Here is a 57,671-nt window from a genome sequence, read left to right on the forward strand (position 1 = left end):
TATATTTCTGTGACCCACATTCACCATGGCAAAAAGGCACATGCGAAAATATGAATGGTTTAATTAGGCAATATTTACCTAAAGGGATTGATTTAAATCAGGCAGATCAGCATTATTTAAATCAAGTTGCCATGTCACTGAATACTCGTCCTAGAAAAGCGTTAGATTGGCTTACACCATTAGAGAAGTTTGCTCAGCTTGTTGATTATCATAAGGCTTTTGAAACTGTCGCACCTCATGTTTGAATTCGCCTATTTAAGAGACTGTAAATTAAATTGTGTAATTGCCTGAATTTGCTATGTTCATATTCACAACGGAGTCAGGCAATATGATGAACGAACAAAAACTAAAAGACCTTGCAGCAGAATTTGCTAAAGGAATCAAAACAGAAGACGATCTCAACCAATTCACCCGATTGTTGACTAAACTCACTGTTGAAACGGCTCTCAATGCCGAACTTACCGAACATCTCGGACATGAAAAAAATGCCCGTAAATCTGGCTCAAATTCACGCAATGGTTATTCTAGTAAGACTGTACTTAGCGATGATGGGGAGATTGAGATCACCACACCACGTGATCGTGATGGCACTTTCGAACCTCAGTTGATTAAGAAAAATCAGACCCGTATTACGCAAATGGATAGCCAGATTCTATCCCTTTATGCCAAAGGCATGACCACCCGTGAAATCGTTGCTACCTTCAAGGAAATGTACGATGCCGATGTATCTCCAACGCTGATTTCCAAGGTGACTGATGCCGTCAATGAGCAGGTTGCTGAATGGCAAAACCGTCCGCTGGATGCAGTCTATCCTATCGTTTATATGGACTGTATTGTGGTTAAAGTCCGTCATAATGGCAGTGTCATCAACAAGGCTGTATTCCTTGCCTTAGGCATTAATCTTGATGGACACAAAGAACTGCTCGGCATGTGGATGGCTGAGAATGAAGGTGCCAAGTTCTGGCTAAATGTTCTGACTGAGCTGAAAAACCGAGGGCTGCAGGATATTCTGATCGCCTGTGTAGATGGACTAAAAGGCTTTCCTGATGCCATTAACAGCGTATACCCGCAAACCCACATCCAGCTGTGCATTATCCACATGTTGCGCAACAGCTTGAAATATGTGTCATGGAAAGATTACAAGGCGGTCACTCAGGATTTAAAAGCCGTTTATCAATCACCCACTGAAGAGGCAGCCTTGATGGCTCTGGATCAATTTGCCCAAACATGGGATGACAAGTACCCACAGATCAGCAAAAGCTGGCGTACGCACTGGGAGAATCTGAATACCTTCTTTGCTTATCCAGCCGAGATACGCAAAGCCATCTACACTACCAACGCAATCGAGTCATTAAACAGCGTAATACGCCAAGCGATCAAAAAACGTAAAGTCTTTCCAACAGATGATTCTGTACGTAAAGTGATTTACCTGGCCATTGATGCAGCATCTAAAAAGTGGAATATGCCGATTCGCGACTGGCGTTTAGCCATGAGCCGCTTTATTATTGAATTCGGTGACCGCTTAAGCAATCACCTTTAAATTGATGAAAAGCAATTACACAAAATTATTTACAGGCTCTTTATGAAGGAAGTCTAATATTAAAAATTATACTTTTACGATATAAAACATATTTGTATACTTCTATAATAAAATCATCCATGCCTTTTAAAATAGATTCTTTATCGAATAATTCGTGGTTATCCTTTCCACTCGTAAAGCAATAAATTTTTAACTGATCTATGACTTTATCGAATTTTTCTTTTTTACTTATGAGCTCTCCATCTTGATTTTCAAATTTCATTAAATTGTAATACTCATCAATTCTATTTTTTAAACTGAATGTCTTTGCTAACATCCCTTGCATGGTTTGTTGGTCAAAAGAATTTGGTGAAGGATAATTTACGTTAATCTCGCCTATTTGATGTTTAATATTTATTTCAATTTGCTCAGTGATTAATTTAATCTGTTTATGATAATCATCTAGAATAATTGTTAAATTTTTTGCCATATCTGCAATAACCTCGGCCGCTTTTTGCTTTTGCCATTCTTTATATGTAAGTAAAATTACAATCGGAGCAAAGATCGTTGCAGACCAGATTAATAAGTTAGATGCTAGAGTTATATCCAACTCCATATACTTAAATATCCAATAAAGACCAATACATACTAATAAAATATACGCATAAACTGAAAATAAATTGGTAATTAAATTTTCTAATTTTTTCATGCATTGCTTCCCCAAAAGCAATTTAAACTTTATTTAGTAACACGCTCTTTATTTTCCAAAATTTCTGGCAAACTGCGCTCTACCCAGCTAATTAAATAACTTATTTTTTCCGCCGCCTGCGAACCGGTAATGGTCAATTGATATTCCACTTTGGGTGGCACAACCGGATACACCGTTCTTAAAATAAAACCGTCCTGCTCCAGCATTTTTAAGGTTTGTGCAAGCATCTTTTCACTGACCCCTTCAATTCGCTGCTTCAGCTCACTAAAGCGATGTACGCCCTCACTTAAACAGCGCAATACCAGCACTGACCATTTATTGGTGAGATGTTCCAGTATTTCACGGGATGGACATTCATTAGATAGCACTTGTCCCAATAATGGACTGATTGCATACTTGGTCATTGAAGAGTTCCTTTCTTGATCACAGTTTTTATTTATTACTTACTATTTTTAATGTACTTACCCTTTGTAAGCTAGCAGATTCATAGGGGCGTATCAAGGTGAATTTTCCATCAATTAATATATATGATTTTATAAAGCTGATTTGCCATCTTTGTCTTCTACAATAAAAAAGAGCCTCAAAAGAGACTCTTTTTTAGATCATTTCTACAAATTACGCATTTGTTTCAGCAGGAACTTTTGGATAGCTTACGCCGCCCATTTGTTCAGCAATGCGAAGTACCTGGCAGCTATAACCCACTTCATTATCATACCAAACGTAGCAAGTTAAACGGTTGCCTGAAGTGATGGTCGCTTGAGCGTCGAATACACCTGCAGTACGAGAACCGATAAAGTCAGAAGATACAACTTCAGTCGAGTTTGTATAACCGATTTGACCTTGAAGGTTAGAATTGATTGAGATTTGGCGAATGTATTCATTTACTTCATCACGATCAACTTCTTTGTCTAAAGTCAGGTTCAGAATTGCAAGAGATACGTTTGGCGTAGGAACACGTACAGAGTTACCAGTCAACTTGCCTTTCAGTGCAGGAAGTGCTTTTGCAACCGCTTTAGCAGCACCAGTCTCAGTGATAACCATGTTCAATGTTGCAGCACGGCCACGACGGTCAGCTTTGTGGTAGTTGTCGATCAGGTTCTGGTCGTTTGTGAACGAGTGAACTGTTTCAACGTGACCATTGATCACTGTGTATTTGTCGTTTAACACTTTCAGTGTTGGAGTAATCGCATTGGTAGTACAGCTTGCAGCAGAGATGATTTGATCTTCATCAAGGATGTCAGCCTGGTTCACACCAAATACAACGTTCTTCATGTCACCTTTACCAGGTGCAGTCAGAATTACACGAGCAGCGCCTGGACATTTCAGGTGTTGAGCAAGACCTTCAGCATCACGCCATTTACCAGTGTTATCGATCACTAATGCATTTTCGATACCGTATGCAGTGTAATCCACTTCAGATGGATTAGATGCATAGATCACTTTGATGAACTGACCATTTGCAATAATTGCTTCGTTTTCTTCATCTACAGAAATCGTACCCGCAAATGGACCATGGATTGAGTCACGACGTAATAAAGACGCACGTTTTTCAAGGTCACCGTCAGATGATTTACGAACTACGATTGCTTTTAGGTTCAAGCCACGGCCTAGACCTGACTGGCTGATCATCAAACGGGCAAGGATACGACCGATTCGACCGAAACCGTAAAGCACAACGTCTTTACCTTCTACAGAAGTTGCATTGCCTTCAAGTGATTTCACAGCGTCAGCAACGAATGCGTTAACATCACCACCTTTTGCTTTGAATTCAACAGCAAGTTTGCCTAGATCAATTTCAGCAGTACCGATGTTTTCCACTTTTGCCAATGCTTCAAGGATTGGGAAAGTGTCTACAACAGAAAGCTCAACGTCTAATACGCGAGTACGACGATGCGCTTTAAGAATCTGGATTACAGAACGGTTAATTAAAGAGCGACCGTAAACTGTAGCTACGATATTTTTTTCACGATATAACTGACCTACTAGGGCAATCATACGTTCCGCAAGTTCTTCACGGTTTTTCCAACGACCTTGGTGCTCTGCATGAAGGGCAACGATAGTGTCTTTGCTCACAGATACGTCCTCTAATTAATTGTAAATCTAAGCATAAATTTCAAAACCCGATAATTGTAATGGAATTGGCCGCAAGTTTGAATCAAAAGCTGATTAACTCTGGCCGAAAATCCGATATATTCACTATAAATTTTGAAAATAATTGTAATTAGTCAGATGATTTTGCATTTAAAATTTGAAAAATCATCTATTCCCTGTAAAAACCAGATTTTTGTTAAATGTTGTTTATTCAGCCAAATTTATCATTCAAGAATCTAAACGTTTCTGATAACGCTCTAAATTTTGTGCTAGTGTCAGGCGTCTTTTTCGTTGTTCAATAATGTGTAGTATACCTTCAATTACCAACAATACGACGGCCAGCCAGATCGGAAGATAGGTCAGCCATTCGCCGGCTTCAACCCGCTCCCCTAATGCCATAGACGCAAAAGCCAAAAGTACTGGCTCCAGATAGCTCAGCAGACCAAAAATTACGAAAGGCAGATAACGGCTTGCCAGAATATAACTACCTAAGCCTAAAGCACTTAAGAAGCCCAAACCCAACACTGCCAAGATGAGATGAGGGAAACTGACCATAAGCTTGAGAGAATCGCTATGTACAAAGCCCAGATAGAAAGCCACTGGCAGAATCAGACACAAGTCCCACCAGAATCCACCCAAGTGATCCGTACCAAAGCGACGGCGCAGGAAGAAATACAGTGGATAAGCCAAAGCCACATAGACCGTTTCCCAGGCGATCGAACCGATTCGCCAGATTTCATGTCCCACACCTAATATGGCCAGTGCGACTGCTGCCATCTGCCAGCGCGATAGTTTTTCCTTATAAAGCACACATCCGACCAGCACCATGACTAAGGGCAACAGGAAATATCCTAGGGATACCTGTAAACCGCGGCCATTAATTGGTCCCCATAAAAAGAGCCACAACTGTGTCGTACATAACAGGGAACTGATGATCAACCAGAGCAGAAAAGCAGGTTGTTTGAGAATGCGTTTTAAAATTTGAGTGATATGGCTGAGGTCACCTGACCACCACATGAACGCAGTCAAAAATGGAATGGTCGCCAACATCCGCCAGGCAAAGGTCTGTTCACTGTCTAAAGGCTGCAAAAATGGCGTGAATATATAAAGAACACCAAATACTACTGATGCCAATACCGATAATGCAATGCCTTTATACATGCTTCAAACCCAAGATCATTCCAGCGCATTATAACGATTAGTCTAAAATAAAGCTTGAAGATTCATCTGCCCAAAGGCCAAAGGTAATTACAAGGCAAAATACATAATTTAAAAAAGAGAAGGATTAAAAAAACCATGCCGAAGCATGGTTTTTATAAATAACCCGAGTGGCCTTTTATTTTCTTGCCTGTTGGGTCTGTTTAGTATGAATTACATCACTCAAATCATAACCCACAGATTGCGCATATTGCAGGTATTCATTCACCACATTCTGATCCAGTTGAGGATCACGTGACAATACCCACATATATTTACGTTTAGGCTCGCCGACCAGTACGGTTTGATAATTATCGTCCAGTTTTAATACCCAATAATCGCCACGGCCCACTGGTAACCAGCGAATAAACTCTGGCAAGAAACTTACCTTAAGCTTGGTGTTATAAGGTGCATTCTGAATGTATGCCTCACCTACGGATTGAGTCACCTGACCATTTTTCTGGATACAGCGGTTATCTACATTAACGTTACCATTTTCATTTAATGTATACGTCGCCGTAACGTCACGATCACACTTGTTCTGGAATGTAAGTGGCTTACGAGCCACTTCATACCAGGTGCCTAAATAACGGTCCAGTTCAACTTTTTCTACAGTGGGTAAAGAATCGTTCTTGGCATAAGCCATGGTTGCAGCCCCAAGTCCAAGTAGAACTGCACCACCCACTGCAATTTTTGCAAGTTTCAATCCCGCATGAGGGAGATTATTTTTAGTTGTCATACGATACCTATTTGATCAGGACAGAATTTTCAACATGAATATTTCGTACTTACAATAGCGGCATCCGCAGACATACTTTGTAGCATTATGTTAGGTTTGTGATTGATTTTACGTAATTTAAATCTGTAATTTACACACAGACCTAACTTAACATCTGCGCTTTTAAACGTAAAATTTCATCCCGTATACGTGCAGCCTGCTCAAACTGTAGCTCTTTTGAAGCCTTGAGCATTTCTTTTTCCAGCTTATTGATATGCTTCGCGAACATCTTCGGATCGGCCATGATATGGCGCTCATCTGCACTGATCGCACGGGCCTGATCGGAAGCTTTCAACTCAATAGTTTCATCATCCAGCACTTCACCCGTATCAATTTCCTTAATCACCTGACGTACTGCACTACGCGGTGTAATGCCATGCTCTTCATTGAACTGAATCTGTTTGGCACGACGGCGTTCAGTCTCATCAATGGCTTTTTGCATCGAATCGGTGATGCGATCTGCATACAAAATCGCTTTACCTTTCAAGTTACGTGCAGCACGACCAATGGTCTGGATCAATGAACGCTCTGAACGCAGGAAACCTTCTTTATCCGCATCCAAAATCGCAACCAGTGAAACTTCTGGCATATCCAGACCTTCACGCAGCAGGTTAATGCCGACCAGAACATCGTGCACACCGGTACGCAGCTCATGAATAATTTTCACACGCTCAACAGTATCAATATCGGAGTGCAAATAAGCAACCTTGATTCCATATTCTTTTAAATAGGACGTCAGGTCTTCTGCCATGCGCTTGGTCAAGGTCGTCACCAGCACACGTTCATTCATTTCCTTACGAATATTGATTTCAGACAATACATCATCGACCTGAGTCAGGACTGGACGGATTTCAATTTCCGGATCAATCAGACCGGTTGGACGAACCACCTGCTCGACCACCTGTTCAGATTTTTCCAGTTCATATCTTGCAGGTGTTGCACTGACGTACACAGTCGTCGGTACAATACGTTCCCATTCCTCAAATTTCATCGGACGGTTATCCAGCGCACTTGGCAAGCGGAAACCGTAATTCACCAGATTTTCTTTACGGGAACGGTCACCTTTGTACATGGCTCCAATTTGTGGAACAGTTACGTGCGATTCATCAATAATCAGCAAGGCATCATCAGGTACATAATCAAAAAGAGTCGGCGGTGCTTCGCCTGCCGGACGGCCAGATAAATGACGTGAATAGTTTTCGATCCCGTTGGTATAACCGAGCTGCTGCATCATTTCCAGATCATAACGGGTACGCTGCTCGATCCGCTGAGCTTCCAGCAACTTGTCATTTTCACGGAAAAAGACCAGACGTTCTTTTAATTCATCTCGAATGGTTTCAATCGCGCGAGCCAGATTGTCTTTCGGTGTTACATAGTGACTTTTAGGATAGATCGTGACACGCGGCACTTTACGGATCATTTTCCCGGTTAAAGGGTCAAACCAGCGAATGGAGTCGACTTCATCATCAAACAGCTCAATCCTGATGGCATCCTGATCCGATTCGGCTGGGAAAATATCAATAATCTCACCACGAATACGATAGGTACCACGCAGGAATTCCAGTTCATTACGGGAATACTGCATTTCAACCAGACGACGAATAATATCATCACGTCCAATACGGTCGCCTTCGACCACATGCAGCAACATGCTCATATAAGCATTCGGATCACCCAGACCGTAAATCGCAGAAACAGAAGCGACAATAATCGCATCGCGACGTTCTAATAAGGCACGCGTTGCCGAAAGACGCATCTGGTCAATATGATCATTAATTGCCGCATCTTTTTCAATAAAGGTATCTGAAGATGGCACATAGGCTTCTGGCTGATAGTAGTCATAATAACTGACGAAATATTCAACCGCATTATTCGGGAAAAATGCTTTAAATTCGCCATAGAGCTGTGCGGCCAGCGTTTTGTTATGGGCCATAACAATAGTCGGACGCTGGGTACGGGCGATGACATTGGCCATAGTATAGGTTTTACCTGAACCGGTAACCCCCAGCAAAAGCTGATCGTGATAGCCTTTTTCTATACCCTTGACCAGCTTTTCAATGGCCTGTGGCTGATCGCCAGCAGGTTGATAATTGGTCACCAGTTCAAAGGGTTGTTTATCACTCATAGCTTTAATCATTTCACTGCGGATATCGACTCAATTTATTATGGGGGTAAAACTGAATTACTCAATCCCTATCCAGGTTTCTGTTTAGTAAAATAAATCGAGTGAAATATTATGCTTTCGTAGCTTAAAGTCATTTTAGATCTAAACTTTTCTATCAAAATTGAATCAGCATAAATTTCGAGCCGGATCATTACTTCATTCTAGCTTATTCGCTATTCAGCTAAAATTTCTGGACAAAGTTCTGCCTTATCTGATGATGTAATAAAGATTAATTTCGTCTTGACCCTTATAGCGTTCAAAGGCAACATGAAGCTAATCAGGACATCGAATAAAAAAGCCATGACTTACCATTATCACGATGAAAGTATTGTTAAATCTCTGCCAGAAAATACGGTATTTGTTTTCGGAAGCAACTTGGCTGGACAACATGCCGGAGGAGCAGCCAGAACAGCTTATGAGCATTTTGGGGCGATCATGGGGGTTGGTCGTGGCTGGGCAGGTCAAAGTTATGCCATTCCGACTATGAATGAGCATTTGCAACAGATGCCTCTCTCACAGATCCAGCACTATATTGATGACTTCAAGATTTACACCAAGAACCATCCTAAAATTAAATATTTTATTACTTCCGTCGGTTGTGGCATTGCTGGTTATAAAGTTGAAGAAATTGCTCCGATGTTCAAAGGCATTTCTCACAATGTTATTTTCCCCCAGTCATTCCGGCCTTTTGTAGAAAAAGCGCTTCCGAAAATTACGTCGCAATTCCTGCATACCATCTTTCGGGATTCGGTGATTTTTACTCCGGCAACAGATGAGTTGATTGATGTTCTGGCACTGACCGACAATGAAAAGAGTCTGGCCAAGATTCTGCTTAACACTCAGATTTATCCGGTCGACAGCAATGGTCGTGATCGTGTATTCGAGATTGAAGATATTCTGCATAACCTGAATGGCAAGATTTTTGATTTCCAGAACAATTCCGAAGGTTCCATGCTGTTTGGTGCCGTAATTCTGGCGTTACTGGAACTTTATAATATCAATGAAAAAGACTTTATTGATGTCTGGAAAGGCGATCGTGAGATTGCCCCGCCAAAACCTGAAAATAAGGCGCGTAAAACAGTTCGCTAAGAAGATCTCAAATTTTACTCATAAAAAAGCCATGAACTTCATGGCTTTTTTATTTGTTAACGTTTGCCCATTGAACGGCGTGTACCACGAGGTGGCATCCAAGTCCGGTCGGCATAACGCTGCGGTTTAGGTCGTAGATCTTCCAGAACCTCATCTGAAGCAGATTGTTCTGCCTGTTTTAATGAAAACGGTAAATTAACCAATGGCTTTTTCTTGGGAGAATTTTGGGAGCTCATGCGCAATACTCAATAATTTATGCGGCTATTGTACAAAAAAACTCTATCTGCTGTGTACCATCGGTTAGCTAAATTTATTCAAGCTTTTCCTAGTAGGTTTTGAGCGGAAAATTTGCTGATTTCTTGTATAAATTACGTCCAGAGCAGAAAACTTAAATCATTATTTAAAACTTAGATTAATGAGAAAAATGTTACTCACTTATTATTCTATTACTTCGATAAAACTGAAAATTTTATAAAAATTAATATTCTATTTATCTTCACTATTCATAATAATTTTTACATAAATATATATTTTATTAATACAATTTATACAAATTTTGGCATTTTTTACTTTCTGTTAACTTTTAACTACTCGTTCTGTAACTGTGTAAATTAATGAGATTTAACTAAATTGTTCAATAGAAAAACAAATAACTAGCACGGACAAGGAGTCCTCTGAACAATGAAGACAATCATGGTATGCATGGCAGGTCTAGCCACATTACCCCTGCTTGCACATGCAGAATCCCCATATTTCAGCCTACAGGATGGCGATGGCTTTAAGCGATTTTCCGTTTCAGTCGGTGCACTGCATGTCATGCCACAAGGAAAAGCACAACCATTTGCAGTAAATACAGCAGTTCAAGATGGTGAAACGGCTAAAGTCGGTGACATCTCGATCGCTGCAGTCAAAGGCAATCTTGATCCTGCCATGGAGTCGAATCTTTCAACCGGCTTCATTAACCTCATCGATGGCTTAGGCGGAAAAACTTTATCTGGCAATTTAAGTGGCAGTGCAGAGATTTATGGTCTAGAAAGCTGGAATAATGCCGGAACGGGTTTAGAAGCCGATGATGTCACTACCCTCGGGATCATGACCAATTATTTCTTTACCGACAATGTCTCGCTGGAAATAAAAGCCGGCATTCCTCCCAAAGTCGACTTGCAAGGTAAAGGCAAGATTTATGCACCATTCTCTGCAATGGCAACGCCAAGTATTGATTTAATTCCTCAAATACCGGGTGGCATTGATTTACCAAGTATTGACTTAAAAAATGACATCCCGATTACGGATCTGGAAGCATATGGACCAGCAGCATCTGCACGTGCCTGGACCCCGGCTTTTGAATTTCAGTACCATTTTGGCAAAACAGGTGTCAATAAATTCCGTCCTTATGTCGGGCTTGGACTCATGTATGCCTATTTCAATGAACTAGAAATCAATTCAAGTACTGAACAAGACCTGATTAAAGCCGGTCATATGATTGCCAACATTAAGGAAGGCAAAGCTGGCGCTTCTCTAGATGGGATAGAAAGTAGTGCTAATCCAAAAGTTGATCTGGAAGCGTCTGATGCCTTTGCTCCTGTCGCGACTGTCGGCTTCACTTATGACTTTAATGATACCTGGTTCGCCGTAGGTTCAGTGTCTTATGCTCATCTGAAAAATGACACCACGATTACGGTAACAGATGCAAATCTAGGTGAATTGATTCGCTCTAAAGCCGATATTGAAGTCAATCCAATTCTCGCCTATGCCGGATTCGGGATGCGTTTCTAGTCAATTAATTCTTTCATTAAAAAACTGAATACCTCAGGACAACGGCTACGGCCGTTGTTCTGTTTTCTGACGTTCTATGCAGCTATAAAAAAAATTTATCGTTTGATTAATTTTTATTTTATCGCCTCTCTAGGTTGAATCGAATACTATACCTATCAACTTTATGTGCATGAATGACTTATGGCTGACAGTCAATTTTCCAGAACCCTGATTTTTATGCTGATTGGCACTGCCATTATTCTGGGTTTATCTTTGGGGATTCGTCATGCATTTGGCCTATATCTAGTGCCAATGAGTGAAGAATTTGGTTGGGGTCATAATGTCTTTAGTTTGGCCATTGCCATGCAGAACCTGATCTGGGGTGCTGTTCAGCCTATTACTGGTGCCTTCGCTGATAAATATGGCAGCAAGATTGTCGTTGCCGTTGGCGGTGCCTTATATGCGCTTGGCCTGTTATTGATGGCTGTCAGTTCAACCGGATTATTGTTGAATCTCAGCGTCGGACTGATTTTAGGTCTGGCCTTGTCTGCCACCTCTTTCCCGGTTTTATTATCTGCGGTTGGACGAGCTGCACCACCTGAAAAACGTAGTCTGGCGATGGGGATTGCCAGTGCAGCGGGTTCCTTTGGCCAGTTTATTATGCTGCCTTCAACGCTGTTACTTTTACAAAATGTCGGCTGGTCAGCAGCACTTGTCGTTAGCGCAATTTTAATCGCTTTGATTGTACCTTTGGCCTGGATGTTAAAAGCCCCGATGTATGTCGATCCGAATGCGACTCCTACACCGAATAAAGTTTCACTCAGCTTTAAAGAGATTTTAGTGGTAGTCAAAAACCATAAGCCATTCTGGTTTCTGGCGATGGGCTTTTTTGTCTGTGGCTTTCAGGTGGTCTTTATCGGGATTCATCTGCCGGGTTATCTGATTGATCATGGGTTCAATGCTACAACTGGCACCATTTTCCTGGCGCTGGTCGGCCTATTTAATGTTGTCGGTACCTATACGGCTGGCTGGCTCGGTGGAAAGTATTCCAAACCACGTCTGCTAATGGGTTTATACGGTCTGCGCGGGATTGCGATTATCGCCTTTCTGATGCTGCCTTTAAGCACCTGGACGGTCTATGCGTTTGGTGTCATCATGGGATTATTATGGCTTTCTACCGTACCGCTCACTAACGGTATTGTCGCCAACATGTTTGGCGTGAAATATCTGACCATGCTCAGCGGGATTGTATTCTTTACCCATCAGGTCGGTTCATTCTTTGGCGGCTGGCTCGGCGGTGTAAACCATGACATGAGTGGTAACTATAATGCGGTATGGATGTTGTCGATTGCCTTAAGTATTTTTGGCGTACTGGTGCACTTATGGGTAAATGAGGAGCAAATCGTACATGACTAATTCGACCTTTCTGCTCAAGCTTTCCATTGCGGTAGCGATGGTACTTCTCCTCTCTATTTCTTTATGGCTCTGGAGCCAGACTCCAGAACTGTTTGAGTACTTTAATCAGGCGTTTTGTGCACATTAATTTTCAAATATTTGACATTTTTCAGCAGCTTTAGGACTTTGTTTTGCCATATTAATTAAAAGATATTAAATCAATCATTTAGATATTTTTATTCGGTTTTTCATAAGTTTAGCACTTCTTATGATTTTATTTTTATTCTGGATTTTTTTAGATTTTCTGCAACAAGAAAATTCAGAGACTTTCCAATGACAAGCTTAACCCAACTTTCACAAGCCATTCACGATGCACCACGCTGGCATCAGCAAGATCAGTTCCAAAATACTGATGAAATCAAAATTGTCCCGCAGGCAGATCAAGCCCTAGGCGCAGTGGTTTATGGCCTCGATGCCCGTAAAGCTCAATCTGGTGAAACCATCCTGCGTCTAAAGCAGGCTCTGGCTGAACATTTGATCCTGATCTTTAAGAATCAAAGTCTGGATGATCTACAGTATCTTGCCTTTGCCACCTATTTCGGTTCAATCTTCCGTCCAGATGCTGACACGCCAGTGTTGGCGTCTAAAACAGATACCGGCACTCCACCTGATGTCGTACCCGTTTCCAATGCAGTCGGCCAAGGGGATTACACCGGCCATGGTGAACTTGCTCCGCATGCCGATCACCAGTGGACACCGCTACCTTCTTTTGGTTCTTTACTCTATGCCATTGAACTGCCAAAAGACGGTGGACAGACGTCCTGGATTAATACCATCAAGGCTTATGAAGCATTAGATGAAGAAACCAAAGCACAAATCGATCAGTTACAGCTCATTACCTATAATCCATTTGTGCGCTTCCAGAGCAATAAAGGTGGTAATACTTATGCAGGTAATATGCCAAAATATCGCTTTAAAGATCAGCCAGTTTTAGGTCATGCCTATCCGCACCCACTGGTACGCACCCATCCTGAATCTGGCCGTAAAGCACTTTGGTTAAATACCCATACTGAAGTTGAATTAGTGAATTATGACGATCAGGCAGGTAGTGAACTGATTGCAAAATTACGTGAGCATGTCTTAAAACCTGAATTCGCTTATGAGCACCATTGGGAAGCAGGCGATATCGTGTTCTGGGACAATCAGGTTACTCTACATTCACGCCGTCCTTTCCCTGCTGATCAGCGCCGTTTATTAAAACGTATCAGCCTGGCAGGTAGTCGTCCATTTTAATCACCATAAAAATATAATAAAGAGAAAGGTCATTTAAGCCTTCGACAATAACGACTCATCATGTAGATTTTCCGCCATTGAGGAATGACCGCCTCAATGGTTTTATTTTTAAATTTTTAGTCATCCTATTTTGGGAAAATCAGGATAGAGGTTTTAAATTAAATTTTTTAGAAATACAGCTTTTAACAAAATCGGTAATCGGATTACTTTTTCTCACTCAAACTGTCTAGTGTATTTTTCCTTTTCTGCTTAGCGTATTAAAAAATCAAGCGATTGCTATAGCCGCAAAAAGGAGAAAAAAATGAATGAGATTCAGTTTTCAGATTGTGTCCGCGCATGTATGACCTGCTCTCTGGCCTGTACTAACTGTGCCAGTGCCTGCTTGAAAGAAGAACATTTAGAAATGATGCGGGAATGTATCCAGCGCTGTCTGGACTGTGCTGATCTGTGTCAGCTCTGCGCCCGCATGCAACAAAAGCAATCTCCATTTATCAAAGAGATTTGCGAGCTATGCGCAAAAGCTTGCGATTATTGTGTAGAAGAATGTGGCCATCATGAGGATGATCATTGCCAGCAATGTGCCGAAGCTTGCCGTCGCTGTGCTGAAGAATGCCGCAAAATAGCAGCCTAATTTCCAGCATTACTGACTAGATTGAATTTTTTCAATCTGGAAAATAAAAAACCCGCAAGCCAAATCTGCGGGTTTTTTATCTAACCTGAATAAATCAAATTAGAATAAACGGTTCATACCATTCAAGGTTGCCACACGGTAAGCTTCTGCCATCGTTGGATAGTTGAATGTAGTTTCTACAAAATACTTGATCGTATTGTTAGGACTGTTCATCACAGCCTGACCAATATGGATAATCTCCGAAGCGTTATTACCGAAGCAATGCACACCTAGAACTTCCAGCGTATCGCGGTGGAACAGAATTTTTAATTCACCAACCGTATCACCAGTAATCTGTGCACGCGCCAGATGACGGAAAGAAGCCTGACCCACTTCATACGGAATTTTTTCTTCAGTCAACTGCTGCTCAGTTTTACCAATCGAAGAAATTTCCGGAATGGTATAAATACCAGTTGGAATATCTGTCACGGGTGCAACGTCTTGCTCACCACTCATGTTGGCACCTGCGCAACGACCTTGGTCATAGGCAGCAGAAGCCAGTGATGGCCAGCCAATCACGTCACCTGCAGCATAGATATTTTCGACTTCAGTCTGATACTGTTCATTCACGGTTAATTGACCGCGGCTGTTTGGTTTCAGGCCAATATTTTCAAGGCCTAAACCGTCAGTATTCCCTGAACGGCCGTTACACCACAGAATAGCGTCTGCCTTAATTTTCTTGCCGCTTTGTGTATGCAGAACGACATAATCATCAGAAGTTTCAAGGAAGTCGATCTGTTCATTATGACGGATCAATACACCCTGTTCACGTAAGTGATAAGATAGCGCATCGGAGATTTCATCATCCAGATAGCTCAGCAGTTTTGGTTGGGTGTTGATCAGGTCAACCTTATGTCCCAGACCAATAAAGATCGATGCATATTCACAGCCAATCACACCTGCGCCATAAATAATGATTTTTTGGATTGAGAAATCCAGATCCAGAATTTTGTCTGAATCAAATACACGTGGATGATTGAAATCAAGAATCTCTGGACGGTATGGACGCGAACCGGTCGCAATCACCAGTTGCTGGAACATAATGGTTTCTTTTATGCCATCTGGTGTAAATACAAAGATCGTATTTTCGTCTTGAATGTAAGCACGACCATGATAGATATCAATCTTGTTACGGTCATAAAAACGTGAGTGTGTATCCACCTGCTGTTGAATCACTTTATGTGCATTGCGCAGTACCTGTTTCATGGTGAATTGTTTCCATTCACCTACTTTTTGAAACATTGGATCACGTTGATAACGGATAATACTGGATACCGTCTGACGCAATGCCTTACTTGGAATCGTACCTACGTGAGTACAGTTACCACCCAGCTGTTCACGCATATCCACAATTGCAACACGCTTCCCAGATTTGGCAAGTTTCATTGCCGCGCCTTCGCCCGCAGGGCCTGAACCTAGAACTACCGCATCGTACTTAACGAAAGTCCCACTAACGACCTCTTTTTTACGTGGCATTCAACGCTCCTTAAAATTAAAAAATTTTGCTTTAATCTACGCTATATTATGACGTAATTGCTGCCAATTTGGTGTATTTAACTTACATATATTGTGTGATAAGAACATTTTTTAAATGAATAATCCTTTTTGCCCTATTTCACCCGAGTTTCGTTATAATTAAAAAAGTGTTAACTTTGATTTATCTCCCTCCTTCAAAACAGTGGAAAAGTTATATATGTCTGAAAACCGTAAACCTGAACAGGGTATCAAACTTCGCGGCGCAGAAAAGGTCGCCCGTATTCCTGTAAAAGTTGTTCCTACGGTTGAAACGCCACGTAAGCCGGACTGGATCCGCGTGAAAATGGCCGCTCCCGAGGAAGTTCAGCGTATTAAAACTACACTTCGTCAGCAAAAACTGCATACCGTATGTGAAGAAGCGGCCTGTCCGAACCTGCCTGAATGTTTTGGTGGGGGTACAGCAACCTTTATGATTATGGGTGATATTTGCACGCGTCGCTGTCCATTTTGCGATGTGGCACATGGTCGTCCAAATGCACTTGATCCAGACGAGCCGCGTCATATGGCAGAAACGATTGCCAACCTGGGTCTAAAATATGCAGTCATCACTTCAGTAGACCGTGATGACTTGCTAGATGGCGGTGCACAGCATTTTGTGGACTGTATTAAAGAAGCCCGTGCTTTGAGTCCAAAGACTTTGCTGGAAATTCTGGTACCGGATTTTCGTGGTCGTATGGACATTGCCCTGCGCATCATGACTGAATGTCCACCAGACGTGTTTAACCACAACATCGAAACTGTGCCACGTCTGTATAAAGCCATGCGTCCAGGTTCTGATTATCAGCACTCTTTAAATCTGTTGAAAATGTTTAAAGATTATTGCCCAGAAATTCCAACCAAATGTGGTTTGATGGTCGGTATCGGTGAAACTGAAGAAGAAGTTCTCGCTCTGTTAGATGACCTGAAAGCGCATGATGTGGATTATGTAACCATTGGCCAGTATCTACAGCCATCTAAACAGCATGCACCAATCGACCGTTTTGTAACGCCAGAAGAATTCGAACGTTATGCAGAACATGGCCGTAAGCTTGGCTTTAAGAATATCTGGTCAGCACCGATGGTACGTTCAAGTTACTTTGCGGATCGTCAATACTATGGCGAACCGGTTCCAGAAGTACGCCGTAAAGTTGATCCAGCGAAAAAAATCGCTGTACAGGCAATTGAAGCTTAAAATGAATTAGATCAAAGCCTTCTTAAGTAGAGGGCTTTTTTATGCCTAACTAATTTTATATTTGTTCACTTTTTAATTATTTTACCTACCCTCTCTTGGAGATTAAGTTATTACTTATCTTCACATTTCTTTGCGTGTTCTCACTTGAAGACTGCACATTTTTCAAACAATCTCAAAAGCAGATAAAACATTCAATATATCGTTGAAATATTTAATAACGATCGTTCTCACAACAACAATTGTGAATTTGCCAGTTGCTTAGGCGATGTAAAAAAATTGATCAAGTCTTAAGAAGACACCTTAGGGAGATCGGCAGCATCACAATTGTATGACCCTGGAGAAATATAACAATGCTATTTATTTTCGCCGTACTTCTTCTCATTGCCAGTTTATGGGCGATTTTCTTTTTTCAACTCTCCCGTACCACTGGTGCAATTACCCTGATTATCATGTCAGTAGTTTGTGCCTTTATCAGTCCTTGGTCACTGATTCTGGGTATTCCTCTGATCCTGATCAGTCTGGTCGTCATGATCGAACCTTTGCGTATGTCTTTCATTTCCAGGCCAGCCTATAAAGCTTTAGCGGATGCCATGCCGAGCATTAGCCCGACAGAACGTGAGGCTCTTGATTCCGGCACCAGCTGGTGGGAAAAAGAACTCTTTATGGGTGCGCCGAACTGGGAAACCTTTAATAGCTATCCCTATCCAAAACTTTCCGTTGAGGAACAGGCATTCTTGGATAACGAAGTCGAAACGCTGTGTGGCATGCTGGATGAATGGGAAATTCATGAGAAGAAAATGCTGCCTGAACATATCTGGCAATACATTAAAGATAATGGTTTCTTGGGGCTAATTATTCCCAAAGAATACGGCGGTCGTGCCTTTAGTTCATTTGCTCAAAGCCGAGTGATGAGCAAAATTTCTTCACGCTCTCTCACTGCTGCTGTAAGCTGTATGGTGCCTAACTCTCTCGGGCCAGGTGAGCTGTTGCTGCATTACGGTACTGATGAACAAAAAGATCGTTATTTACCTAGTCTGGCCAAAGGTGAAGAAATCCCATGTTTTGGTCTGACCAGTCCTGAAGCCGGTTCAGATGCCGGTGCAATTCCAGATACCGGCGTGGTCTGTTATGGGCAGTTTGAAGGTCAGGAAGTTCTCGGTTTGAGAATGAATTTTTCCAAACGCTGGATTACCTTAGCACCGATTTCCACTGTCGTCGGTCTGGCTTTTAAAATGTATGACCCTGATCATCTACTCGGTGATAAAACAGATTATGGGATTACTTGTGCCTTGCTACCAGCCAATCATGAAGGGGTAAAAGTCGGTCCACGACATAATCCTGGCTCCCCTTTTATGAATGGTACTGTTGAAGGTAAGGATGTATTTATTCCTTTAGACTGGATCATTGGTGGCGTGAAAAATGCCGGTAAAGGCTGGCGTATGCTGATGGAATGTCTGGCAGTTGGCCGTGGTATTTCCCTACCAGCTTTGTCTACCTCCAGTGCCGAAATGACTTACCTGAATGTCAGTGCATTCTCGCGAATCCGTCAGCAATTCAAGATTTCGGTGGGTAAATTTGAAGGCGTACAGGAAGCCAATAGCGAAATTGCCAGTGATGCTTATATGCTGGAAGCTTTCCGTTATTTAGTGACTTGTGGTCTGAACCAAGGTGGTAAACCAGCAGTCATGACGGCAATTGCCAAATACTACGCCACTGAGACCATGCGTAAAATTGTCAATCACGGTATGGATGTCGTGGGTGGCCGTGCTATTCAAATGGGGCCTCGTAACTTCCTGGCTCTCAACTATCAGGCTATTCCCGTATCGATTACAGTTGAAGGCGCCAATATTCTCAGCCGCTCATTAATGATCTTTGGTCAAGGTTCAATGCGTTGCCATCCTTATTTGTATAAAGAATTACAGCTCTTGCAAGCTGAAGACCCGAAAGCCGCACTGACCCCATTCGATACTATGTTGTTTAAACATCTGGGTTATACCTTTAACCGGACTGCCCGCTCTTTTGCCTATGCTTTTAGCGGGGGTTCAAGTGCTGCGTCACAAAGTGCAGTTGATTTTACCCGTCCCTATTACAAGATCATCAACCGACTCAGTGCCAACTTTGCCCTGACTGCAGATATGTGTTTAGGTCTATTGGCAGGTGATATTAAACGCAAGGAAATGCTTTCTGGCCGTCTGGCTGATATTCATGCCCATCTGTTCATTGCCACGGCAATCCTGAAATTCTTTGAACATAGCAAAAAAACTGAAGCTGAACGTCTACATGCACAATTGGCAATTGAGAAATCTTTATATACCGCTCAGGAAGCCTTTTATGACCTGTTTGCAAATTTCCCAGTGGGTATTGCTGCTGGCATGGTTAAGCTCATCTGTTTCCCATTTGGCCGACCTGTCGCGAAGCCATCTGACCGACTTAAACAGGAAGTCGCAAATGTCATGATGGAAGATAATGCTTTCCGGAAAGTACTGAAAAAGCATGTTTTCTATAGCACAGTAGAAGATGATGTGAATGGCCGCATGGAATCAACCTTCACCATGTTATTGGAGATTGAGCAGCTTTGGGATCGCTTTAAGAAAGCCGAAAACAAAGGTCAATTTAAAGGACTCAGTTTTGCTGATCATGTGGCTGATGCTCATGAACAAGGCTTTATTAATGAAGAAGAAGCCAATAAGTTACTGCACTATAATGCGCGTCGCTATGACAGCATGTTGACTGATGTCTTCGATCTGCATTTACAGGAAGTATTGGAACTTGAAAATCCTCATATTTCGAAAGCAGATGCAACAGGTACTGATACTTCAGTTCAAAGTGCACCTTCACATTCAACCAGTCCTTAGATAGATCTCTTATCTAAATCGGATCTTGCTTTCCAAAGTGAAGTTATTTCCTGATTTCACTTTGGATATCTCAAGTGGCTATTCAGCCACTTTTTTACGACTATTGCACGATGATATCTAAGATATAAAACGTTAAGCTAGACTCATAATAAAATTGAGGGTCAATGATGTCACAACAAGATTATGAAAATGGCTTGAAAGTCCGTACTGAAGTGATGGGTGAAAGCTTTGTAAAACGTGCTCAGGACAATACGGTGCCTTTTACGCAGCCTTTGCAGGACTGGATTAATGAACATGCCTGGGGCTCAACCTGGCAACGTGAAGGGATTTTACCACGTAAATACCGTTCTTTAATTACCATTGCTTTTCTTACCGCGCAAAAAAGCCCAACTGAATTGAAAGGCCATGTTCGTGGCGCTTTGAATAATGGTGCAACAGTTGAAGAAATTCAGGAAGTGCTACTGCATAGCCTGCCTTACTGCGGCGCTCCTGCAACACAAGAAGCATTCCGTGCAGCGCTCGAAGTGATTCAGGAATATCAGGCAAATCAACAGAATTAAAATTTACTTAGGCTATTGAGCTGCCTAATGAATAAATAAAGCCGGGAATTAAAATTCCCGGCTTTTTAAATTTTAAACTGATATATCTATAGCTATAACTTCTTTAACACTGTCTTTAATATTGTTTGAAAAGATTATCTTCTTAATTCAATTTGAGTCCGCTGTTCCAGTCCTTGCACCGCAGCAGAGAAATCCAGCTGACTGGCCTGAGGTTTGGCAATCTGCTGAAACTCTTGCTGAACCAAAGACATCACCGATAAATCCAGTTGCTGTTGCTGTACCAGCTCCAAAGCAATACCAATATCTTTCTGCAATAAATCCAGCGCAAAGGTCTTGTGAAACTCACGGCTCAGTACACGCTGTGCCATGATATTTTCCGACATGCTGCTTTTACCACTGGAATGATTAATACAGTTTAGTGCACTGCTTAAATCAACGCCCTGCCCTTTCAGCACAGTCAGCCCTTCAGCCAATGCCCATAAGTGAGTCGCCATTAAGGTATTATTCACGGCTTTCACCGCAAAACCAGAACCGCTTTCTCCCACATATTCAATCAAACCTGCAAAGGCATCAATGATCGGCTTGACTTGTTCAAAGGCTTGTTCATTGCCTCCGACCATCACAGTTAAAGTACCGCGTTCCGCTCCAATGGTTTGGCCAGAAACCGGTGCATCCAGATAAAAACTGCTTTGTTGCTCCAAGAGCTTCGCCAGTTTCTGTGCTGATTCCGGTACACCACTGGTACAGTCAATCCAGATTGCACCTTGTTTGGGTGGATGAGCTGCAATTAATGCTTCTACATCCTGGCTGGTCGGTAAACAGGAAAAGATAAAATCTGCCTGAACCGCCTGCTCAATACCAACTGCCTGCGTTACAAAAGTTTCGGCATGCGCTACAGCTTTCTGTTCAGTACGGTTCCAGACCCACACCTGATGTCCGAGTTTTGGCAAATGGGAGGCCATATGCCAGCCCATTGCCCCGAGTCCTAAAAATGCAATTGTATGACTCAAAAAATGCTCCTCATTTTAAACGACTGGCTTAGCCTCAACTTCGGTTACAGTTTCAGCTGGTTCAGATGCTGGTAATTCTTTATCTTCACCACGGTTCAGGAATAGATTCAATAGAATTGCGGCTAAGGTTGCGGTACCAATACCACCCAGATCAAAACCACCGATCTGCAAGCTATAGTTCCCTGTACCCATGATCAGACAGACTGCACCAATAATCAGCGTACTGTTCTTGGTGAAATCAACACGGTTATCTACCCAGATTTTCGCACCAGCCACAGTAATCAGACCAAATACGACAATCGATGCACCACCCAACAAGGCCACTGGAATGGTACTGATCACTGCGCCAAATTTAGGCGAAAGTCCGAGTAAAATTGCGAAGATACCAGCAAAGATAAATACAGTGGTTGCATAAACTCTGGTGACTGCCATTACACCGATATTTTCGGCATAAGTGGTCATCCCCGTACCACCGACAGAAGCGGACAATGAAGTACACACCCCATCAGCAAAGAAACCACGACCCATATATGGAGACAGGTTTTTACCGGTCATCGCAGAGACTGCCTTAAAGTGCCCTAGATTTTCTGCAACCAAGATAATTGCCACTGGTGCAATCATCAGCATGGCATTCACTTCAAAGACCGGACTCTGGAAATTCGGCAAACCAAACCATGCTGCTTCACTGACCTTGGTAAAATCAATCGCAGGTCCGAAGCCCATCACATTGGTGAAAAGGAAATAAATCAGGTAGGAAGATAATAAGCCCAATAACAATAATAGACGGCGTACCATTCCTCGGGTAAACACAGCAATCACACTGATACAGATAATCGTGATTAAAGCCATCCACGAATCAAACTGGTTCGCTGAAACACTCTTAATCGCCACGGGCGCCAGGTTCAAACCGATGATCATCACGATCACGCCTGTCACTACAGGTGGCATCAGTTTTTCAATCCAGTTGGTACCAGTTTTCATCACCAGTAGCCCAATCAAGGCATAGACAATACCGCAAGCAATCGTACCGCCAAGGGCTAATCCTATATTTGGATTGGCTCCAACCCCTGAATAACCCGTCACTGCGACGACCGCACCAATAAAGGCAAAGCTTGATCCCAGATAACTAGGCAATCGACCGCCCGTGATCAGGAAAAATAAAATGGTCCCAATCCCAGTAATGAAAATCGTGAGATTGGGATCAAACCCCATTAATAAGGGTGCCAGCACGGTTGCGCCAAACATGGCAAACACATGCTGCAACCCGAGAATAATACTTTTTCCAGCAGGCAGATATTCATCTGTTTGCACGGGTGTGGTATCGAGATTGCCTTGGTAAGGCTTAAATTTTGGAAACCACGTTTCTTTTTCTTGCATCGGCTTCCCCTCCTTGATTAGGATTGAATTGAATTAGCACATTTTGTGTGGCTCACAGTAAGAACGGTTGAAGTACATCAGCGCATTGCCTTGACTCTGGCACATCGCTTTCACCTCACAGAACAGCACGTCATGACTGCCTACGGATAAACATTGGACCACCTCGCAGTCAAAACTGACTAAGGCATCCTCAAGTACAGGTGACTGGGTCACCAAAGTTTTCCAGTTCCCCTGACTGAAACGCTCTGCCATTGGTGTTTTTCCACCAAACAGATTGGAAAGATGTTGTTGATGTGATGCCAGGGTATTCACACACAACACCTGATTCTTTTTAAAGGTTTCATAAACTGAAGCAGAACGGTTCAGACACACCAGCAACGTTGGTGGTGTATCCGTCACGCTACATACGGCTGAGGCAGTAAATCCTGCCTGTCCTGCCTCACCTTGCGTGGTAATGACATTGACTGCAGCCCCGAGATTGGACATGCCTTGACGGAAAATCTGCTGATCAACTTGGGTAAAGATGTCATCTGATGCGTTAGTCGCCAAAACCTTATTTAATGCGTTATTTTCTGCAACTGTTTCTGTGATGATTTTAGATAGTTTGGCATTCATGCTGTTCTCCCGCCCCCAAGTCAATATTCAGTTTCAGACCTGGGGCATCTAGTAATGAGATTGAATCAGGTGGATCGGCTTATACATGGGCAATCGAAGCAATTTCGACCAGCGCATCAGGTTTGACCAAACCTGTCTGTACGCAATACCGTGCCGGCTTATCTCCCGGGAAATACTCTGCATACACTGCATTAATCGCAGCATAATCTGCCCAGTCTTTGACAAAGACATGGTTAAAGGTCACGTCATCCATACTGCCGCCTGCTTCCTCAATCACACGCTTGATAGTTTCCAGAATATGACGGGTCTGTGCTGCGGCATCACCGACATGCACCACATTATTATTTTCATCAAAAGCTAATGTACCGGATACATACACGATATTGTCTGCCTTGGTTGCCGGTACATACGGTGCTAATGGTTTCGATGTTCCTGCTGGAATAATGATTTCTTTAGGCATACTATTTTTTCCTTAATTCTGTTCTTTAATTCTTTATGCGCTTACAGCTAATTTAGTTTCTTTTAGTGACTCACTTTCTTTTTGAAAAGTATCGACAAAATTTTTGGTATCTGATACCCAGCCAAAGAAAGTCTTGATGTTATACAGACTGGCTTCATGCGCTTCGACTGGACCGGCCTGATGGCAGGCATCAGCAAGTGCGACACCGAAATACTCCAGGAAGAAGCCATCACGTAGCGTCGATTCCACACACACGTTGGTGGCAATCCCGACAAAGACCAGATTATGGATACCTCGGACACGTAACATGCTATCCAGCGCAGTATTAAAGAAACCGCTATAACGTGGCTTTTCGATCACCAGGTCTTGTGGCAGTGGCTTTAACTCATCAATCAGCTCAAAATCCCAGCCACCTTTTGCTAACAATTGCCCCTGTAATTCAGGACGTTTACGCATGGTCTTTAAGGCATTGGATTTATGGAAATTTGGAGAGTCCTTACCACCCGCTTCCTTATATTCTGCATCCCAGCCATTTTTGAAATAAATCACCTGAATACCGGCTGCATGTGCGGCATCAACGGCCTTTTTAATATTTTCCACTACTGGCTTGGTCTTTGAGACATCAAAGCCCGCCAGATCCAAATAGCCGCCTTGCGAGGTATAAGCATTCTGCATATCAATCACAATCAAGGCTGTCTGTTCTGGTACAAGACAGATCGCTTCCGGTTCCGCTTTGAGCGTTTTCCCTGTGCCGAGTTTTTCCGTAAAACCGGCTGTTACGACTGATTTACTCATGCGCTTTTCTCCAGAACTGGTGCTGCATCTTCAATGACAATATGGTCACGGCATTTCATTAATGGCTGGATTTTTTGACCGAAATCTTCAACGCCTTGAATAAAATCATCAAAAGTCAGTAACACACCTTCAGTACCCTTGATCTCGCCAATTTCATCCAACATTCGTGCCACATTTTCATAAGAACCCACCAGCGTACCCATATTGATATTGACTGGAGATACGCTAGAAGCCATTTGACGGATATTGGTATCTGTCCCGGAAGTAGTATCTTTACCACCCTGATTCATCAGCCAGTTAATCGCTTCCATGTCGGCACCGTCGTTATAGTGCTGCCATTTGGCTTGCGCTTCTTCATCGGTTTCTGCAGCAATCACCATAAATAGCACATAAGTCTGTACATCACGGCCAGTCACATCTGTTTTTTCTTTGAGGCGGTCATTAATTTCTGCATAAGCTGTTGGAGTATTCAGGCCTTTACCAAACACGAAGTTATAGTCAGCATATTGTGCAGAAAACTCTAAACCTGCATCAGATTGACCTGCACAGATAATCTTCATGTCGGCTTGTGGACGTGGGCTGACACGGCAGTCTTCCATCTGGAAATGTTCGCCTTTAAAGTCTGATTTACCAGTCGCCCAAAGTTCACGAAGAATCTGTACATACTCAGACAGATATTCATAGCGTTTGCCAAAATAGTCATTACCTGGCCACATACCCATTTGGGTATATTCAGGTGGCTGCCAGCCAGTCACGACATTCAGACCAAAACGGCCATTTGAAATCGAATCAATGGTTGATGCCATACGCGCGACAATTGCAGGTGGCATTACCAGAGTTGCGGCAGTTGCGAAAATTTTAATTTTACTGGTCACAGCAGCAAGACCTGCCATCAGGGTAAACGTTTCCAGGTTATGTTCCCAAAATTCAGTCTTGCCACCAAAGCCACGTAGCTTGATCATGGAAAGTGCGAAATCGAAACCATAGTGCTCAGCACGCTTTACGATTTGTTTGTTTAACTCAAAAGTCGGCATGTACTGCGGTGCATTTTCAGAGAGTAACCAGCCATTATTTCCGATTGGACAGAAGACACCTATTTTCATTTTCACACCTCATTATTTTTAACACTTATTCAAAATTCTGATTCCACTTCGGGGAATTTTATTTACACGATAGACATTGCAAAGCGTGTGCCAACTATATTTATTTATTATTTATCAAACACTTAATATTTTATTTTTTGAATTTTTAGTAAAATAACTATTTTTACCTATGAGTCAATTTTGCACATACTGTTTCATTCAAGTGCACTCGTACCAATTTGTGCATTTGCAGTTCATGCATCAATTCGAAGTAAAAACCATGCTGATGCTACAAAAATGATTGATTAGAAAAAATAAAAAACCAGACACGAGGTCTGGCTTTTAAAAAATCTTCAAACTAAGTGGAAATCAGGAAGGAAAGGATCAGCTGATTCACCTGATCCGTTTCGGTCACGGTAGATGCATGTGCACCTGTATCAAGCAAACTGAGGTGACTATACGGCAGGCATTGTTGTAATTGTTGTGATCGCTGATAAGGCACCAGAAAATCATCTTGGTTAGCAAGCAAATGCACAGGAATATCCTTGAGTGCCTGACGATGTTCTGCGTTCAGTTTAAAAGCCTGCACGGCTTGTAGGCGTGCCAGAACATTTTGGATCGGTGGAAAGTCAAGGAGCTGCTTATTTTCTGCTTCGGTTAACTGATCAATATGGGTTGAAATCCACTGCGGCGGATAAAGAAATAAAGCCTGTGCTCTCACATATGCCTCTGCCCCGCTATTCACCAATAACGAAGTCCGTGCCTCGAAACATTTCTGCGTATGGGCATCCAGCTCTCCCCAGGCATTTAACATGGTCAGACTGAGCAGCTTAAACTTTCTTTCAGTTTGATAGGTCGCCAGTTGCATGCCGATATGTCCGCCCAATGCATGCCCGATAAAATGAAACTCTCGAATACCATCATTGATCAATAAATCCAGAATCTGGCAGGCCATATGGTCGATCGAATAAGGCATGGGCAAGAGTTCAGAATCTGAATGACAGCCTTCCTGATCATAAGTGACTACATGAAAATGCTGCTGTAAAACTCTAATTTGAGGATTCCAGAAACTGGCATGCCCGCCCAGTCCGGATGAAAGCACCACATAAGGTGCATCTGTCTGTGCTGCAAGATGAATAGATAAAGACATATCACTCTCATATTTTAACTATGAGATGAATACTGCAAGATATATGCCTGAACAGAAGTATTTTTGAACAATTGATAAAATTATAGCCAGTAGACATTAAAGCTATAATAAAATTCCTGCACTTCAAAGCGCACGTTATAACCGAGCTCAGTCAGCTCTGCTGAAAGGCCACGGATTTCTTCCAAGGGTAAATGTTTGGGAAATACCGTTAGCACAGCGGTATTGCCTAGTCGGGCATTGTCTTCAATCAGTTGAGCCAAACGTGGCTTGTACATTTCAATATTTAAATTAGCCACGTCCGATAAAATTTTGGCCTGATCTGCAGTCATAAAACTCATTGTTCTTTACTCTTTTTGATTTTTATTCAATGAAGTTAAATGATTTAATTCACATAAAATATTTTTGTTTTGTATCTATAGTAAATAAATCGTGCATAAAAAAATCCCTCACATGGAGGGATTTTTTAGAAAAAATTACTGACCTGGTAAAGGAATATATTGTGAAGAACTGCTTTGCGTTTTACGTTCACTAATCACCACATCCAGTGTCATGGTTTTTCCAGCGCGTTCTACTTCAATCTGAACAGTACTGTTTGGTGCCTGTAAAGCAACAAAATTAATCAGATGTGAGGCAGAAGTAATTACTTCATTATTCACTTTGATGATTTTATCACCACGCTGGATGCCAGCTTTTGCTGCAGGTCCATTTTCCAGCACTTCAGCGACCACTACACCTGATTCTTTAGGTTGCAGTACATCATTACGTTCAGTCGGCAATAGACTGATACCCAGCCAGCCACGAACGACACGGCCATCTTTCAGGATTGCATTCATCACCTGTTGACAGATTTTAGCTGGAATCGCGAAACCAATCCCTAGTGAGCCACCTGTTTGCGAGAAGATTGCTGTATTGACCCCGATCAGGTTACCGGCAACATCAATCAATGCACCCCCCGAGTTGCCCGGATTAATCGCAGCATCTGTCTGAATAAAATCTTCATAGGTATTGATGCCCAGATCAGAACGGCCTGTCGCAGAAATAATCCCCTGAGTCACGGTTTGACCGACACCGAACGGGTTACCAATAGCCAGAACCACATCACCGACTTCATTGCCACTGAGTTTGAATGGCAAAACTGGTAATTGTTCAAGTTCGATCTTGATTACAGCCAAATCCGTATCCGGGTCTGTACCCACGACCTTGGCTTCGGCACGGCGTCCATCATGCAAGGCCACTACAATTTGGTCTGCCTGTGCAATCACGTGGTTATTGGTCAGGATATAACCATCAGGACGTACAATAACACCTGAACCTAAACTGTTTTCATTTGGACTTTGACCAAACTGGTCTGGCAACTGATCACCGAAAAATTCACGGAAGACTGGATCTGTCAGTAAAGGATGCGCCTGCTGTTTTACTTTTTGTGTGGTAAAGATATTCACCACCGCAGGTGCTGCGACTTTCACGGCGGCACTATAGGAGACAACCCCTCCAGAACGCGAAGTATCAATCAACGGTTCTACTTTTTCAGCAGGCATTTTTACGCCATCCGGCGCAATCGGTGATTTAGGTTTCTGCAGCTGCTGCCACCCCAAAAAACCGATAATGACTAAAATCAGTAACACCCAAGGTAACCATGTAAAGGTGCGGCGCACTTTGCTATCCTCTAAAATATTTTAATTCGTTGATGACTAAGTAATTTGTATCCTATTGTAATGCCAAATACATAACTAAACACAAAAAAATCCACAGAGATTTGTGCTGCTTTAGTTACAATTGGACATATAAATAAGAATTGGCAAGTTCATCAACTGACAGGAATTTTATGGCGAATTTAAACGAGATTATCCGCTGGTGCGATCAGACTTTGGCATCTTCCGAATTTAAGGACTATGCACCGAATGGCTTACAGATCGAAGGCCGCGCTGAAGTCAATAAAATTTTATGTGCCGTTACTGCCTCCCAAACTGCGATCGAAGCTGCGATTGAACAAGGTGCTGATTTACTATTGGTTCACCATGGTTATTTCTGGAAAGGTGAAGCCTACCCGATTACCGGGATGCGTGGTAAACGAATTAAAAGCCTGATCCAAAATGATATTTCGCTTGTTGGTTATCACCTGCCTTTAGATAGCCATCCAACTCTGGGAAATAATATTGCGATTGCAGACCTGCTGGAACTGGAAAACCTGGAACAGCTTGATCCGAGTGAGCGCCGTCCAATTGGGAATATTGGTTATTTAAAACAGGCCATGACGCCAGAAGGATTCAAGGCCTATGTATCAGAAAGACTTGGCTATGATGTGTTGCATTTACCTGCCGGAAAAAGCCTGATTCAAAAAGTCGGTTTCTGTACTGGTGGTGCACAGGATTATATTCATAAAGCGGCGGCACAAGACTGTGAGGCTTATATTTCTGGCGAAGTCAGTGAACGTACTTTTTATGATGCTCAGGAACTGGATGTGCATTATTATGCCTGCGGCCACCACGCCACTGAAAAATATGGTGTACAACGTCTGGCTAAAGCTATTTCAGAACAATTTAATATTGAGTATAGTTATTTCGAATTAAACAATCCGATTTAATTTCGATTGGCAAGTAGATGAGTGGCTTTATCTTTAAATTTTCAGGCTTTATTCTGTATTGTTATTTATACACAGTCCCATTTTTGCCTAAGAATCTATTACAATAACGCCACTTATTGTCAAAACCCAGCAAAATGCAAGGAATTGAAAACATGACAACCATTACTTTACCACCATTACCATACGACTACGACGCTCTTGCTCCACACATCAGCAAAGAAACTTTAGAATACCACCACGACAAACACCACAATACTTATGTGGTTAACCTGAACAACCTGATCGCTGGTACTGAGCTTGAAGGCAAAACTCTAGAAGAAATCATCGAAGCAACTGCTGGTGATTCATCTAAAGCAGGTGTATTTAACAACGCTGCACAAGTATGGAACCACACATTCTACTGGAACTGCTTGACTAAAAACGGTGGCGGTAAAGCAACTGGCGCTTTGGCTGCAAAAATTGACGAAGCTTTCGGTTCTTACGAAAAATTCGCTGAAGAGTTCGCAACTGCTGCTGCAACTCAGTTCGGTTCAGGTTGGGCTTGGTTAGTTGCTGATGAAGTAAACGGTAACCTGTCTATCCTTAAAACTTCAAATGCTGACACTCCAATGGCACACGGTAAAATTGCTGTGTTGACAATCGATGTTTGGGAACACGCTTACTACATCGACTACCGTAACGCTCGTCCTAAATACATCTCTACTTTCCTAGAAAGCCTGGTGAACTGGGATTACGCAAACGCGAAATATGCTGGTCAACCTGCTGGTGTTGAGAAATAATTTTTTATTTCCAGCTTAAAAAATCACCCTTCATGGGTGATTTTTTTATTTTTAGGTCTAAGATGCATATTAAAAAAGCAAATGATTCATTTCTTTACAGGAATTGATTGACGGTCTTTGTTTTCCTGCCTAAAATGCGCATCAGATTCTCCAATAGCTCAGTCGGTAGAGCGACGGACTGTTAATCCGCAGGTCCCTGGTTCGAGCCCAGGTTGGAGAGCCAATCTATTCTCCCATAGCTCAGTCGGTAGAGCGACGGACTGTTAATCCGCAGGTCCCTGGTTCGAGCCCAGGTGGGAGAGCCAAGATTCTGAAAAAACCCACTCATTACGAAGTGGGTTTTTTTATTCTTTTCTCTTTTATGATCCGTGTTTGATTTGAGTCAGTTTATATTCTTTGTGATTGGCTGTCTGGCAAGCTTTGCCTTAATTTGCCTGCTCTTCCCTCATCTGTTTACCCGCCAGAAGAAATTCTATCCCAAGCGTGTCATTACAGCTTTCGAAAGCAAAATGTTTACTCGCCTGAAAGATGCTTTTCCGCATCATCATATTCTTGCACAGGTCGCATTTAGTGCTTTGATTACGCATGACAATATGAAAATGCGCAGCAAGTTCAACCGCAAAGTGACCGATTTTGTGGTGATGGACCGGGAATATAATGTGGTGGCGATTATAGAATTGGATGACCCTAGCCATATTGGCAAGGAACAGGAAGATGCGGAACGCGATGCGATGCTGATTGCTGCCGGCTACACAGTCATCCGCTACACTGAAATTCCAACGATCCGGCAGCTTCAAAGAGATTTGAGATAAATAGTTTAATGAGAGGAATTTGTTTCAGCTTCGGAAGCAGCTTGAGTTGCTTGAGTCTCCTGCTCTGCCTTTGATTTTTCAGCCGCTTCACGCGCTTCAATCCGGGCAATCATATCTGCCTGTTGCTGCTTATATTTTTCCTGATTTTTCGCATCGCTATTAACTGCCAGAAATGCCATCGTCACTAAAAAAATCGGCACACATAAAGCTAGGGTTCCAAAGATAAGCAGTTTTTTGATACTGCGGGGTTTGGTCTGTTCCGACATAACAAGCCTATACTGATAACCTATAATCCTGAGTCACTATAACAAACTTGAATGATTGCTCAAGGCCTAGTATCACAAGGAATAGAAAAGGAGCCGAAGCTCCTTTTAGGATTAAGGACTGACAGAAATACCTGAGGGCATATAGGTATTGATGAAGGTCAGCAGCTGGGTTCTGCTTTGTACAATGGCCTCGGTATGTGAAGCATTCTCTACCTCTACAAAATTCACTGTGGTTCCCATATCTTTCAAGCCCTGTTGTAAAGTATTTGTTACTGGATACGGAACAGCCATATCTGCAGTACCTTGAATGATCATCACAGGAACATTAATTTTTTCAGTTGCAGGCTGATTATTCTGAAGGAACTTTTCAACCGACGAATTATTCTGGAAGTTTTCTACTAATCCCGGATAGTCCACGACTGTTTTTTCCGGATTATTCACCAGATAATCATCAATATCTTGCATATATTCAGTAATCAGTGGCCCTAAACAAAGTCCATTTTCTCCAGTCGTGCCTTCTGCCTTTTCAGCCACAATCGCTGCACGGCTTGAAAATATATTGCGATAGTTAAAGCCTGGTTCATAAGCTTTAATCCCTACAGCCACATAAGCCGCATATGCCAATAATTCTGCATAGACCGCTTTCGCAGCATTATCTTGTCCAGCCTCAACCAAAGCACTAAGCGCTTGCGGTGCTACTTCACTGATAATATAGCCCAGACTTGAGGCCGGAGCTGCTGCAACTGCCGCCTTATAATTTGGATCTTCATCGGCAAACTGGGCTGTTGCAAGTGATGCGTGTCCTCCCTGGGATTGTCCCACTGAGACCCATGCACCATTAAATCGATTTCCTTGTTGTTCTTTAAAGGCTCTTACTGCATAGATAGCCGATTGTGCAGCACTCTTTAAATTTAAATAAGGATGAATCCCCCGAGTACCTAATCCTTCATAATCGGGTGCAACAATCACATATCCCTGTGCAAGCAAGCTGCTGGCCAGTCCTCTAAAATTATTATTCAGCTGGTTATTACTTGGTGCACAAGAATCACCGCTACCCACCGTGCCATGTTCCCAAACCACCACCCTCCATCCGTCTTGAGGTTGAGATGTATTTGGATAAAACACCATGGCTGTCGCTTCAGCCCGTTCACCATTTACGTTTGGCATATTATAGCGTATGACTTGAATATCCGATGCTTCAGGCAAGGTATCCTCATCATAAGATTGTTGACTTAAAAATACCCTTTCCTGGGGTCGGAACGAATCATTATCATCGTCATTACACGCAGTCATGAACAATGACATGGAACATACCACTGCCAGACAGGTTTTTTTGAAACCGTTTTTCACTACATTATTCATATTCTAATCCCTTATTGTTGTTTATGATTTTCATGAAGAATCTTGAATTAAGCATAAAAAAAAGCACCCTTATAGGATGCTTTTGTTATGAATCGACAAGGTGCAGTTACAGAAGCGCGGCAAAGATTCCAAGGAAAATCATCAGCCCCACCCAACGGTTATGACGGAAAGCCCAGAAACAGCGCTGCGGGTCCTTATCTCGAGTTTTTGACCATTGATAAATAAAATCAATTGCGACGGCTAGAAGCCCCATCAGGCCAAATGGAACAAGCAAATCCTCAATCCATAATGCCGTGCCAATCAAGACCAGACTTAGAACCTGTAAGGTACTAATGATCTGAATATCATGCTGACCAAATAAAATGGCTGTGGATTTTACCCCAATCTTCAAATCATATTCACGATCGGTAATTGCATATTGCGTATCATACGCCACGGTCCAGGCCAGATTGCCAAAATAGAGAAGCCAGCAGGTTAGGTCTGGTGTCTGCCCGACAGCGGTATAAGCCATCGGAATGGACCAGGAAAATGCAGCTCCCAAAAATACCTGCGGCAAATGGGTATAGCGTTTCATAAACGGATAAATGAACGCTAAAAACAAGGCTCCAAAGGACCAGTAAAAGGTTTCAATCGGCAGGAAAAATAACAGGCAGGCACTGGCTGCGACGAGCACCAGAAAGACCATCACTGCTTCTTTAGCACTAATAATACCGGTGGCTAAGGGACGGGTTTTGGTACGCTCGACATGCGCATCCACTTTACGGTCGGCAAAGTCATTAATGGCACAGCCCGCTGCGCGCATAAAAATTACACCTAGAATCATCAGCACTAGAATACTGAGATCAGGGATTCCTTTTGCTGCGACCCATAGCGCCCACATGGTCGGCCAGAAGACCAGCTCTGTGCCAATTGGCTTATCAAAACGACAAAGATAATAATAGGCGCTCAGACGTTCACGCCAGGTAATTGCTTGTGCAGTTGCCATATCAAGTTAAGCCTGTTGATTTTGTATAAAGTGTTCAAATGCCGGTAAAAATGTTTCTTGTACAATAAATTTACAACCATGCCAAGTATAGCAGCTCTGACGGGTCCAACCCTCTTCCAGATAAATCACACGTCGCTCACACTGTGGATTGGTCCGCTGGAATAATAGCCAGCCAATCGGCTTCGATCCAATGTGCTGAAAAATCCGCGCACGTTTTTGCAAGCTTAATATCGGAAATATACTTTTTGCTTTGACCCACGGCTGCTCTTCACAGCCATATAAATAGCTTTCCCGCACCCAGGACGTATGCTGATGTGGCATCTGCATCCAACGGGAATCTACAAATTCCAGACGCTGAAAATGTTCCTGCTGTGGTTCTACCCGAAACTGTCCACCGGCCAGATCTGTTAACTGCTGCGTCAATGATCCCGAGGCATACAGCCATTCTCGAAGCGCGGCGGGTATATGCGGTCCATGCAGATTTTTAAATTTTACACTCACAACGTTATCAACTTCACGATTAGGCATTATCTGTCTTGGCAATGACTTCATACTTTCCACTTGGCAGCTTTTTCAAAATCATGCCATCTGTGGTGAGATAAAAACTTTGTGGATAGTCATAGTTCAGAGCCAGCTCAGGATTACGTAATGCCACAAACTCGACCTGCTTATAACCCTCAGGTGTACGCGCTACTTCTACATAGGTCACTTCAGAAAAATTCAGTTTAAAGCCTTTGCTATGATCCTGAGGATCAGTCCAGGGAAAAAAGCCGGTATGTCTTTTACGTTGTGCCATAACTTCATATCTTTGATCAATAACAGCATCATACAAAAAAACCCGCACAAAGGCGGGTCTTTTTTACAGTGAAATTCAGATCAGAATTACAGGCTGTAGTACATGTCGAATTCAACTGGGTGAGTAGTCGTGTTCAGACGACGAACATCTTCAGTCTTAAGTTCGATGTAAGCATCAAGCATTTCTTTAGTAAACACGCCACCTTTAAGCAGGTAGTCATGATCTTCTTTAAGAGATTCAAGTGCCATTTCAAGGCTGTGTGCCACTGTAGGGATTTTCGCTTCTTCTTCAGGAGGAAGATCGTACAGGTTCTTGTCAGCAGCTTCACCTGGGTGAATCTTGTTTTGGATACCGTCGATACCCGCCATCAACAATGCAGCGAAACCTAGGTACGGGTTCATCATTGGATCAGGGAAACGTGCTTCAATACGTTTGCCTTTAGGGCTAGAAACGTAAGGAATACGGATAGAAGCTGAACGGTTACGCGCTGAGTAAGCAAGCATAATCGGTGCTTCGAAGTGCGGTACCAAACGTTTGTATGAGTTTGTAGATGGGTTAGTGATCGCATTCAATGAACGAGCATGCTTGATCACACCACCGATGAAGTACAATGCCATTTCTGAAAGGCCTGCATATTCATCACCAGCAAACAGGTTCTTGCCATCTTTAGAGATCGACATGTGAACGTGCATACCTGAACCGTTATCGCCTACCATTGGTTTAGGCATAAAGGTTGCAGTTTTAGCGTATTGGTGCGCAACGTTCCAAACAGCATATTTGAACTGTTGTACTTCGTCAGCTTTACGAACCATTGTGTTGAAGCTCACGCCAATTTCTAACTGGCAAGATGCAACTTCGTGATGATGTACTTCTACACGACCTGGGCCCATGATTTCTTCAATTTTTGCACACATGTCTGCACGCATATCTTGATGAGAATCAACAGGAGGAACTGGGAAATAACCACCTTTAACACGTGGACGGTGACCTGAGTTACCTGCTTCGTAATCTTTACCAGTAGACCAAGCAGCTTCTTCAGCGATCAATGTGTGGCGAGCGCCAGACATGTCGATGTCCCATTTCACTTCGTCAAATACGAAGAATTCTGGTTCTGGACCGAAGAATGCAGTATCACCGATACCTGTAGATTTCAGGTATTCTTCTGCACGGCGAGCAATCGAACGTGGGTCACGTTCATAACCTTGACCAGTTGATGGTTCGATAACGTCACAAGTCACAACAACAGTTGGCTCTGCAAAGAACGGGTCGATGAAACCTGTTTCTGCATCTGGACGTAAGATCATGTCCGATGCTTCGATGCCTTTCCAACCTGCGATTGAAGAACCGTCAAACATTTTGCCGTCTTCAAACGTATCTTCATCAATACTGTCTGCTGGATAAGTAACGTGCTGTTCTTTACCCTTGGTATCAGTAAAGCGAAAATCGACCCATTTCGCGCCACTTTCTTGTATGAGTTGAAGGACCTTGTTCGCCATGCTCATTTTGCTCCGATGTTTTTTGTTGCACTCGCAAAGTGCGTGTTAGAAGTTGGTATCTATTAAGCAATTAGCGTACCAACTTTTAAAAGTATATCTAAAATCTTGAAATCTTTATAAGAAAACATAGGAAGATAAAAATACCTTGTCGCTATTATACTGTGACTTAAACTAAATGCACTATATTCAAGCATTCTTCCTGAGATTTGTTGCAGGTATTTTTTTAGCGCACCTAAATAGTGCGACGTTTTCATATTAGGTAAGAATAGGAGCGCTTTTCAGTGTAGATTTGCGCTTTTATGCTAATTTAGTTTAAAAAATATTCAATTTCGTTTAATTCTGGTTAATTTTTATCAGTTACAAAGCGCAATATGTAGGTTTATGTACTTAAAAAGATCACTATTTTGAGTCACTTTTATTCAAATTGTCGATCTTATTATTTGATTTATCCCATGCATTATTATTCAAATGATGTTTTTTTCAGCATCATTATTTTAATCATTTAAAACTTATTTATTATTAATTTAAAAAAATAATAACTGCAATATTTATTTAAACTTACTTTTCATCAGTTAATTACTTATACACACATTTAAAATATTTAAAAGGCTGTGAGCTAATCACCAGGCTGAAAATTGAAAAATTATTGCGCCCGATGTGGCTATTTTTTGCTATGATGAGGCGTGCTTTATTTTCACACAATGAAATCAACGATTTAGTCGTGTATTCCCTAGACTTGCAACAAGTCCCAATAAAGCTCAATCTGGATCACTTTAGCACAGTTAAGTGCAATAATTTCAATAGGTTAAGCTCATGCTTCTAATGATCGACAACTATGACTCCTTTACTTATAACATCGTCCAGTATTTTGGCGAACTGAATCAAGAAGTAAAAGTAGTCCGCAATGATGCCGTGACATTGGAGGATATTGAGCGATGGCAACCCAAGTATCTGGTGATTGGTCCTGGTCCATGTTCGCCAAGTGAAGCAGGAATTTCGATTCCTGCCATTCAGCATTTTGGCGGCAAGATTCCCCTGCTCGGTGTTTGTTTGGGACATCAAAGTATTGGTCAGGCTTTTGGCGGCGATATTATTCGTGCCAAACGCGTCATGCATGGTCGTTTGTCTGACATGTATCACAGCGACAAAGGCATTTTTAGCAACTTGCCGAATCCTTTCTCTGCGACGCGTTACCACTCGCTGGTGATTGATCAGGCCACTTTACCTGAATGCCTGGAAGTGACCTGCTGGACCAATGAAGAAGATGGCTCTATGGAAGAAATCATGGGAATTAAACATAAGACACTACCGATTGAAGGTGTGCAGTTCCATCCGGAATCAATCCTGAGCCAGCATGGTCATCAAATCTTTAAAAACTTTCTTGAAATTTACGCATAATGGGCAAAACGCAAGTCATGAATATTCAACAAGCTTTAAGCAATATTACTAAAAACATTCACCTGACTCAGGAACAAATGGAAGACGTGATGCGCACCATTATGTCTGGCGAAGCAACCGATGCCCAGATCGGTGCTCTGCTCATGGGTCTACGCCTGAAAGGCGAAAGTATTGACGAGATTACTGCTGCAGCACGTGTCATGCGTGAACTAGCAACCAAAATTGATGTCAGTGATGTCCCTCATCTGGTGGATATCGTCGGTACAGGCGGTGATGGACAAAACCTGTTTAACGTATCTACCGCTTCAGCCTTTGTAATTGCAGCAGCTGGTGCAACGATTGCCAAACATGGTAACCGTGGTGTTTCTACCAAATCAGGTTCTTCAGATTTACTGGAACAGGCAGGTATTAATCTTGATTTGAATATGCAGCAAACCGAACGCTGTATCCGTGATATTGGTGTGGGCTTCCTGTTCGCACCGAATCATCATAAAGCCATGAAATATGCGATTGGTCCACGTAAAGAACTGGGTATTCGCAGTATTTTCAACCTGCTCGGCCCGCTTACGAATCCGGCCGGCGTAAAACGTTTGGTCATCGGGGTATTTTCCAATGAACTTTGCCGCCCAATTGCAGAAGTCATGAAACAGCTCGGTGCTGAACATGTCATGGTCGTACATTCACGTGATGGCTTAGATGAAATCAGTCTGGCTTCTTCGACGCATGTGGCTGAGCTGAAAAACGGTGAAATCACTGAATGGGAAATCATTCCTGAACAGGTCGACATTGAATCGCAAACCTTAACTGGCTTAATTATTGAAAGTTCAGCAGAAAGTCTGGCTCTGATTAAAGATGCCTTAGGCAAGAAGAAATCTGAGATCGGTCATAAGGCTGCCAATATGATTGCCCTAAATGCCGGTGCTGGTATTTATGTATCAGGCCTGACTTCAAGCTATAAGCAAGGTGTGGCATTGGCACACGATATTATTTATGGTGGCCAGGCACTGGAAAAAATGAGCGTGCTGTCTGAATTCACCAAAACCATCAAACAATATGAAGCTTAATACGGTCAGGAATTTGAATCATGGTTGATATTGCAAATACAATTTTGGGTAAAATTGTTGATCGTAAGAAAGAAGAGTTCGCTCTTCGTTTGAAGCAGAAAAGCTATAAGGATATAGAAGAGTTAGCTCAAGGCGCGACACCTGTACGTGGTTTTGCTCAATCTTTAATGTCTAAACGTCCGGGTGTAATCGCTGAAATTAAAAAGGCTTCTCCGTCCAAAGGCGTGATTCGTGAAAACTTCAATCCTGCAGAAATTGCGGCGCAATATCAGGATGCCGGCGCTGCCTGTTTATCTGTACTGACTGATGTGGATTTTTTTCAGGGTGCTGATGAAAATATTCAGATCGCCCGTTCGCACTGTGACTTGCCTGCGTTGCGTAAAGACTTCCTGATCGATCCTTATAGCGTGATTGAAGCGCGTGCACTACATGCAGACTGTATCTTGCTGATCGTGGCCTGTCTGTCTGATCAGCAGTTAGAGGAAATGTCTAAAACCGCATTTGAGCATAATCTGGATGTACTGGTTGAAGTGCATGATGAAGAAGAATTAGGACGTGCTTTAAAACTTTCTGATCGTTGTCTGCTGGGTGTGAACAACCGTAATTTAAAAACTTTTGATGTCGACCTGAATACATCACTACGTTTAAAAAGATTACTGGATCCTTCACGCCTGCTGGTCACTGAAAGCGGTATCGCAACCCCTGCTGATGTTGCGATGATGCAGGAACATGATATTCATGTTTTCCTGGTCGGTGAAAGTTTCATGAAACAGCCACGCCCAGATCATGCTTTCCGTGATTTATTCGGTGAGCCTGAATCGGTTTAAAATATTAAGTATAAAAAAAGCCCCATCTCAGCATGGGGCTTTTTTTTATTTCTATTAACCAAATTCATTTAATACTGAGTTGAATGATCAAAATAAGAGATTAATTTTTCAAATTCTGGCAGTTCAGAATAGGACTCATCCGCCTTGATTTCATCTGCCCAATCCACCTTCGAGTTCAGACAAAAACTCAGTCTGTGCTGAATTTTGGGTGCTTGATCCAGAAGCCCTAAAGGAATCCAGATCAATGCAATTGTACCTACCTGATTCGGTACAGGCGAGCCACAGTGTTGACAAAAATGAGAACGAAATCCGGTCTCTTTTTAATAGCAGGAAATTGAAGTCTGTTCTGAGGTCCATTCAAAATATTGCTGATGAACTAAAGTTGCTGCATTTGCGGCCGTACCACTCTGTTTACGACATAAACTGCAGTGACAATGATACATGGCCTGAATATTCGTATTTACTTTGAACTGGACATCGCCACACAAACAACTGCCTGAATAACTCATTTTTTTATTTTCCAGGTTTGATTGATTTATATTTAAAGAGAGATGTTCCATCGAGGCAACTGTTAAGATGATAAAAGGAGAATATTCATGAATTATTTTCTATTTAAAGTTCATCAAGCTATACAATCTTAGAAAACTATTGAGAAATTAATGCTGGGTTTGGGATATGTTGTATTTAGTGCAATTCATTTCTCCTTTCAGTCATTTAAGACTATAATTTACCAAATTCAGTATCTCCCCCGTTTCCAGATTATGAGCAAACACGATTCTTCGCTTTCTAAAGATCAGTACAATTTACTCAAAGATCTTAAAAAGCAAATTAGTCATCCTCAGCCTAAGGCTGAACCTGTTGCCCCTGTCGTGAAAACAGCGGAGCAGGAACAGGAGGAAGACCTCGATCTATTTCGCAAGCAGATGCAAGGCGTACAAAAAATTGATGCCGGCAATATTGCGAAAATAGAAAAATCTCCCAAGAAAAAAGTCGATGCGCAAACTTTGGCCAAGCGTGCTGCTGCCGAAGGCCCCATGCATACCGATGAAACCGTCCTGTCTGATACTCAAGCCATGCTCAATCCGGTTGGCAGTCAAGCGAGCTTAAGCTACCGCATTGCGACCTTGCAGCATAAGGTTTTTGAAGATTTAAAAGCAGGCAATCTGCGCTGGTTCGAAGCTGTCGACCTGCATGGTTGTACGGTCGAACAGGCACGTCAGGCTGTGCTTCAGATTATCCAGATCGCTAAAGATGAAAACCAGAACGTGATCAAGATCGTACATGGCAAAGGGCCAGAAGCAATCTTAAAAACTTATGTCAACGGCTGGCTACGTCAGCACCGTGATGTTCTGGCCTTTGTCAGTGCGCCTGAAAAACAGGGTGGCACTGGTGCAGTTTTAGTTTTGCTAAAACGTGCAGAAAAAAATCCAAAGTTTAAACAGTAAGCGGATTTACCCCCAAAATAAGGCATTGTAAAAGATTTCTGCTACAATGCCGTCCTTGTTCATTCTCAGTTTAAGTGAATACGTCATATGACTATGCAGCAATCTTACGCAAACATTCTTACTGCCGTTGGTGAAGATCTCAATCGCCCTGGTCTCAAAGATACGCCCGTGCGTGCTGCGAAAGCGTTTTCGTATTTAACCTCAGGTTATAGCCAGACTCTGGAAGAAGTGACCAATAGTGCGGTTTTTCCATCAGATAACCGTGAAATGGTTTTAGTGAAAAATATCGAATTTTATTCACTCTGCGAACACCATTTATTGCCATTTTATGGCCGTGTACATATTGCCTATTTACCTGAAGGCAAGGTATTGGGGCTGTCTAAATTTGCCCGAATTACTGAAATGTTTGCCCGTCGTTTGCAGATTCAGGAAAATCTGACCCAGCAAATCGCAGAAGCGGTTGCTGAAGTCACCAATGCACGTGGTGTGGCTGTGATGATTGATTCAGCACATATGTGTATGATGATGCGTGGTGTTGGCAAACAGGAATCGACGACGCGTACGGTGTCATTTATCGGTGACTTTAAAACCGATAAAGAAGTCCGCCGTGAGTTTTTAGGCGCTGTACCAGAAAGTTATTAATATAGATTCATACATGAAAGCCTCAATTGATATTGGGGCTTTTTTACACGGTGAGGTTACGAAAATGTCATCTATTTGGATTGCGGGTCAAGGTTTAGGCCAAGCTGAAGAAAGTATCGATTATCCTCGGCCAGACCGGCTGGTTAAAGGCAATCCTAAACGCCTGACCCAGAGTGCCTATCAACATCCCAATATGGATTGCGGAATCTGGCAATGTGAAGTGGGTGCGTGGAATATCGTATTTGCCGAGAATAAACAGGAATTCTTTCAGATAATCGAAGGGATCGTCCGTTTACATGATGCTCAAAGACAATCCTTTGTTGAAATCAAAGCAGGTGAAGCCGGCATTATTCCACCCGGTTTTATTGGCACTTTTGAAGTGGTTGAAGCCGTTAAAAAATATTATGTCGTGGTAGAAAGTTAAAAGATAAGTACGAATTCAATATCTTCATCAGTTAAGGAATTTTGCAATCAATTCCTTAACTTTTCTACGTATTCATTCAATTTCTTAAAATTTTATCCCTACATTCTTTTCAAAAAGTTGTCTCATTAACTTAACTTCCCTAGTTTTAAAAATAAACAAATTGATGCTGCATAATTAATTTCCTGACTACATTTCCTGCCATGTTTAAATACAGACCTTTTGTTTAGAAAGCTGCATGATCCAAATATATAAATTCTGGAAACAGCCATGAGTGAAAAGCAGCCTGGTCCGCCTAAACGCCCTTCACGTGTTCATTCAAATAGTTTTGACTATAGTCTGGATTTTAAGAAAATTGATTTCCGTAAACGGCCGGACTTATACCGGATCGGACACGGTGAGCAAGGCGTGCTTTTAGTAGAGCCTTATAAGTCGGAAATTCTGCCCCACTGGCGTTTTGCAGATGCTGAAAAAGCCCAAGCCAGTAGTGAAAAAATTTATGCCCTGTTTCTAGAATATTTAAAACATGAAGATTTCGTCGGGGCCGATATGGCACGCAAGTTTTTACAAATGGGTTATACCCGCGCCCGACGTTATGCCAATCATAAAGGCGGCAAAAAATACGATGGTCCGGTTCCAGATGATAAAAAGGGTTTAAGTGGTGCGCATGGGCGTGAGGAATTGCCGCGCAGTTCTGAAGATCCGGTTAAAGCTGCTGCAGCGAAAATATTTAAACAAAAATGGGATAAAGCCAAAGTCCATCCCGAATATGTACGGCAAAAACAGCAATTTCAGGCTGCGATTCAGCAGCAAATTTTAAATTAGACAGACGCTTTTTGTGTGCCCTGAATTTGAGAAGGTTGCGCCAGATAGACCCTGTTACGCCCTGTATTTTTAGCCATATACAGTGCAGCATCTGCGGCATCCAGGAATCGTTGGTAATCCGGATGACCATCAAATAACGCACAGCCGATACTAACCGTGAGTCTAAATTGCTGTCCTTGAGACGTATTGATCAAGCCATGCTCTACATATGTACGGATATTTTCAGCAATATTCAGTGCGCGTCTTTCATCGGAATCGACTAGTAGCAGCAGGAATTCTTCCCCACCGACACGGAATGCATAGTCACTGCCCTGAATATATTTCTGTAAGGCATCAGCAATAAATTTTAAGGCCAGATCGCCGGCTGCATGACCATATTTATCATTAATGGCTTTGAAGAAGTCGGCATCAATCGCTAGCAAGGATAATGGTGTCTGGTTATCACGAGAGAAATTGATTTCACGTGAAATAATGGTATTTAAATAACGGCGATTCAATAACTGGGTTAGAGAGTCATTTCCAGATTCGATGTAATCTGCAACCTGGAATAATTGATCGACCAAGTGCTGTATTTCACGGTTTAAGTCACGAATACTTTGAATCAGATTCAGCATCTGATCTTTTTCAGTACATTCCAGCACTGCCTGATTCAGCGTATCGATCTGATAAATTCGCTCGATAATTAAATCGACCTGATCGGAACCGGTAAAGGCATAAGACGCCTTATGAATAAACCATAAGCCAAATTCTGACTTGGACAGCATTTGATGTCTAATGCCCGTAGTGCCAGAAAAGACCTTGAACATCAGCTCATTTTCCCAATCCAGCAATGAACTGCGCTGCTTATCTTTTTGTACCGCGACATCCTGCATTGCAGAAAATACCCGGTAACTGTGCTTCATTTCCTGATTCTGAACTGATTTCGCCTCATAGGAACGACACATAATTTCTGTGGCAAACCCCATGATTTGTACAATATAACTACAGGTAGTTAGCATGTTTGGCTGCGGATTTAAACTTAGCAATTCAAATATTTTGCGCTGAATTTCTCGTACACCGCGCATAATCAGCCAGGATGGAATCCCGACCCGTGCATGCACATGTCCAACAATATTCTGTTTTTGCACGGCCTCTGCATAACGCTTATTTAGCGCCACACTAAAACTTTCTGAAAGCCACTGATGTAAAGTATCGCGTAGACGCTGCTGAATCAGCTCATCGGTAAAATATTGAGATGCTTCTTCTTCCAGAAGCATATTTTTATAGAATTCTTCTACCAGTACCGAAGAGTGGTCTTGAATAAACTGAAATGCGTGTAGCAAATCATCCGATGAATAATTTTGACAGTTCTGTTCCCACTGCTCCGCGAGCATAGCCATACACTCATTATTCATATAACTTTTCCCGATACTTTGCGATTCGCAGTGATCTTATGTGACAAATACAACAATATTCAGGCATTTTAACCCAATTACTGAATACAATCTTTGATAATATCGGTAGAAGTCTCCGAACATGAATTTATTTTAAACATTCAAATACAAGTCATTTGATCTATAAAATTAATTTACTCAATATTCGAGGTTATGTTAACCAAATCAGAAATAATGGACTAAGCCCAGACTCCATTTTTCCCAGCCTTTCGATTCCTGTTGCTGATATTCCCAGCCCACCCGAATGGCATTTTGTGCATTCAAGGCATATTGCAACTGGTTTTTCAACTTCAGTTGCCACTGATGAGAATCTTCCCAATACGGCAGTTCCACCTGTACCAGACTATTGATCTGATCCGTCCAGATATTCTGACAACCCACCGTTGGCCCCATACCGACACGCCATCCTTTGTCAAGCGCTTTTCCGGCCTGCACATGATTTTGTAGCTGCACATAGCAGAGATGTTCACGTGCTTCATTTGCCCAGCTATAGCCACCCTGAACCTGAAAATTGGCTACGCCATGCTGCTGCTCGGTACTAAACTGGCCATGCTGATCCAGTGCTTCCTGTTTCCAGCCCAAACTAAAACCCCAAGATAACGGCGCTTTAAATGCATTGATCGGGTTATAGGAATTCACTGTAAGTAGATTCAGGTGCTCCAGCTTCACGCGGTCATCACGGTATTGCAATGCACCATCCAGGAATAATAATTGTGTTCCTGTACGCAGTCCGCCTTGCGGATCCATAAAGTCATGATAAGCCTGACGATGACCGAGCTGCACAAAAGTCTCACCCTGTACTTGCCCAGTTTCAAGAACGATATTTCGGGCATGATGGCTTTGAACCGGATCTATTTTTGGACGCTCTGGCTGCTGACGCTGTTTGTCTATCGCCAGCTGACTTCTTAGGCCCAATAATTTGCGAAAGCGCGGCTGGGCAAAAGATTCATCGACTTCTTGACGAAGAAAATCCAGATATAAATGGTCATAGGCCATTTCCAGAATCTTGGCCTGATCTTCAGCCGGATAATGTTGCAGCATGGCTTCCATTTCAGAGGTTTCTGCATAAGCCACCTGATGCGCAGTTTTTGCCAAGGATTTGCCATGTTGCCGAGCTTGAGCCAGCAATTGGGTTTCCAGTGCCGGGCGGTAAATCTTCTGCCTGATCAGTCCCTGCTGTTCCACAACTTTTAAAGTTTCGACCGGAATCGCGGCGGTATCGAATTGCTGCTGCAAGTTCAGTTCAGGACGCACCAGATCAAAAAGCCCTAATAGACGATAGGCACAGTTATCATTAATGAAATAATAAGGGAAACTTACCTGTTGCATTTCCCAGAGATGCTTCACCAGAAACCCGGTTTCTTCAGGCGTCAGATTAAGTTCATATTCCCATAAATCACGGCTTTCAAAGTCACCATATTCCTTGACTTTGCGGTAATATGGCATCAAGGAATATTCACCCGGATATTGTCCGGTCAGCCCTTTCCAGGCAAAGGACCAGTTATCATTACTATCAACTGTAGCAGCATAATTGACTGCATAAGAAACCAGATTCAGTTGCTGCTGGTCTTTGGGATCCAGACGCAGCAAAGTATGACCAAACATGGAACTGGGATTGCCCATATAATCGGTGGCATAAATCAGGGTCGCCTGATAAGGCTTGACTTCATTCATCCAGCGATCAAAATCCGGGCAACTCGCTTCAGGCAGTTGCTGTTCAGAAATATTCAGCTGTTGCATTAACCACTGACTACGTGCCGGGAATTTACATCGTACAGACTGATTGGGTTCTGCGGGCTCAAACAATGCCTGTATATTTTGCTCCAATTCAAGTTGCAGCTCTGTCTTGCCCTGCTTTGCCAGGAAATAGCCAGCATAACTAACTTCACTTTTTCCTTCAGCATTGGCATACATCAAACGCTTCCAGGTCGAAGTCTGGTGCAATTTTTTTTGTGTGGCTTGTTCTAGATAAGCGTGAATATCTGGAGAAATTTCGGATGCAAAACTTAGCGGACTCCACAGCAAGGCTGAGAGCAAAAAAGCATATTTCATTCAGTCTACGGTTCTTTTCAGTTTTTATTTATAAGAAAACCCTGCCAGGACAGCAGGGTTTTTACAGCGATACTTAGATATAAGCTTTTAATACTTCATCTTTAGCCATGACTGTTTGTAGAGTACTTAATACTTGTAAAGTATTCTGATTTTCTTCTGAATAGATTTCAGAGAAATTCTGCTTAGATACAGTGAAGAAACGTGCTTTGTCTTCTGCCCTGATATTTAGCAGTTCAGCCAGTACATTCAGGCTTTCACCTTCACCTACTGCCATATCACGTGCCAATGCTTCGGCATTTTCATTGGTAAAAGTCACAACTTGAGCCGTTACTGTACCGCCCTGGCTACATCCTAAAGTACCGAAAGTAATACCTAGCCACTGGTTAGTAAACAGCACGTTTGTTGTACCTGCAAGCAGCTTAGGAATAATGCCTGACTGGCCTGCCCATACCTGGCTACCAATACCACAACCTACATCTCTATCCGCCATCGCCATACCAGAACCCGTTGCCAATACCACAGCGAGCATAATCTTTTTTAACATACTTATTCTCCGGTTATTCTCATGCATCTTTTGTTATTACGCTAATGATGTAATCTTCATTACACATTCAGGAGAGTAGCGGGAAGTCTAATTTGGCGCAATGAAAAAATGTCCAATTTACATAAAGATAAACAGAATAGTTTTACCGGGTTTTTAGGCTCCAGTTACCTTGAGAATTACGCTGTCCTAGAATCTTTAACACCAGCACTAGACTGAGCAATAAAAGTAAATACCAGGAACCAAGCTTGCCCCAACCGACCATATGCCATTTTTCTACCTGGCTTGGATATAGCCAGATCTGATAAAACGTACTGATGTTCTCAGCCACCCAGATAATAAAGGCCAAAATCAACAGGACAGGTAACATCGGCAGCTGAAAAGCATGCTGATTCAACTGAAACCAGATTCTGGTTTTCCAGAACATCACTACACTCCAGACAAATAACAGCAAGCGATAGTCCGGAATGAAAAATTTGCTCATAAAGTTGATGTAGGACAAGACTGCCAAGGCCAGCATATGGCTAAAGCGCGGCAATTTTTCAAATGAAACTTGGTATAAGCGTAAAGAACGTGCAAAAAAACTGCCGACAGCCGAATACATAAAGCCGGCAAATAAAGGCACAGTCAGTATTTTAAAAATTGCAGGTTGCGGATATTGCCAGGATGCAATCGCCGGATGGGTCAGGAAAATTTCCATGACCATCGCCATGATATGGAACAAGGCAATTACTTTGGCTTCGGCCCAAGATTCCAGTTTGGTATAGAGCAATACCATCTGAATCAGTAAAGCAAAAAATAATAGATAGTCATAGCGGTAGAAACCATAAAAAAGTTCACTACCCATTGATGCGGTTTGTGCAAAAGCAAGCAGGAGCAGAATCCCAAATAAGGCAGCCGAAGCTGCCTTATAGATAAATTCAAACCCTGATTTAAAAAAGTCGATCAAGGTTTACATCCTAAAGGTATTTAGCGCTGTACTCATGTACGGTATCAATAAATACTTTAGGATTGGCTGGATCCACCCACTGGGTAATGCCATGACCTAAGTTGGCTACATAACCGGTTTTTTCACCGTTAGCATAGGCATCATCCAGCATCAACTTGGTTGCTTTAGCAATCGCGTCTGGAGTGCCATATAAAGTTGCCGGATCCAGGTTGCCTTGTAGTGCGGCACGGCCTGCAACAGTCTGACGCGCAACATTAAGCGGTGTAGTCCAGTCCAGACCAAAAGCATCTGCACCGGTCGCAACCATTGGCTCCAGCCATTGACCTCCACCTTTGGTAAACAGAATTACTGGAATCTTGCGACCGTCTTTTTCACGTTGCAAACCTGCCACAATTTTCTGCATATAATTGAGTGAAAATTCAATATATTCACGATGAGCAAGTGCCCCGCCCCAGCTATCAAAGATCTGTACTGCCTGAGCACCTGCATCAATCTGGGCATTCAGATATTCAGTCACAGCATCTGCTAAACGTTCTAATAAAGCATGCAGAACCTCTGGCTGTGCGTACATCATGTTTTTAGTGAAGCGGAAGTCTTTGCTCGAACCCCCTTCAACCATATATGTCGCCAAGGTCCACGGACTGCCAGAGAAGCCGATCAATGGTACTTGCCCACCCAAAGCGGAACGAATGGTCGACACTGCATTCATTACATAATCAAGGTCAGACTTGGCATTGAATTTGGGTAAATTAGCCACATCCTGTTCAGTCCGCACAGTTTTGTGGAATTTCGGACCTTCACCTGCTTCAAAATACAGACCCAGACCTAAAGCATCTGGTACAGTCAGAATGTCCGAAAATAAAATGGCCGCATCCAGCTCATAACGGCGTAAAGGCTGCAAAGTCACTTCACAGGCAAATTCAGTATTTTTGCAAAGAGAAAGGAAATCCCCTGCTTTGGCACGTGTTTCTCGATATTCTGGTAAATAACGGCCTGCCTGACGCATCATCCATACAGGGGTAGTATCTACAGGTTCACGTAACAATGCGCGCAGAAAACGATCATTTTTTAAGGTCGTCATTCACTTTCCTATCTATCTTTGATATTGCCCACATCATAACAAAATGACTGCATTTTGAATAACTTCTCATGACTTTAAAAACCGATCATGTTAAGTGATTAAATGTGAGGAATTACACAAAAGAACTACTGCATCTCCACATTTTTTCTGTAATACTTATAGTGTTTTTTCACATAGTTAACGAAATATTTTTAAGGGTTGAGTTACATGTTCGTTCGCACAATGCTCGCTGTGAGTCTAGGTTGCATTTTCGCAGGTACTGTTTTCGCTGCGTCTACTGCTGAACAACCATTAAATCCCCAAGTTGTCACTGATGTTGCGGTACAGGATCCGATTGATCCTTTAGCGACTGAAGCTTCGGCAGCACAAGCAGAAACTCGAATTAGTGCTCAAGAACAACAAGATCTGAAGAAAGCTTCTGAAGCATTAGATGTATTACAAGATACTGAAGACCAGACGGCCGATATCGGTGCTGCTTCAACCAAGACTAAAGCACCGACGAATTCTGCTGCTGCGAAAGCATCTTGGACTTTAGATGGCCTTAATAATGCAAGCTGGTATGAAGATATTGGTAAAGGCCAATTTCCGGTGTATGCACGTGCGCATGTCATGTTGAATAATGCCCATGCTTCTCCAGGTGCGATTGACGGTACTAGCGGTAAAAATACCTTGAAAGCGATCGCATCTTTCCAGCAAATGAATGGTATTAAACCAACAGGTACGTTAACTCAGGAAACTTGGGATGCCCTATTGGCTAAACAAGGTTCTAAGCCTGCTTTTGTGGAATACACCATCACTGAAGAAGACCTGAAAGGTCCTTATGCCGAGTCTATTCCTTCTGACTATGCCTTACAGGCAAAAATGAAAGGTCTGTATTACACTCGCGTAACTGAAATGCTGGGTGAAAAATTCCATATGGATGAAGACTTTTTGAAAAAGTTAAATCCAAAAGCTACCTTCAAAAAAGCTGGGGAAAAGCTGATTGTTGCCAATATCCGCAATGAAGTTCCTGAAGATATTCATTTAATTGTGGCGCATAAAGGTGCTAAGCAGCTTTATCTGTTCAATAGCCGTAACCAGATGATCGCTTCTTTCCCTGCAACGATTGGTAGTTCGAGTACTCCATCGCCAACAGGAACTTATAAAGTGACTGGCGTAGCGAAAAACCCATGGTATAGCTACTCACCATCTAACTTTGTTCAAGGCAACAACAAGAAACCACTTTCTTTACCACCTGGTCCAAACGGTCCTGTAGGTAATATCTGGATCGGTTTAAGCAAAAAATCATTTGGTATTCATGGTACGCCAAATCCATCTGCAATCTCTAAAACTGCGTCACATGGTTGTATCCGTCTGACTAACTGGGATGCGAATGATTTAGGCCGTAAAGTGAAATCAGGCGTAACTGTCCGTTTCCTTGAATAATCTTTATTTAAATACCTAAGCCCGCTTACGAGTGGGCTTTTTTATACCTGCTTTCTCTTATATCGTTGCAAAAATGCAATGATCTGTCGCCTGTTTATAATTTTTTAAGAATTAAAACAACGTTATGATGATCTCAAGTTAAAAATTAAAGTGAGATAAATTCATGAAAGCTTTTCTACATCCAAGTGAAAATCGTGGTCATGTAAAAATGGGCTGGCTGGAGTCTAAACACAGCTTCTCATTTGGCAACTGGTACAATCCGAACTATATGGGCGTGAGTGCATTACGCGTTATTAATGATGATCTGATTGATGCACATCAGGGCTTTGGTACCCATCCGCATGACAATATGGAAATCCTGACCTGTGTATTGAAAGGCACGATTACTCATCAGGACAGTATGGGCAATCATGGCGGTATTGCAGCAGGTGAATGGCAACTGATGAGTGCTGGAACCGGTGTACGTCATAGTGAAATGAACCAGGGCGATGAACAGGTGCATCTCCTGCAAATCTGGATCATTCCGAATGAACATGATGCTCAGCCAAATTATCAGCAAATTCGTCTGGACGCAAAAGAACAACCAAATCAATGGCATTTAATTTGTGGACCGAATAACAATGCACCCATGCACATTCGTCAAAATGCAGAAGTCAAAACCGCAGTGATCCATAAAGGCCAAAGTCTGGACATCAAAGCGACTCAGCATATCAATTATGTACATGTGATTTCTGGCTCAGTACAAATTGCAGAATATACAGTTGAAGCTGGTGGTGCGATTGCCTTTATGGATGATGCAGAAATTAAGGCGATTGAAGATGCTCAAGTGATCTGGTTTGATTTACCAGAAGCTGCTCATTAAAATTTCTATTTATATTCAGTCTATGCCGACTCATCATTTTGATCAGTCGGCATTTTTATAGAAAACATATAAAAATAAAAGTGATTCACTCCTTACGAGGATGTGAGCTTTAATATCCCACTATACAAATTAAACCAATTCACATCAGTTTTTTACCGAACAACAGTAAATTTTGGGCGAAGATTAATATGATCCATTTTGATTGAATCAATATAGCGAATGGCTGTTCTGGTCATTATCTTGTATAGGTTAAAACAGGTGTATGCACCTTTTCATTTATTCTGAATAAACCGAAGAGCACATCTAATGAACCAGATTTTAGAAATCCAAAGCAGCCAGCAACAAGCTCTGCACTTTCTATTAAATTTTTTAAAACAACAGCAATATCAGTTTACCGCCATTACCCCACTTTCTCATCAACGGATTCTGGATCGCAAAAGAAGCGAAAAAAATAAACAGAAAACCCTACAGGATATCTTTGGCTGGAATCTGGAATTTACAATTACTGATCTTGATCCTGTTCTTTTTTCATTATTATTAGAACATCAGCTTCTAGAAGTTCAGGATAATACATATAAAAGTCTGATCAGAGCCGCTTCACTTGAAGACGAATTATTTATTCATTCAGCCTTTCCTACGACCCAACAGGACGCTGTTTTTTTTGGTCCTGATACTTACCGTTTTGCCTATCATTTAAAGCAGTATTTATCTTTCCAGGCCAATTCTTTTAAACGGGCGGCTGAAATATGCTGTGGCACTTCTGCTGCTGCAATTCATATAGCTAAACATTTTCCTGATCATAAGGAAATCTTTGTCGCAGATCTGAATCCTAAAGCCCTTCTCTATAGCCAGATTAATATCGATTTTTCAGGTTTTGATACGATTCATCCTGTGCAAAGTAATTTATTTTCTGGTCTTGAAGGTCAGTTTGACCTGATTTTTGCCAATCCTCCTTATTTAATTGATCCAGATCAACGGCAATACCGTCATGGAGGCAATGAACTGGATGGCAATGAATTGTCTTTTAAGATTATCAAACAGGGTTTACAGCGACTCAATCCTAATGGACGTCTATTTTTATATACTGGCGTCACTATTTGTCAGGATGGCAATCGCTTCTTGCAGCATCTGGAAGCTTTGATGAAGCAGCACCAAAATATTGACTGGTCTTATGAGGAAATTGATCCGGATATTTTTGGTGAAGAGTTAGAACAATCGGCTTATCAACATGTAGAAAGAATTGCGCTGGCCCTACTCAAGTTCGAAGTCAAAACTGATAGACCATAAAATTTCAGCTCGGGTTGTGGCTATTTTTAAACTGCGGCCTAATTAAAACAAATAAAAATTAACTCAATCCGCACCACATTAAATATTATTTTTCAATAATTATTTATCATTAAAAAACATATACTTAAATTAAATATTAGTTCTATTTTACCGCCACTTACTTCTATAATTCTCATCTGATATTTACGACAACTTTAAAAATAATATCGTCTTTTTGGTTATACTTTGGGGAAAATTGTGGAAAAAAATTATTTGAGGTTGAGAACAGCCTTACTGACCTTATCGCTATCGATCAGTCTGATTGCCTGTGGTGAAGGCGGCAGTAGCGGAACATCTTCTCCAGCAGAAACACCAGATTCTGCTGTTAATCCACCATCAACAACCCATCCACCTGATAACGAGGAATCATCCCCCTCACCTATAGAAACACCTGATGGCAGTACACCACCTTTAAATCCACAAACGCCAACGACCACCCGGATTAATAAGGCATTGAGTACAGGTGATGCCCGACCTTTGATTCAGCAAGATTCCACCACATTGTTAGACTGGGCCTTGCAGCTCGCCAAGCAACAACAAACATGGCAAAAGGGTTTAATTACCTCACTCTATACCAGTTCGAATGGCAAAGTTTTGCAACCTCAACTGCAATTTACGCCAACTGCTTCGATTAATTTTTATCCTTATGATTTAAGCGCAGCTTTGCCAATCGCAGTTTCAGATTAAGCCTGCGGCTGGAATTTAAGTCAGCAGGCGAATAAAGGCTGTGGTCTGGGAGTCGCATCACAAATCAGTAAAGGCCGTGCGCTGGCTTTTGGCCAGAATATGCTTGGGGGAATCTCAGCGAATAGTCCTGACGTGGTAGATTTTGCACCCGTGCTCAATAATGGTTTTCGCTGGCTATTGACGGGGAAAACACAAGCACAGCCTAAACAAGAACTAAAACTTACCGTGAATGGTCTGGCACAAACCAACCTGAGCATGATAGAAAATATTTTGCCCAGCATTTAGGGGTTAAAGTTACCTTTCTACATTGTAATGTACTGGATCAAACCAATACCTGCTGGAAAGATGCTGACCTGATGATTTTAGGCAGTAATATTGGCGCCAATAATTTTGAATCCAGCTTGATTCAGGAATATCTGGAGGCAGGTAAGCCAATATATTTCCAGGCAATGGGTTATAACGTCACTACACCGATGGAAAAAATCTTTTCGGCATTGAAGATTGAGACCAATAATAATTACTGGCGTGGCCAAGATACTTTACTCATGTCTTCAGGACGTTCTATCACAGATCAATGGAATAAAGTGAATGATATTGATAGTACGATCCAAATGCTGGAATATTTCAAGTCACCAAGTGCGGCACGTCTAGGTGATTTAAATGCCAATAATCCGTTGATTCAAACCATCAATAAAGCTTCTACCAATCTACAAAATTTAAATACACAAGGAATTACTGCATTTAGCGCAAAAAATAATAATCAGATTCTAAAAGCCTTGGTGTTATTGGCAGATCTCTGGCGTCCAGGCGTGAATTACAGCGGACTATCGAAAAATAGCGATGCTCTGACTTTTATGCGTACTTATGCCAGCGATTCCTGGACGGACTATAAACGCAAAACCACATTGGTGAATCCAAACGGTGCCGGCGATTATATGCCAGCCTTTGCACAAAACATGGCTGTCAGTGCGCAAGCCAAAACCATTACCGTAACCATTCCGCAAGGCAGCGGAATTACCGCAATTGGTCGTGCCAGTATTCCGGGCAAGCCTGTCAGTATTGAGATTGTTGATGCTCAAGGTGCGCAGCTTTCAGTCCAGACCAGCTATTTACGTGCCTGGGGCAATCCCTTTGATGATGGCGGCTATAAACGTCCTCGCCGTTCCAATAGTTTCGCCGTGAAATTAGATGCCAGCCAAAGCAATGACTTTATCAGCCCGTTCGGTGGACCATTGATGTTGAATTACAGCAATGCCAAAGCAGGCTCGGTGGTGACCTTAAAAATCAAAGGTGCAGCAAAATATGCGCATTATGATTTTACTCAAACGATCACTGAAGCGGATATTAGCGAGGCCACCAGCATTCTGCAAAGTAGAAACTTCGGCTGGAACACTTTTAAATTTGTTGGTGGTGAAATTCAGCAGACCAATGATTATGCTTTAAAAGCCATTGGTGATCGATCAGCACGTACCTATGTGGATCAGATTAAGGGCGTAATCTTTGACAGCAACCACATTGCCAACGGTTATAACAATATGCCACTGGATAGCAGTACGGCACAGCGTTGTAATGAATTAGGCTGGGATTGTATCGGCACAGTTCATCGTGCCCCGAATGTGCAGCATTTTGTGGGCTGGATTGTGACCTGTGGCTTCCTGTGCTCAGGAAATCCATCAGATGGTTCAACTGGCATTGATACCGATTGGGGCTGGGTACATGAACTGGGACATAATACTGTTCAGGATGTCTTAACCATGATATTCCCTTCCACTGAAACCGGAAAAACTGTTGGTTGCGTAGTGGAATGTAATAACAACATTCTGGCAGGCCTAAGCATGATGCGTAAATATCATCTATATGCTCAGGACAGTAATGGCAGCAACTTCCGCCACCCAACTTTATATGCCAATATCAAGGATACACAAAGCCTTGGTCTGTCAGGTGAAGCACAGCGTGCCGCAATGGAAAAACGCTTATGGCAAGATGGCTATCATGTATCGATGCAGGCCTTCCATATCCAGATGGCCATGAACTATACCCGTTTATATCAAGGTAAATCGCGACCTGATCTTCAGGGTGTATTTGAATTTATACGCTTACTGAATACGGCACAACGTTTATATAATCAGATCGATTTAAGTAAAGCTTCTCAAGCAGATAAGAATAAACTGGGACTAGGCGCCTTTAATGCGAAAAGCATGAGCCGCCCTGACCTGATTTATGTGCTCAGTTCAAAAATCATGGGCTATGACCTAAAAGATTTTTATGCACTTTATGGCTTGCCTGTCACTGCAACTGCACATGCTTCAGTCGCCATGCTTAATCTGCCTACCGCACCTTTATATTTCTATGCGCAACCGGATGGCGGTTCAAATCGGTTAGCAACAGGACAATGGCTCACCATTCCAACGCATGGCCCTGTCCCTAATTATCCTTATTAATTGATCGATCAAATATAACCCCCCCGCTTCGGCTGGGATTTTTTTATAGCAGAGCATTTTCATGATTAGTGTATGAGCGACCATCAAGAGCTAAATAAATAGCGATTTACTTATTTTTCTTGTCTCGACTGCCCTCAAGGATTTCAATTAAGCTCAGATTGATATTTCTTGCCAGTTTTTTTAATTTCTCTCTCGGTTTTCCTCTGCAAAGAAAGCGGAAACTATAAAGCTCATCCTTATAAGAAATTACATAGAAAAAAGTTCCTACTGGCTTTTCTTTGGTTTCTGTCCCGCCTCTTTTTAAGAGTCCTGTACAGGCAATATAAATATCAGAATAAAACATTTTCTTGGCTTTTCTGACCATTTCCTGCGTGACTTCCATAGATTCCGGGGTATATTTTTTAATAAATTCAGGTTTGATTTTTAAAATATTCTCTTTGACACCCATGTCATAACACACCAGTCCGCCATATAGAATATCGCCAGAATATTTATTTTGGGAAAATCGGTAAGCCAGGTAACCTGCTGATGCACTCTCTAGAAAAGTAATACTTAATTTTTTTTTGGCGAGTAATTTTATACATTTATTCATAGAGTAAACTCCTGACTTTATGATCATCTATTGAGTATTAAATATTCAAAAATAAAAGATTAAATACTTAGCTTCTGAATGTCCTAGCAAAAATAAAACTTAACTGCCCTTGCTCACCACCTTAAATCAGCTGTATATCCTCAGTCATTTATATGACTTAAGTTCATACCAACGAAACTTATAATAACCTTGACGGGTTTTAACTCTGATTGGCTCTCTGATTTGATGTGTATTAGATTTTTTATAGGTTGATGATAGTTTTATGCCTAAAAGCATAAGTAGTAGAAGATATAAAATATAGATCACTGAAATGATGGCTAAGTCGATTTAAGTGTGAACTAAAATGTGCTTATTAATTCAGGGTTTATTTATAAGACGATGAATAGGTTTAATTAAGAAGTGAATAATTTCAAAGACAAAATCCTGGCAAGATACCAGGATTTTTTATATTCACTTTTGGTCATGTCATATGACTACTAAATAATTTTGAAAATTTTGCCGCTGATGGTGCTTTGAAAAAACATTTCAAAACTTGGGCGAATATTTTCACCTTCAACCGTAATATGTTTAACGTTAGAATCCGATTGGGTATGAACAAAATCAGGGTCAACAGTAGCCTGAATCACGTATTGAACACCGAATTGATCTTTCACATTAATATTTTGCTTAAGCATAAATAAACCTTTAGTAATGATTATAAGAGAGATCGGCTAGAAATTGGTTAGCCAATATATAATTTAAATATTAAATAACTTTATGATTTAATTTAAATAATTGATTTAAAGATGTATAAAATGTACGACCGTCTAGATTCAGGTCAACTTCGATTCCTGATTGAAGCAGTACTCTTTTACCTACTTCAATTTCCTTAAAACCTTGACGTGTATTTTGCATTTTATTCAAGGGAATCAAAGAAACAATAATTTCTGTACCATTTTTAGATTTTGCAATTAATTCATTAATTTTTAACAACTTGTATCCTATTTTTATACTTCTTCCAATCTAGAAAAAGCTTTTTAACTTTTATTTAAAACAATAAAAAAGCACTGATGCGTGCTTTTTTATTCTACAGACTTATAGCGCAGTAATATTTACAGCATTTGGGCCTTTTTGACCTTGAACTACGCTGAATTCAACTTGCTGACCTTCCATTAAGGTTTTAAAACCTGAACTAGCAATTTCACTGAAATGAGCAAAAACATCTGGACCAGATTCTTGTTGAATAAAACCGAAACCTTTAGTTTCGTTGAACCACTTTACAGTACCTTTAACAATATTTGAGTTTGACATAATAAAACCTACTAATTTT

General features: G+C 41.9%; 58 protein-coding genes, 2 tRNA genes and 2 pseudogenes. 29 read left to right on the plus strand and 33 right to left on the minus strand.

What is annotated here, in order from left to right:
- Both ACEWB7_RS06910 and ACEWB7_RS06915 read left to right on the plus strand, forming a co-directional pair.
- A partial coding sequence (locus tag ACEWB7_RS06910; protein ID WP_180033861.1) for an IS30 family transposase occupies positions 1-245 on the plus strand: 245 nt, incomplete at its 5' end.
- Between the two features lie 86 nt (positions 246-331).
- Entirely contained in the window at positions 332-1,540 is a 1,209-nt protein-coding gene (locus tag ACEWB7_RS06915) for an IS256 family transposase (RefSeq protein ID WP_312133234.1), read from the plus strand.
- A 40-nt stretch (positions 1,541-1,580) separates the two neighbouring features.
- On the opposite strand, the gene ACEWB7_RS06920 is transcribed toward ACEWB7_RS06915, so the two are convergent.
- The 6 genes from ACEWB7_RS06920 to uvrB all read right to left on the minus strand — a co-directional run bounded on the left by ACEWB7_RS06920 (position 1,581) and on the right by uvrB (position 8,419).
- Positions 1,581-2,228 (minus strand): hypothetical protein, encoded by a 648-nt coding sequence (locus tag ACEWB7_RS06920; protein WP_312309470.1) that lies wholly within the window; start codon positions 2,226-2,228, stop codon positions 1,581-1,583.
- Between the two features lie 29 nt (positions 2,229-2,257).
- Positions 2,258-2,632: a winged helix-turn-helix transcriptional regulator gene (locus ACEWB7_RS06925; RefSeq protein ID WP_034702894.1), complete on the minus strand. Its 375-nt coding sequence runs from the start codon at positions 2,630-2,632 to the stop codon at positions 2,258-2,260.
- Positions 2,633-2,843: 211 nt separating this feature from the next.
- A complete protein-coding gene (locus ACEWB7_RS06930; protein ID WP_004782721.1) occupies positions 2,844-4,301 on the minus strand; it encodes a glyceraldehyde-3-phosphate dehydrogenase in 1,458 nt (485 codons plus the stop codon).
- 246 nt (positions 4,302-4,547) lie between these two features.
- Positions 4,548-5,480, minus strand: coding sequence for an EamA family transporter RarD (rarD, locus tag ACEWB7_RS06935; RefSeq protein WP_034702892.1), 933 nt, complete (start codon positions 5,478-5,480; stop codon positions 4,548-4,550).
- Positions 5,481-5,655: 175 nt separating this feature from the next.
- On the minus strand, positions 5,656-6,255 hold the full coding sequence (locus tag ACEWB7_RS06940) for a lipocalin family protein (protein ID WP_004782725.1): 600 nt from the start codon (positions 6,253-6,255) through the stop codon (positions 5,656-5,658).
- A 142-nt stretch (positions 6,256-6,397) separates the two neighbouring features.
- Positions 6,398-8,419, minus strand: coding sequence for an excinuclease ABC subunit UvrB (uvrB, locus tag ACEWB7_RS06945; RefSeq protein ID WP_034170047.1), 2,022 nt, complete (start codon positions 8,417-8,419; stop codon positions 6,398-6,400).
- A gap of 339 nt (positions 8,420-8,758) precedes the next feature.
- On the opposite strand from uvrB, the gene ACEWB7_RS06950 reads away from it, so the two are divergent.
- Complete coding sequence (locus ACEWB7_RS06950; protein WP_034702889.1) at positions 8,759-9,547, plus strand: hypothetical protein; 789 nt, start codon at positions 8,759-8,761, stop codon at positions 9,545-9,547.
- A gap of 56 nt (positions 9,548-9,603) precedes the next feature.
- Here the strand turns inward: ACEWB7_RS06950 and ACEWB7_RS06955 are convergent, their stop codons facing one another.
- A complete protein-coding gene (locus ACEWB7_RS06955; RefSeq protein WP_034702887.1) occupies positions 9,604-9,783 on the minus strand; it encodes a hypothetical protein in 180 nt (59 codons plus the stop codon).
- Positions 9,784-10,228: 445 nt separating this feature from the next.
- On the opposite strand from ACEWB7_RS06955, the gene ACEWB7_RS06960 reads away from it, so the two are divergent.
- The 5 genes from ACEWB7_RS06960 to ACEWB7_RS06980 all read left to right on the plus strand — a co-directional run bounded on the left by ACEWB7_RS06960 (position 10,229) and on the right by ACEWB7_RS06980 (position 14,621).
- Positions 10,229-11,323, plus strand: coding sequence for an OmpW/AlkL family protein (locus ACEWB7_RS06960; protein WP_034702885.1), 1,095 nt, complete (start codon positions 10,229-10,231; stop codon positions 11,321-11,323).
- A gap of 180 nt (positions 11,324-11,503) precedes the next feature.
- Positions 11,504-12,718 (plus strand): MFS transporter, encoded by a 1,215-nt coding sequence (locus tag ACEWB7_RS06965; RefSeq protein WP_034702883.1) that lies wholly within the window; start codon positions 11,504-11,506, stop codon positions 12,716-12,718.
- Positions 12,711-12,845 carry a hypothetical protein gene (locus ACEWB7_RS06970; protein ID WP_312309466.1) on the plus strand — a complete coding sequence of 45 codons (135 nt, stop codon included), beginning with the start codon at positions 12,711-12,713 and terminating at the stop codon, positions 12,843-12,845. Before ACEWB7_RS06965 ends, ACEWB7_RS06970 begins: the two co-directional genes overlap by 8 nt.
- A gap of 185 nt (positions 12,846-13,030) precedes the next feature.
- The gene (locus ACEWB7_RS06975; RefSeq protein WP_312318418.1) at positions 13,031-13,990 is read left to right on the plus strand and encodes a TauD/TfdA dioxygenase family protein; all 960 of its coding nucleotides are present in this window, start codon (positions 13,031-13,033) and stop codon (positions 13,988-13,990) included.
- 301 nt (positions 13,991-14,291) lie between these two features.
- Complete coding sequence (locus tag ACEWB7_RS06980; protein WP_034702880.1) at positions 14,292-14,621, plus strand: four-helix bundle copper-binding protein; 330 nt, start codon at positions 14,292-14,294, stop codon at positions 14,619-14,621.
- A gap of 99 nt (positions 14,622-14,720) precedes the next feature.
- Here the strand turns inward: ACEWB7_RS06980 and sthA are convergent, their stop codons facing one another.
- Positions 14,721-16,136: a Si-specific NAD(P)(+) transhydrogenase gene (gene sthA / locus ACEWB7_RS06985; RefSeq protein ID WP_005234884.1), complete on the minus strand. Its 1,416-nt coding sequence runs from the start codon at positions 16,134-16,136 to the stop codon at positions 14,721-14,723.
- A gap of 217 nt (positions 16,137-16,353) precedes the next feature.
- Between sthA and lipA the strand changes: the two genes are divergently transcribed.
- The 3 genes from lipA (at position 16,354) to ACEWB7_RS07000 (ending at position 20,782) form a co-directional block, all read left to right on the plus strand.
- On the plus strand, positions 16,354-17,367 hold the full coding sequence (gene lipA, locus ACEWB7_RS06990; RefSeq protein WP_004782741.1) for a lipoyl synthase: 1,014 nt from the start codon (positions 16,354-16,356) through the stop codon (positions 17,365-17,367).
- 350 nt (positions 17,368-17,717) lie between these two features.
- Entirely contained in the window at positions 17,718-20,222 is a 2,505-nt protein-coding gene (locus ACEWB7_RS06995) for an acyl-CoA dehydrogenase (RefSeq protein ID WP_312318421.1), read from the plus strand.
- Positions 20,223-20,389: 167 nt separating this feature from the next.
- On the plus strand, positions 20,390-20,782 hold the full coding sequence (locus ACEWB7_RS07000; protein ID WP_071851887.1) for a carboxymuconolactone decarboxylase family protein: 393 nt from the start codon (positions 20,390-20,392) through the stop codon (positions 20,780-20,782).
- Positions 20,783-20,916: 134 nt separating this feature from the next.
- On the opposite strand, the gene ACEWB7_RS07005 is transcribed toward ACEWB7_RS07000, so the two are convergent.
- The 9 genes from ACEWB7_RS07005 to ACEWB7_RS07045 all read right to left on the minus strand — a co-directional run bounded on the left by ACEWB7_RS07005 (position 20,917) and on the right by ACEWB7_RS07045 (position 28,926).
- Positions 20,917-21,756 carry an NAD(P)-dependent oxidoreductase gene (locus ACEWB7_RS07005; protein WP_034702872.1) on the minus strand — a complete coding sequence of 280 codons (840 nt, stop codon included), beginning with the start codon at positions 21,754-21,756 and terminating at the stop codon, positions 20,917-20,919.
- A 51-nt stretch (positions 21,757-21,807) separates the two neighbouring features.
- Entirely contained in the window at positions 21,808-23,169 is a 1,362-nt protein-coding gene (gene rutG, locus ACEWB7_RS07010) for a pyrimidine utilization transport protein G (RefSeq protein WP_034702869.1), read from the minus strand.
- A 33-nt stretch (positions 23,170-23,202) separates the two neighbouring features.
- Positions 23,203-23,718, minus strand: a complete 516-nt coding sequence (gene rutF, locus ACEWB7_RS07015) for an NADH-dependent FMN reductase RutF (RefSeq protein ID WP_373683632.1) — start codon at positions 23,716-23,718, stop codon at positions 23,203-23,205.
- A gap of 145 nt (positions 23,719-23,863) precedes the next feature.
- Complete coding sequence (rutC, locus tag ACEWB7_RS07020) at positions 23,864-24,244, minus strand: pyrimidine utilization protein C (RefSeq protein WP_004646493.1); 381 nt, start codon at positions 24,242-24,244, stop codon at positions 23,864-23,866.
- Between the two features lie 33 nt (positions 24,245-24,277).
- Positions 24,278-25,039, minus strand: coding sequence for a pyrimidine utilization protein B (rutB, locus tag ACEWB7_RS07025; RefSeq protein WP_312309456.1), 762 nt, complete (start codon positions 25,037-25,039; stop codon positions 24,278-24,280).
- On the minus strand, positions 25,036-26,142 hold the full coding sequence (gene rutA, locus ACEWB7_RS07030) for a pyrimidine utilization protein A (protein WP_034702863.1): 1,107 nt from the start codon (positions 26,140-26,142) through the stop codon (positions 25,036-25,038). Before rutA ends, rutB begins: the two co-directional genes overlap by 4 nt.
- Positions 26,143-26,479: 337 nt before the next feature.
- A complete protein-coding gene (rutD, locus tag ACEWB7_RS07035; protein ID WP_034702860.1) occupies positions 26,480-27,271 on the minus strand; it encodes a pyrimidine utilization protein D in 792 nt (263 codons plus the stop codon).
- Between the two features lie 80 nt (positions 27,272-27,351).
- Complete coding sequence (locus ACEWB7_RS07040; RefSeq protein ID WP_005234869.1) at positions 27,352-27,609, minus strand: hypothetical protein; 258 nt, start codon at positions 27,607-27,609, stop codon at positions 27,352-27,354.
- Between the two features lie 135 nt (positions 27,610-27,744).
- Positions 27,745-28,926 carry a S1C family serine protease gene (locus tag ACEWB7_RS07045; RefSeq protein ID WP_004782756.1) on the minus strand — a complete coding sequence of 394 codons (1,182 nt, stop codon included), beginning with the start codon at positions 28,924-28,926 and terminating at the stop codon, positions 27,745-27,747.
- A 170-nt stretch (positions 28,927-29,096) separates the two neighbouring features.
- Between ACEWB7_RS07045 and ACEWB7_RS07050 the strand changes: the two genes are divergently transcribed.
- The 5 genes from ACEWB7_RS07050 to ACEWB7_RS07070 all read left to right on the plus strand — a co-directional run bounded on the left by ACEWB7_RS07050 (position 29,097) and on the right by ACEWB7_RS07070 (position 31,446).
- On the plus strand, positions 29,097-29,855 hold the full coding sequence (locus ACEWB7_RS07050; RefSeq protein WP_034702857.1) for a Nif3-like dinuclear metal center hexameric protein: 759 nt from the start codon (positions 29,097-29,099) through the stop codon (positions 29,853-29,855).
- Between the two features lie 152 nt (positions 29,856-30,007).
- Complete coding sequence (locus tag ACEWB7_RS07055) at positions 30,008-30,634, plus strand: superoxide dismutase (RefSeq protein ID WP_005234867.1); 627 nt, start codon at positions 30,008-30,010, stop codon at positions 30,632-30,634.
- A gap of 147 nt (positions 30,635-30,781) precedes the next feature.
- Positions 30,782-30,857: transfer RNA gene (locus ACEWB7_RS07060), tRNA-Asn, on the plus strand.
- Between the two features lie 6 nt (positions 30,858-30,863).
- Positions 30,864-30,939: transfer RNA gene (locus ACEWB7_RS07065), tRNA-Asn, on the plus strand.
- A gap of 63 nt (positions 30,940-31,002) precedes the next feature.
- Positions 31,003-31,446 (plus strand): DUF2726 domain-containing protein, encoded by a 444-nt coding sequence (locus ACEWB7_RS07070; protein ID WP_034702854.1) that lies wholly within the window; start codon positions 31,003-31,005, stop codon positions 31,444-31,446.
- Between the two features lie 5 nt (positions 31,447-31,451).
- Here ACEWB7_RS07070 and ACEWB7_RS07075 read toward each other — a convergent pair whose 3' ends face one another.
- From ACEWB7_RS07075 to glnA, 6 genes are all read right to left on the minus strand, one after another.
- Positions 31,452-31,712 carry a hypothetical protein gene (locus ACEWB7_RS07075; protein WP_034702851.1) on the minus strand — a complete coding sequence of 87 codons (261 nt, stop codon included), beginning with the start codon at positions 31,710-31,712 and terminating at the stop codon, positions 31,452-31,454.
- 111 nt (positions 31,713-31,823) lie between these two features.
- A complete protein-coding gene (locus ACEWB7_RS07080) occupies positions 31,824-33,074 on the minus strand; it encodes an alpha/beta hydrolase family protein (protein WP_312308861.1) in 1,251 nt (416 codons plus the stop codon).
- Positions 33,075-33,180: 106 nt separating this feature from the next.
- Positions 33,181-34,059, minus strand: a complete 879-nt coding sequence (gene ubiA, locus ACEWB7_RS07085) for a 4-hydroxybenzoate octaprenyltransferase (protein WP_034702847.1) — start codon at positions 34,057-34,059, stop codon at positions 33,181-33,183.
- 6 nt (positions 34,060-34,065) lie between these two features.
- Entirely contained in the window at positions 34,066-34,587 is a 522-nt protein-coding gene (locus ACEWB7_RS07090) for a chorismate--pyruvate lyase family protein (RefSeq protein ID WP_034702843.1), read from the minus strand.
- Positions 34,580-34,855, minus strand: coding sequence for a hypothetical protein (locus ACEWB7_RS07095; RefSeq protein ID WP_034702896.1), 276 nt, complete (start codon positions 34,853-34,855; stop codon positions 34,580-34,582). The genes ACEWB7_RS07090 and ACEWB7_RS07095 overlap by 8 nt, the downstream gene beginning before the upstream one ends.
- An 86-nt stretch (positions 34,856-34,941) precedes the next feature.
- On the minus strand, positions 34,942-36,357 hold the full coding sequence (glnA, locus tag ACEWB7_RS07100) for a type I glutamate--ammonia ligase (protein ID WP_171064793.1): 1,416 nt from the start codon (positions 36,355-36,357) through the stop codon (positions 34,942-34,944).
- Positions 36,358-37,164: 807 nt separating this feature from the next.
- On the opposite strand from glnA, the gene ACEWB7_RS07105 reads away from it, so the two are divergent.
- The 3 genes from ACEWB7_RS07105 to trpC are packed head-to-tail and all read left to right on the plus strand — an operon-like array spanning position 37,165 to position 39,640.
- The gene (locus ACEWB7_RS07105; RefSeq protein WP_004782771.1) at positions 37,165-37,749 is read left to right on the plus strand and encodes an anthranilate synthase component II; all 585 of its coding nucleotides are present in this window, start codon (positions 37,165-37,167) and stop codon (positions 37,747-37,749) included.
- Positions 37,750-37,766: 17 nt separating this feature from the next.
- Entirely contained in the window at positions 37,767-38,813 is a 1,047-nt protein-coding gene (gene trpD / locus ACEWB7_RS07110) for an anthranilate phosphoribosyltransferase (RefSeq protein ID WP_034590018.1), read from the plus strand.
- 20 nt (positions 38,814-38,833) lie between these two features.
- Positions 38,834-39,640 carry an indole-3-glycerol phosphate synthase TrpC gene (gene trpC, locus ACEWB7_RS07115; protein ID WP_034701780.1) on the plus strand — a complete coding sequence of 269 codons (807 nt, stop codon included), beginning with the start codon at positions 38,834-38,836 and terminating at the stop codon, positions 39,638-39,640.
- 68 nt (positions 39,641-39,708) lie between these two features.
- Here trpC and ACEWB7_RS07120 read toward each other — a convergent pair.
- A pseudogene (locus tag ACEWB7_RS07120) lies at positions 39,709-40,149 on the minus strand (GFA family protein).
- Between the two features lie 252 nt (positions 40,150-40,401).
- Here ACEWB7_RS07120 and ACEWB7_RS07125 point away from each other — a divergent pair.
- From ACEWB7_RS07125 to ACEWB7_RS07140, 4 genes are all read left to right on the plus strand, one after another.
- A complete protein-coding gene (locus ACEWB7_RS07125) occupies positions 40,402-41,085 on the plus strand; it encodes a Smr/MutS family protein (RefSeq protein WP_034701915.1) in 684 nt (227 codons plus the stop codon).
- Between the two features lie 93 nt (positions 41,086-41,178).
- Entirely contained in the window at positions 41,179-41,727 is a 549-nt protein-coding gene (gene folE, locus ACEWB7_RS07130; protein WP_171064799.1) for a GTP cyclohydrolase I FolE, read from the plus strand.
- A gap of 64 nt (positions 41,728-41,791) precedes the next feature.
- Positions 41,792-42,151, plus strand: a complete 360-nt coding sequence (locus ACEWB7_RS07135; protein ID WP_034701913.1) for a cupin domain-containing protein — start codon at positions 41,792-41,794, stop codon at positions 42,149-42,151.
- A gap of 267 nt (positions 42,152-42,418) precedes the next feature.
- Positions 42,419-42,973 carry a DUF4385 domain-containing protein gene (locus tag ACEWB7_RS07140; RefSeq protein ID WP_312318565.1) on the plus strand — a complete coding sequence of 185 codons (555 nt, stop codon included), beginning with the start codon at positions 42,419-42,421 and terminating at the stop codon, positions 42,971-42,973.
- Here ACEWB7_RS07140 and ACEWB7_RS07145 read toward each other — a convergent pair.
- The 5 genes from ACEWB7_RS07145 to hemE all read right to left on the minus strand — a co-directional run bounded on the left by ACEWB7_RS07145 (position 42,970) and on the right by hemE (position 49,029).
- Positions 42,970-44,367 carry a diguanylate cyclase gene (locus ACEWB7_RS07145; RefSeq protein WP_034701776.1) on the minus strand — a complete coding sequence of 466 codons (1,398 nt, stop codon included), beginning with the start codon at positions 44,365-44,367 and terminating at the stop codon, positions 42,970-42,972. The two genes, ACEWB7_RS07140 and ACEWB7_RS07145, sit on opposite strands and share 4 nt — an antisense overlap.
- Before the next feature lie 204 nt (positions 44,368-44,571).
- Complete coding sequence (locus ACEWB7_RS07150) at positions 44,572-46,458, minus strand: DUF4105 domain-containing protein (protein WP_411580547.1); 1,887 nt, start codon at positions 46,456-46,458, stop codon at positions 44,572-44,574.
- A gap of 73 nt (positions 46,459-46,531) precedes the next feature.
- Positions 46,532-47,002 (minus strand): DUF3015 family protein, encoded by a 471-nt coding sequence (locus tag ACEWB7_RS07155; RefSeq protein WP_034701772.1) that lies wholly within the window; start codon positions 47,000-47,002, stop codon positions 46,532-46,534.
- A 142-nt stretch (positions 47,003-47,144) separates the two neighbouring features.
- Positions 47,145-47,948: a DUF817 family protein gene (locus tag ACEWB7_RS07160; RefSeq protein WP_312318573.1), complete on the minus strand. Its 804-nt coding sequence runs from the start codon at positions 47,946-47,948 to the stop codon at positions 47,145-47,147.
- A gap of 10 nt (positions 47,949-47,958) precedes the next feature.
- Entirely contained in the window at positions 47,959-49,029 is a 1,071-nt protein-coding gene (gene hemE, locus ACEWB7_RS07165) for a uroporphyrinogen decarboxylase (RefSeq protein ID WP_179992059.1), read from the minus strand.
- A 207-nt stretch (positions 49,030-49,236) separates the two neighbouring features.
- On the opposite strand from hemE, the gene ACEWB7_RS07170 reads away from it, so the two are divergent.
- The 6 genes and pseudogenes from ACEWB7_RS07170 to ACEWB7_RS07195 form a co-directional block, all read left to right on the plus strand.
- Entirely contained in the window at positions 49,237-50,454 is a 1,218-nt protein-coding gene (locus ACEWB7_RS07170; protein WP_312308879.1) for a L,D-transpeptidase, read from the plus strand.
- Between the two features lie 163 nt (positions 50,455-50,617).
- Positions 50,618-51,316, plus strand: a complete 699-nt coding sequence (locus ACEWB7_RS07175; protein ID WP_180053194.1) for a pirin family protein — start codon at positions 50,618-50,620, stop codon at positions 51,314-51,316.
- 306 nt (positions 51,317-51,622) lie between these two features.
- Positions 51,623-52,603 (plus strand): class I SAM-dependent methyltransferase, encoded by a 981-nt coding sequence (locus ACEWB7_RS07180; RefSeq protein WP_312318578.1) that lies wholly within the window; start codon positions 51,623-51,625, stop codon positions 52,601-52,603.
- Between the two features lie 237 nt (positions 52,604-52,840).
- Positions 52,841-53,329 carry a hypothetical protein gene (locus ACEWB7_RS07185; protein WP_052026336.1) on the plus strand — a complete coding sequence of 163 codons (489 nt, stop codon included), beginning with the start codon at positions 52,841-52,843 and terminating at the stop codon, positions 53,327-53,329.
- Positions 53,330-53,410: 81 nt separating this feature from the next.
- The gene (locus ACEWB7_RS07190) at positions 53,411-53,614 is read left to right on the plus strand and encodes a hypothetical protein (RefSeq protein WP_312308902.1); all 204 of its coding nucleotides are present in this window, start codon (positions 53,411-53,413) and stop codon (positions 53,612-53,614) included.
- Positions 53,615-53,631: 17 nt separating this feature from the next.
- Positions 53,632-55,770, plus strand: a pseudogene (locus tag ACEWB7_RS07195) (ImpA family metalloprotease); the annotation flags it as partial.
- 106 nt (positions 55,771-55,876) lie between these two features.
- Here the strand turns inward: ACEWB7_RS07195 and ACEWB7_RS07200 are convergent.
- The 4 genes from ACEWB7_RS07200 to ACEWB7_RS07215 form a co-directional block, all read right to left on the minus strand.
- Complete coding sequence (locus ACEWB7_RS07200) at positions 55,877-56,362, minus strand: CinA family protein (protein WP_034706081.1); 486 nt, start codon at positions 56,360-56,362, stop codon at positions 55,877-55,879.
- Between the two features lie 476 nt (positions 56,363-56,838).
- A complete protein-coding gene (locus ACEWB7_RS07205) occupies positions 56,839-57,036 on the minus strand; it encodes a hypothetical protein (protein WP_034706083.1) in 198 nt (65 codons plus the stop codon).
- Between the two features lie 70 nt (positions 57,037-57,106).
- The gene (locus tag ACEWB7_RS07210; RefSeq protein WP_004782813.1) at positions 57,107-57,334 is read right to left on the minus strand and encodes a hypothetical protein; all 228 of its coding nucleotides are present in this window, start codon (positions 57,332-57,334) and stop codon (positions 57,107-57,109) included.
- Positions 57,335-57,436: 102 nt separating this feature from the next.
- On the minus strand, positions 57,437-57,652 hold the full coding sequence (locus tag ACEWB7_RS07215; RefSeq protein WP_004782814.1) for a cold-shock protein: 216 nt from the start codon (positions 57,650-57,652) through the stop codon (positions 57,437-57,439).
- Between the last annotated feature and the right edge of the window lie 19 nt (positions 57,653-57,671).

The sequence above is a fragment of the Acinetobacter sp. NIOH-H-8 genome (assembly GCF_046635365.1).
Classification (GTDB): Bacteria; Pseudomonadota; Gammaproteobacteria; order Pseudomonadales; family Moraxellaceae; genus Acinetobacter.

Excerpts from the sequence above, each read along its gene's own strand:
- ACEWB7_RS06915 (WP_312133234.1), top strand. The coding sequence starts at position 332 with ATGAACGAACAAAAACTAAAAGACCTTGCAGCAGAATTTGCTAAAGGA.
- ACEWB7_RS06920 (WP_312309470.1), bottom strand. The coding sequence starts at position 2,228 with ATGAAAAAATTAGAAAATTTAATTACCAATTTATTTTCAGTTTATGCG.
- ACEWB7_RS06925 (WP_034702894.1), bottom strand. The coding sequence starts at position 2,632 with ATGACCAAGTATGCAATCAGTCCATTATTGGGACAAGTGCTATCTAAT.
- rarD (WP_034702892.1), bottom strand. The coding sequence starts at position 5,480 with ATGTATAAAGGCATTGCATTATCGGTATTGGCATCAGTAGTATTTGGT.
- ACEWB7_RS06940 (WP_004782725.1), bottom strand. The coding sequence starts at position 6,255 with ATGACAACTAAAAATAATCTCCCTCATGCGGGATTGAAACTTGCAAAA.
- uvrB (WP_034170047.1), bottom strand. The coding sequence starts at position 8,419 with ATGAGTGATAAACAACCCTTTGAACTGGTGACCAATTATCAACCTGCT.
- ACEWB7_RS06950 (WP_034702889.1), top strand. The coding sequence starts at position 8,759 with ATGACTTACCATTATCACGATGAAAGTATTGTTAAATCTCTGCCAGAA.
- ACEWB7_RS06955 (WP_034702887.1), bottom strand. The coding sequence starts at position 9,783 with ATGAGCTCCCAAAATTCTCCCAAGAAAAAGCCATTGGTTAATTTACCG.
- ACEWB7_RS06960 (WP_034702885.1), top strand. The coding sequence starts at position 10,229 with ATGAAGACAATCATGGTATGCATGGCAGGTCTAGCCACATTACCCCTG.
- ACEWB7_RS06965 (WP_034702883.1), top strand. The coding sequence starts at position 11,504 with ATGGCTGACAGTCAATTTTCCAGAACCCTGATTTTTATGCTGATTGGC.
- ACEWB7_RS06970 (WP_312309466.1), top strand. The coding sequence starts at position 12,711 with ATGACTAATTCGACCTTTCTGCTCAAGCTTTCCATTGCGGTAGCGATG.
- ACEWB7_RS06975 (WP_312318418.1), top strand. The coding sequence starts at position 13,031 with ATGACAAGCTTAACCCAACTTTCACAAGCCATTCACGATGCACCACGC.
- ACEWB7_RS06980 (WP_034702880.1), top strand. The coding sequence starts at position 14,292 with ATGAATGAGATTCAGTTTTCAGATTGTGTCCGCGCATGTATGACCTGC.
- sthA (WP_005234884.1), bottom strand. The coding sequence starts at position 16,136 with ATGCCACGTAAAAAAGAGGTCGTTAGTGGGACTTTCGTTAAGTACGAT.
- lipA (WP_004782741.1), top strand. The coding sequence starts at position 16,354 with ATGTCTGAAAACCGTAAACCTGAACAGGGTATCAAACTTCGCGGCGCA.
- ACEWB7_RS06995 (WP_312318421.1), top strand. The coding sequence starts at position 17,718 with ATGCTATTTATTTTCGCCGTACTTCTTCTCATTGCCAGTTTATGGGCG.
- ACEWB7_RS07000 (WP_071851887.1), top strand. The coding sequence starts at position 20,390 with ATGTCACAACAAGATTATGAAAATGGCTTGAAAGTCCGTACTGAAGTG.
- ACEWB7_RS07005 (WP_034702872.1), bottom strand. The coding sequence starts at position 21,756 with ATGGGCTGGCATATGGCCTCCCATTTGCCAAAACTCGGACATCAGGTG.
- rutG (WP_034702869.1), bottom strand. The coding sequence starts at position 23,169 with ATGCAAGAAAAAGAAACGTGGTTTCCAAAATTTAAGCCTTACCAAGGC.
- rutC (WP_004646493.1), bottom strand. The coding sequence starts at position 24,244 with ATGCCTAAAGAAATCATTATTCCAGCAGGAACATCGAAACCATTAGCA.
- rutB (WP_312309456.1), bottom strand. The coding sequence starts at position 25,039 with ATGAGTAAATCAGTCGTAACAGCCGGTTTTACGGAAAAACTCGGCACA.
- rutA (WP_034702863.1), bottom strand. The coding sequence starts at position 26,142 with ATGAAAATAGGTGTCTTCTGTCCAATCGGAAATAATGGCTGGTTACTC.
- rutD (WP_034702860.1), bottom strand. The coding sequence starts at position 27,271 with ATGTCTTTATCTATTCATCTTGCAGCACAGACAGATGCACCTTATGTG.
- ACEWB7_RS07040 (WP_005234869.1), bottom strand. The coding sequence starts at position 27,609 with ATGAGTTTTATGACTGCAGATCAGGCCAAAATTTTATCGGACGTGGCT.
- ACEWB7_RS07050 (WP_034702857.1), top strand. The coding sequence starts at position 29,097 with ATGGCGAATTTAAACGAGATTATCCGCTGGTGCGATCAGACTTTGGCA.
- ACEWB7_RS07055 (WP_005234867.1), top strand. The coding sequence starts at position 30,008 with ATGACAACCATTACTTTACCACCATTACCATACGACTACGACGCTCTT.
- ACEWB7_RS07075 (WP_034702851.1), bottom strand. The coding sequence starts at position 31,712 with ATGTCGGAACAGACCAAACCCCGCAGTATCAAAAAACTGCTTATCTTT.
- ACEWB7_RS07080 (WP_312308861.1), bottom strand. The coding sequence starts at position 33,074 with ATGAATAATGTAGTGAAAAACGGTTTCAAAAAAACCTGTCTGGCAGTG.
- ubiA (WP_034702847.1), bottom strand. The coding sequence starts at position 34,059 with ATGGCAACTGCACAAGCAATTACCTGGCGTGAACGTCTGAGCGCCTAT.
- ACEWB7_RS07090 (WP_034702843.1), bottom strand. The coding sequence starts at position 34,587 with ATGCCTAATCGTGAAGTTGATAACGTTGTGAGTGTAAAATTTAAAAAT.
- ACEWB7_RS07095 (WP_034702896.1), bottom strand. The coding sequence starts at position 34,855 with ATGGCACAACGTAAAAGACATACCGGCTTTTTTCCCTGGACTGATCCT.
- glnA (WP_171064793.1), bottom strand. The coding sequence starts at position 36,357 with ATGAGCATGGCGAACAAGGTCCTTCAACTCATACAAGAAAGTGGCGCG.
- ACEWB7_RS07105 (WP_004782771.1), top strand. The coding sequence starts at position 37,165 with ATGCTTCTAATGATCGACAACTATGACTCCTTTACTTATAACATCGTC.
- trpD (WP_034590018.1), top strand. The coding sequence starts at position 37,767 with ATGAATATTCAACAAGCTTTAAGCAATATTACTAAAAACATTCACCTG.
- trpC (WP_034701780.1), top strand. The coding sequence starts at position 38,834 with ATGGTTGATATTGCAAATACAATTTTGGGTAAAATTGTTGATCGTAAG.
- ACEWB7_RS07125 (WP_034701915.1), top strand. The coding sequence starts at position 40,402 with ATGAGCAAACACGATTCTTCGCTTTCTAAAGATCAGTACAATTTACTC.
- folE (WP_171064799.1), top strand. The coding sequence starts at position 41,179 with ATGCAGCAATCTTACGCAAACATTCTTACTGCCGTTGGTGAAGATCTC.
- ACEWB7_RS07135 (WP_034701913.1), top strand. The coding sequence starts at position 41,792 with ATGTCATCTATTTGGATTGCGGGTCAAGGTTTAGGCCAAGCTGAAGAA.
- ACEWB7_RS07140 (WP_312318565.1), top strand. The coding sequence starts at position 42,419 with ATGAGTGAAAAGCAGCCTGGTCCGCCTAAACGCCCTTCACGTGTTCAT.
- ACEWB7_RS07145 (WP_034701776.1), bottom strand. The coding sequence starts at position 44,367 with ATGAATAATGAGTGTATGGCTATGCTCGCGGAGCAGTGGGAACAGAAC.
- ACEWB7_RS07150 (WP_411580547.1), bottom strand. The coding sequence starts at position 46,458 with ATGAAATATGCTTTTTTGCTCTCAGCCTTGCTGTGGAGTCCGCTAAGT.
- ACEWB7_RS07155 (WP_034701772.1), bottom strand. The coding sequence starts at position 47,002 with ATGTTAAAAAAGATTATGCTCGCTGTGGTATTGGCAACGGGTTCTGGT.
- hemE (WP_179992059.1), bottom strand. The coding sequence starts at position 49,029 with ATGACGACCTTAAAAAATGATCGTTTTCTGCGCGCATTGTTACGTGAA.
- ACEWB7_RS07170 (WP_312308879.1), top strand. The coding sequence starts at position 49,237 with ATGTTCGTTCGCACAATGCTCGCTGTGAGTCTAGGTTGCATTTTCGCA.
- ACEWB7_RS07175 (WP_180053194.1), top strand. The coding sequence starts at position 50,618 with ATGAAAGCTTTTCTACATCCAAGTGAAAATCGTGGTCATGTAAAAATG.
- ACEWB7_RS07180 (WP_312318578.1), top strand. The coding sequence starts at position 51,623 with ATGAACCAGATTTTAGAAATCCAAAGCAGCCAGCAACAAGCTCTGCAC.
- ACEWB7_RS07200 (WP_034706081.1), bottom strand. The coding sequence starts at position 56,362 with ATGAATAAATGTATAAAATTACTCGCCAAAAAAAAATTAAGTATTACT.
- ACEWB7_RS07205 (WP_034706083.1), bottom strand. The coding sequence starts at position 57,036 with ATGCTTAAGCAAAATATTAATGTGAAAGATCAATTCGGTGTTCAATAC.
- ACEWB7_RS07215 (WP_004782814.1), bottom strand. The coding sequence starts at position 57,652 with ATGTCAAACTCAAATATTGTTAAAGGTACTGTAAAGTGGTTCAACGAA.